Origin of the sequence: Pseudomonas sp. NY15374, from assembly GCF_048068255.1 — a bacterium.
Taxonomy (GTDB): Bacteria; Pseudomonadota; Gammaproteobacteria; order Pseudomonadales; family Pseudomonadaceae; genus Aquipseudomonas; species Aquipseudomonas machongensis.
On sequence record NZ_JBLUPZ010000007.1, the window covers coordinates 217,678 to 273,535 of the forward strand.

Annotated in this window: 50 protein-coding genes (2 of these 50 running past the window's edge); 24 read left to right on the forward strand and 26 right to left on the reverse strand. The window is 64.2% G+C overall.

The window, feature by feature from the left end:
* The 6 genes from ACNFHO_RS16635 to ACNFHO_RS16660 form a co-directional block, all read left to right on the forward strand.
* Positions 1–657, forward strand: the 3' portion of a protein-coding gene (locus tag ACNFHO_RS16635; protein WP_416766888.1) for a phosphate/phosphite/phosphonate ABC transporter substrate-binding protein. The gene continues 135 nt to the left of window position 1, outside the view; the window shows 657 of its 792 coding nt (coding positions 136–792); its start codon lies beyond the left edge, outside the window; it ends in the stop codon at positions 655–657.
* 114 nt (positions 658–771) lie between these two features.
* Positions 772–1,278 (forward strand): sigma-70 family RNA polymerase sigma factor, encoded by a 507-nt coding sequence (locus tag ACNFHO_RS16640; RefSeq protein WP_054893502.1) that lies wholly within the window; start codon positions 772–774, stop codon positions 1,276–1,278.
* Between the two features lies 1 nt (position 1,279).
* A complete protein-coding gene (locus tag ACNFHO_RS16645) occupies positions 1,280–2,230 on the forward strand; it encodes a DUF4880 domain-containing protein (protein WP_112897477.1) in 951 nt (316 codons plus the stop codon).
* Between the two features lie 138 nt (positions 2,231–2,368).
* The gene (locus ACNFHO_RS16650; RefSeq protein WP_416766889.1) at positions 2,369–5,038 is read left to right on the forward strand and encodes a TonB-dependent receptor domain-containing protein; all 2,670 of its coding nucleotides are present in this window, start codon (positions 2,369–2,371) and stop codon (positions 5,036–5,038) included.
* A gap of 18 nt (positions 5,039–5,056) precedes the next feature.
* Complete coding sequence (locus tag ACNFHO_RS16655) at positions 5,057–6,073, forward strand: ABC transporter substrate-binding protein (protein ID WP_416766890.1); 1,017 nt, start codon at positions 5,057–5,059, stop codon at positions 6,071–6,073.
* A complete protein-coding gene (locus tag ACNFHO_RS16660) occupies positions 6,070–6,996 on the forward strand; it encodes an aliphatic sulfonate ABC transporter substrate-binding protein (protein ID WP_416766891.1) in 927 nt (308 codons plus the stop codon). Before ACNFHO_RS16655 ends, ACNFHO_RS16660 begins: the two co-directional genes overlap by 4 nt.
* 59 nt (positions 6,997–7,055) lie before the next feature.
* Here ACNFHO_RS16660 and ACNFHO_RS16665 read toward each other — a convergent pair whose 3' ends face one another.
* The 5 genes from ACNFHO_RS16665 to ACNFHO_RS16685 all read right to left on the reverse strand — a co-directional run bounded on the left by ACNFHO_RS16665 (position 7,056) and on the right by ACNFHO_RS16685 (position 12,051).
* Positions 7,056–7,355, reverse strand: coding sequence for a DUF3509 domain-containing protein (locus tag ACNFHO_RS16665; protein WP_063543109.1), 300 nt, complete (start codon positions 7,353–7,355; stop codon positions 7,056–7,058).
* 158 nt (positions 7,356–7,513) lie between these two features.
* Positions 7,514–7,858, reverse strand: coding sequence for an HPF/RaiA family ribosome-associated protein (locus tag ACNFHO_RS16670; protein ID WP_054893497.1), 345 nt, complete (start codon positions 7,856–7,858; stop codon positions 7,514–7,516).
* 368 nt (positions 7,859–8,226) lie between these two features.
* Positions 8,227–10,542, reverse strand: a complete 2,316-nt coding sequence (gene fecA, locus ACNFHO_RS16675) for a TonB-dependent Fe(3+) dicitrate receptor FecA (protein ID WP_416766892.1) — start codon at positions 10,540–10,542, stop codon at positions 8,227–8,229.
* A 94-nt stretch (positions 10,543–10,636) separates the two neighbouring features.
* A complete protein-coding gene (locus ACNFHO_RS16680; RefSeq protein ID WP_063543113.1) occupies positions 10,637–11,560 on the reverse strand; it encodes a FecR domain-containing protein in 924 nt (307 codons plus the stop codon).
* Positions 11,557–12,051: a sigma-70 family RNA polymerase sigma factor gene (locus tag ACNFHO_RS16685; RefSeq protein ID WP_063543115.1), complete on the reverse strand. Its 495-nt coding sequence runs from the start codon at positions 12,049–12,051 to the stop codon at positions 11,557–11,559. The genes ACNFHO_RS16680 and ACNFHO_RS16685 overlap by 4 nt, the downstream gene beginning before the upstream one ends.
* A 215-nt stretch (positions 12,052–12,266) precedes the next feature.
* On the opposite strand from ACNFHO_RS16685, the gene ACNFHO_RS16690 reads away from it, so the two are divergent.
* Genes ACNFHO_RS16690 through ACNFHO_RS16710 form a run of 5 tightly spaced genes read left to right on the forward strand, consistent with a single transcriptional unit; the run spans position 12,267 to position 15,994 of the window.
* Entirely contained in the window at positions 12,267–12,572 is a 306-nt protein-coding gene (locus tag ACNFHO_RS16690) for a DUF3649 domain-containing protein (RefSeq protein WP_054893493.1), read from the forward strand.
* Positions 12,569–14,140 (forward strand): PepSY-associated TM helix domain-containing protein, encoded by a 1,572-nt coding sequence (locus tag ACNFHO_RS16695; protein ID WP_151925751.1) that lies wholly within the window; start codon positions 12,569–12,571, stop codon positions 14,138–14,140. Before ACNFHO_RS16690 ends, ACNFHO_RS16695 begins: the two co-directional genes overlap by 4 nt.
* On the forward strand, positions 14,140–14,466 hold the full coding sequence (locus tag ACNFHO_RS16700) for a DUF3325 domain-containing protein (protein ID WP_112897501.1): 327 nt from the start codon (positions 14,140–14,142) through the stop codon (positions 14,464–14,466). The genes ACNFHO_RS16695 and ACNFHO_RS16700 overlap by 1 nt, the downstream gene beginning before the upstream one ends.
* Positions 14,463–15,020, forward strand: coding sequence for an RNA polymerase sigma factor (locus ACNFHO_RS16705; protein WP_054893490.1), 558 nt, complete (start codon positions 14,463–14,465; stop codon positions 15,018–15,020). The genes ACNFHO_RS16700 and ACNFHO_RS16705 overlap by 4 nt, the downstream gene beginning before the upstream one ends.
* Positions 15,017–15,994: a FecR family protein gene (locus ACNFHO_RS16710; RefSeq protein ID WP_416766893.1), complete on the forward strand. Its 978-nt coding sequence runs from the start codon at positions 15,017–15,019 to the stop codon at positions 15,992–15,994. The genes ACNFHO_RS16705 and ACNFHO_RS16710 overlap by 4 nt, the downstream gene beginning before the upstream one ends.
* A 54-nt stretch (positions 15,995–16,048) precedes the next feature.
* On the opposite strand, the gene ACNFHO_RS16715 is transcribed toward ACNFHO_RS16710, so the two are convergent.
* The 4 genes from ACNFHO_RS16715 to ACNFHO_RS16730 all read right to left on the reverse strand — a co-directional run bounded on the left by ACNFHO_RS16715 (position 16,049) and on the right by ACNFHO_RS16730 (position 19,858).
* Positions 16,049–17,128, reverse strand: a complete 1,080-nt coding sequence (locus tag ACNFHO_RS16715; protein WP_416766894.1) for a polyamine ABC transporter substrate-binding protein — start codon at positions 17,126–17,128, stop codon at positions 16,049–16,051.
* Positions 17,129–17,184: 56 nt separating this feature from the next.
* On the reverse strand, positions 17,185–17,526 hold the full coding sequence (locus tag ACNFHO_RS16720) for a cupin domain-containing protein (RefSeq protein ID WP_416766895.1): 342 nt from the start codon (positions 17,524–17,526) through the stop codon (positions 17,185–17,187).
* Positions 17,527–17,559: 33 nt separating this feature from the next.
* Positions 17,560–18,966 (reverse strand): NAD(P)/FAD-dependent oxidoreductase, encoded by a 1,407-nt coding sequence (locus ACNFHO_RS16725; RefSeq protein ID WP_112897510.1) that lies wholly within the window; start codon positions 18,964–18,966, stop codon positions 17,560–17,562.
* A gap of 67 nt (positions 18,967–19,033) precedes the next feature.
* Positions 19,034–19,858 carry an AraC family transcriptional regulator gene (locus ACNFHO_RS16730; RefSeq protein WP_172964791.1) on the reverse strand — a complete coding sequence of 275 codons (825 nt, stop codon included), beginning with the start codon at positions 19,856–19,858 and terminating at the stop codon, positions 19,034–19,036.
* Between the two features lie 241 nt (positions 19,859–20,099).
* On the opposite strand from ACNFHO_RS16730, the gene ACNFHO_RS16735 reads away from it, so the two are divergent.
* Positions 20,100–21,038 carry a hypothetical protein gene (locus ACNFHO_RS16735; protein WP_416766896.1) on the forward strand — a complete coding sequence of 313 codons (939 nt, stop codon included), beginning with the start codon at positions 20,100–20,102 and terminating at the stop codon, positions 21,036–21,038.
* 169 nt (positions 21,039–21,207) lie between these two features.
* Here the strand turns inward: ACNFHO_RS16735 and ACNFHO_RS16740 are convergent, their stop codons facing one another.
* From ACNFHO_RS16740 to ACNFHO_RS16780, 9 genes are all read right to left on the reverse strand, one after another.
* Positions 21,208–22,176 carry a peptide ABC transporter ATP-binding protein gene (locus ACNFHO_RS16740; RefSeq protein WP_065863269.1) on the reverse strand — a complete coding sequence of 323 codons (969 nt, stop codon included), beginning with the start codon at positions 22,174–22,176 and terminating at the stop codon, positions 21,208–21,210.
* Positions 22,176–23,144, reverse strand: coding sequence for an ABC transporter ATP-binding protein (locus tag ACNFHO_RS16745; RefSeq protein ID WP_125930687.1), 969 nt, complete (start codon positions 23,142–23,144; stop codon positions 22,176–22,178). Before ACNFHO_RS16745 ends, ACNFHO_RS16740 begins: the two co-directional genes overlap by 1 nt.
* A gap of 10 nt (positions 23,145–23,154) precedes the next feature.
* Positions 23,155–24,081, reverse strand: coding sequence for an ABC transporter permease subunit (locus ACNFHO_RS16750; RefSeq protein ID WP_416766897.1), 927 nt, complete (start codon positions 24,079–24,081; stop codon positions 23,155–23,157).
* A gap of 10 nt (positions 24,082–24,091) precedes the next feature.
* Positions 24,092–25,102 carry an ABC transporter permease subunit gene (locus ACNFHO_RS16755; protein ID WP_054893480.1) on the reverse strand — a complete coding sequence of 337 codons (1,011 nt, stop codon included), beginning with the start codon at positions 25,100–25,102 and terminating at the stop codon, positions 24,092–24,094.
* Positions 25,103–25,174: 72 nt separating this feature from the next.
* Positions 25,175–26,770: an ABC transporter substrate-binding protein gene (locus ACNFHO_RS16760; RefSeq protein WP_054893479.1), complete on the reverse strand. Its 1,596-nt coding sequence runs from the start codon at positions 26,768–26,770 to the stop codon at positions 25,175–25,177.
* 69 nt (positions 26,771–26,839) lie between these two features.
* Positions 26,840–28,219, reverse strand: a complete 1,380-nt coding sequence (locus ACNFHO_RS16765; protein WP_416766898.1) for an OprD family porin — start codon at positions 28,217–28,219, stop codon at positions 26,840–26,842.
* 159 nt (positions 28,220–28,378) lie between these two features.
* A complete protein-coding gene (locus tag ACNFHO_RS16770) occupies positions 28,379–29,971 on the reverse strand; it encodes an ABC transporter substrate-binding protein (RefSeq protein ID WP_416766899.1) in 1,593 nt (530 codons plus the stop codon).
* A 204-nt stretch (positions 29,972–30,175) separates the two neighbouring features.
* Positions 30,176–31,801 (reverse strand): ABC transporter substrate-binding protein, encoded by a 1,626-nt coding sequence (locus tag ACNFHO_RS16775; protein WP_416766900.1) that lies wholly within the window; start codon positions 31,799–31,801, stop codon positions 30,176–30,178.
* A 374-nt stretch (positions 31,802–32,175) separates the two neighbouring features.
* The gene (locus tag ACNFHO_RS16780) at positions 32,176–32,889 is read right to left on the reverse strand and encodes an SIMPL domain-containing protein (RefSeq protein WP_063543138.1); all 714 of its coding nucleotides are present in this window, start codon (positions 32,887–32,889) and stop codon (positions 32,176–32,178) included.
* 199 nt (positions 32,890–33,088) lie between these two features.
* Here ACNFHO_RS16780 and ACNFHO_RS16785 point away from each other — a divergent pair, with 199 nt between their 5' ends.
* Together ACNFHO_RS16785 and ACNFHO_RS16790 are read left to right on the forward strand one after the other, a co-directional pair.
* Positions 33,089–34,348: an ATP-binding protein gene (locus ACNFHO_RS16785; RefSeq protein ID WP_054894409.1), complete on the forward strand. Its 1,260-nt coding sequence runs from the start codon at positions 33,089–33,091 to the stop codon at positions 34,346–34,348.
* On the forward strand, positions 34,345–34,905 hold the full coding sequence (locus tag ACNFHO_RS16790; RefSeq protein ID WP_054894408.1) for a response regulator transcription factor: 561 nt from the start codon (positions 34,345–34,347) through the stop codon (positions 34,903–34,905). Before ACNFHO_RS16785 ends, ACNFHO_RS16790 begins: the two co-directional genes overlap by 4 nt.
* A 58-nt stretch (positions 34,906–34,963) precedes the next feature.
* Here the strand turns inward: ACNFHO_RS16790 and ACNFHO_RS16795 are convergent, their stop codons facing one another.
* Together ACNFHO_RS16795 and ACNFHO_RS16800 are read right to left on the reverse strand one after the other, a co-directional pair.
* Positions 34,964–35,152, reverse strand: a complete 189-nt coding sequence (locus ACNFHO_RS16795) for a hypothetical protein (RefSeq protein WP_112897517.1) — start codon at positions 35,150–35,152, stop codon at positions 34,964–34,966.
* 14 nt (positions 35,153–35,166) lie between these two features.
* Positions 35,167–36,792: a phospholipase gene (locus ACNFHO_RS16800; RefSeq protein WP_416766901.1), complete on the reverse strand. Its 1,626-nt coding sequence runs from the start codon at positions 36,790–36,792 to the stop codon at positions 35,167–35,169.
* Between the two features lie 190 nt (positions 36,793–36,982).
* Between ACNFHO_RS16800 and ACNFHO_RS16805 the strand changes: the two genes are divergently transcribed.
* Together ACNFHO_RS16805 and ACNFHO_RS16810 are read left to right on the forward strand one after the other, a co-directional pair.
* Positions 36,983–37,924, forward strand: coding sequence for an AEC family transporter (locus ACNFHO_RS16805; RefSeq protein WP_054894405.1), 942 nt, complete (start codon positions 36,983–36,985; stop codon positions 37,922–37,924).
* A 52-nt stretch (positions 37,925–37,976) separates the two neighbouring features.
* Positions 37,977–39,338: an amino acid permease gene (locus tag ACNFHO_RS16810; protein ID WP_054894404.1), complete on the forward strand. Its 1,362-nt coding sequence runs from the start codon at positions 37,977–37,979 to the stop codon at positions 39,336–39,338.
* Between the two features lie 107 nt (positions 39,339–39,445).
* On the opposite strand, the gene ACNFHO_RS16815 is transcribed toward ACNFHO_RS16810, so the two are convergent.
* From ACNFHO_RS16815 to gatC, 6 genes are all read right to left on the reverse strand, one after another.
* A complete protein-coding gene (locus ACNFHO_RS16815; RefSeq protein WP_054894403.1) occupies positions 39,446–39,820 on the reverse strand; it encodes a carboxymuconolactone decarboxylase family protein in 375 nt (124 codons plus the stop codon).
* A gap of 10 nt (positions 39,821–39,830) precedes the next feature.
* A complete protein-coding gene (locus tag ACNFHO_RS16820) occupies positions 39,831–40,874 on the reverse strand; it encodes a calcium/sodium antiporter (protein WP_153772676.1) in 1,044 nt (347 codons plus the stop codon).
* 60 nt (positions 40,875–40,934) lie between these two features.
* The gene (locus tag ACNFHO_RS16825) at positions 40,935–41,309 is read right to left on the reverse strand and encodes a septal ring lytic transglycosylase RlpA family protein (protein ID WP_196759881.1); all 375 of its coding nucleotides are present in this window, start codon (positions 41,307–41,309) and stop codon (positions 40,935–40,937) included.
* Positions 41,310–41,396: 87 nt separating this feature from the next.
* On the reverse strand, positions 41,397–42,842 hold the full coding sequence (gene gatB / locus ACNFHO_RS16830) for an Asp-tRNA(Asn)/Glu-tRNA(Gln) amidotransferase subunit GatB (protein ID WP_054894400.1): 1,446 nt from the start codon (positions 42,840–42,842) through the stop codon (positions 41,397–41,399).
* An 11-nt stretch (positions 42,843–42,853) separates the two neighbouring features.
* Entirely contained in the window at positions 42,854–44,305 is a 1,452-nt protein-coding gene (gene gatA / locus ACNFHO_RS16835) for an Asp-tRNA(Asn)/Glu-tRNA(Gln) amidotransferase subunit GatA (protein WP_414154837.1), read from the reverse strand.
* A gap of 15 nt (positions 44,306–44,320) precedes the next feature.
* The gene (gatC, locus tag ACNFHO_RS16840) at positions 44,321–44,608 is read right to left on the reverse strand and encodes an Asp-tRNA(Asn)/Glu-tRNA(Gln) amidotransferase subunit GatC (RefSeq protein ID WP_054894398.1); all 288 of its coding nucleotides are present in this window, start codon (positions 44,606–44,608) and stop codon (positions 44,321–44,323) included.
* A 202-nt stretch (positions 44,609–44,810) separates the two neighbouring features.
* On the opposite strand from gatC, the gene mreB reads away from it, so the two are divergent.
* The 8 genes from mreB to tldD form a co-directional block, all read left to right on the forward strand.
* Positions 44,811–45,848, forward strand: a complete 1,038-nt coding sequence (gene mreB, locus ACNFHO_RS16845) for a rod shape-determining protein MreB (RefSeq protein WP_003255163.1) — start codon at positions 44,811–44,813, stop codon at positions 45,846–45,848.
* 175 nt (positions 45,849–46,023) lie between these two features.
* Positions 46,024–47,079: a rod shape-determining protein MreC gene (gene mreC / locus ACNFHO_RS16850; RefSeq protein WP_081311735.1), complete on the forward strand. Its 1,056-nt coding sequence runs from the start codon at positions 46,024–46,026 to the stop codon at positions 47,077–47,079.
* Positions 47,079–47,567 (forward strand): rod shape-determining protein MreD, encoded by a 489-nt coding sequence (gene mreD, locus ACNFHO_RS16855; RefSeq protein WP_054894397.1) that lies wholly within the window; start codon positions 47,079–47,081, stop codon positions 47,565–47,567. Before mreC ends, mreD begins: the two co-directional genes overlap by 1 nt.
* A 29-nt stretch (positions 47,568–47,596) precedes the next feature.
* A complete protein-coding gene (locus tag ACNFHO_RS16860; protein WP_054894396.1) occupies positions 47,597–48,193 on the forward strand; it encodes a Maf family protein in 597 nt (198 codons plus the stop codon).
* Between the two features lie 54 nt (positions 48,194–48,247).
* Positions 48,248–49,705: a ribonuclease G gene (gene rng / locus ACNFHO_RS16865; protein ID WP_416766902.1), complete on the forward strand. Its 1,458-nt coding sequence runs from the start codon at positions 48,248–48,250 to the stop codon at positions 49,703–49,705.
* A 73-nt stretch (positions 49,706–49,778) separates the two neighbouring features.
* Positions 49,779–53,600 carry a YhdP family protein gene (locus ACNFHO_RS16870; RefSeq protein WP_416766903.1) on the forward strand — a complete coding sequence of 1,274 codons (3,822 nt, stop codon included), beginning with the start codon at positions 49,779–49,781 and terminating at the stop codon, positions 53,598–53,600.
* An 8-nt stretch (positions 53,601–53,608) separates the two neighbouring features.
* Positions 53,609–54,460 carry a carbon-nitrogen hydrolase family protein gene (locus tag ACNFHO_RS16875; RefSeq protein ID WP_063543152.1) on the forward strand — a complete coding sequence of 284 codons (852 nt, stop codon included), beginning with the start codon at positions 53,609–53,611 and terminating at the stop codon, positions 54,458–54,460.
* A 2-nt stretch (positions 54,461–54,462) separates the two neighbouring features.
* Positions 54,463–55,858 carry the 5' portion of a metalloprotease TldD gene (gene tldD / locus ACNFHO_RS16880; protein WP_416766904.1) on the forward strand. The gene runs 44 nt beyond the window's last position, so 1,396 of the gene's 1,440 nt are visible here — the first part of the coding sequence; the start codon lies at positions 54,463–54,465; its stop codon lies beyond the right edge, outside the window.

A 55,858-nucleotide genomic window follows, 5' to 3' on the forward strand; every position in this document is an offset into this window, starting at 1 on the left:
CAGGTCTGGCGCTCGCCGCAATTGCTGCTCAGCCAGACCTGCGGCTACCCGTTGATGACCGCGCTGCGTGGGCAGGTACGAGTGGTCGGGCAGCCACGCTATCGCCTGCCATATGTGCGCGAAGGTCAGCACTGCAGCCTGCTGCTGGTGCGCGAGGATGATCCGCGCCAGGACCTGGCGGCGTTCTTCGACAGCCACGGGCTGGTCAACGGCCCGGACTCCAACTCCGGCATGAATCTGCTGCGCCACGTGCTGGCACCCTTGCAGCGTGAAGGGCGGTTTTTCTCGCAGGTCAGCCATACCGGTGGGCACCGCAACAGCATGCGCGCCCTGCGCGAGGGCCAAGGCGATCTGGCGGCCATCGACAGCGTCACCTACGGCTACCTGGCACGCGATCACAGTGAAGAGGTCGAGGGCCTGCGCATCCTCGGCCAGACCGCCTGGGGGCCGAGCCTGCCGTACATCACTGCCGGTTGGCGCAGTGCCGAAGAGGCCGAGTGGATTCGCCGCGCGATGAACCAGGCCCTGGCCGAGTTGCCGGCGGTGGCCGAGGCCCTGGCCATCGACCAGGTGCTACCGGCCGCGACGAACGATTACCAAATGCTGCTGGATTACGAGCACGAAGCGAAGCGGCTTGGTTTAGTCACGCTCGAATAATGAAAACGGAATATAAAAATCACTTTTAAGTATTTTTAAAGCATAAGCGGCCAGACTAGGATGCGCTCACCGGACGACCGGACCTCATTGTATCCACTCCTGGATGGAAGCCTCATGTCCGGTCGCGAAAACCCTCATGGCGAATATGTCGGCAGTCTGTTCCGCAGCCACTACCCCTGGCTGTGCGGACGCCTGCGCCGACACCTGGGTGACGGTGCCGCCGAGGACATCGCCGCCGACACCTTCGTGCAACTGCTCAGTGCGCCGGTCCCGGAGCCGATCCGCCAGCCGCGCGCGCTGCTGACCACCATCGCCCAGCGCCTGATGTACCAGCTGTGGCGCCGCCGCGACCTGGAGCGCGCCTACCTCGATGCCTTGCTCGAGGATGACGACCATCTGGCGCCATCGCCCGAAGCTCATGCGCAGATGATCGAGGCGTTGCAAGCCATCGACACCTTGCTCGACGGCCTGCCGGCCAAGGTCAAGGCGACCTTCCTGCTGTCGCAACTCAACGGCCTGACCTATCCGCAGATCGCCCTTGAACTGGGGATCTCCCAGCGCTCGGTGAGCGACTACATGGCCAAGGCTTTCAACCGTTGCCTGAAACTTTCCCTGGACTGACATGCGCGACCCCGATGAGCAGCAACACCTGATCGAGCAGGCGACCCAGTGGCTGGTGCTGCTGCGTTCGGGCCAGGCCGAGGCGCGTGATCACCTGGCGTTCCAGGCCTGGCGTCGCGCCGACCCGCGGCATGAGCAACTGTGCCAGCGCCTGGAGAACACTCTCGGGGTGTTCCACGTGCCGCGTAGCCAGGGCGTCGACGGCCGTGTGGTGCAGCGCGCCCTGGCCGCGCCTTCGGGGCGTCGGCGTTTCCTCCAGCGTGCCTTGCTCGGGGCCGGTGTGGTGGTGGGTGCGGGCTTGGTCGGCAACCCGATGTCTGGCCTGCATCTGGGGGCCGATCTGAGCACCAGTACGGGTGAACGTCAGACCTTGAGCCTGCCCGATGGCAGCCAGTTGGTGCTCAACGCCCAGAGCCAGGCCGACGTGCGCTTCGACAGCCAACTGCGTGTGCTCGAATGGCGCGGTGGCGAGGGGTTGCTGACCGTGGTCGATGAGTCGCGGCCGTTTCTGGTGCGTATCGAGGGCAGTACGGTCAGTGCGCGATCGGCGCGCTTGCTGGTGGCAGAGCGTGCCGGGCAGTGCCGGGTCTGCGCACTGGCCGGGGTGCTGGAGATCAGCAGCCAGGGTGGTGATCGGGTGCAGTTGCGCAAGGGGCATGCGGTGAATTTCGACCGGGTGAGCATTGCCTCGGTTGAGCTGTTGCGGCCAGGCGAAGGGGCGTGGGTCGATGGTCTGCTGGAAGTGCGCGACAGCCCGTTGAGCGAGGTGGTCGATGCATTGCGGCCCTATCGACGCGGCGTGCTGCGCCTGGATCCTGCGGTGGCCGGATTGCGCGTGAGTGGATTGTTTCGGCTCGACCAGAGCGAGCTGGTGTTCGAGGCGCTGGCGCGGACCTTGCCGATCCGTGTGAGCCGGCATGGGGAGTATTGGCTGAGTATCGGGGCGGTGTGAGCCAGGATCGCGGGCGGCCTTTTCCAGGTTCTAACGACATAACCAATCGATCTGCAAGATTCTGCGCGCCCGCGCCACACCACTGCTGTAAACGCTGCCGAGGGGGGCAGCGTCATGGATTCCTTGGGGGGAATCGTTGTGCGCCGTATCCAGAAGAAGACCACTGCTACTCACTCGCGCTTCAAGCGCAATGCCCTGGCCCTCGGCCCGTTGCTTGGCCTGCTGATCAGCACCGCCCAGGCCGCCGAGCCGGTACAGGCCTACCACATCAAGTCCGGTCCGCTCGACCAGGTGCTGCTCGACATCAGCCGCCAGAGCGGCCAGGTGATCTCCTTCACCCCGGAGGTCGAGCGCTTCTCGTCCTCGGCGGTGGAGGGCGACCTGACCACCCAGCAAGCCATCGACGCTGCGCTGCGCGGCACCGGCTTGCAGCTTCAGGTCAGCCCGGGCGGCGCCTTCATCATCAAGGACGAGACCGCCGCCGCCAGCGCCCGGCGCGCGCCCAGCGGACCGGTCGGGCAAGCCAGCGCTGCTGCGGCACCCACCCTTGACCGCGTGATTGCCCTTGGCACCCGGCGCAGCGACGCCACCGCGCTGACCAGCGCCGCGCCGGTCGATGTGATCGACAGCCAGGAGCTGGTCAAGACTGGCGCCACCACCTTGAACCAGGCGCTGTTCCAGTTGCTGCCCTCGTTCAACTTCCCGCAGAACCAGAGCGCCACCCGTGGCCAGAACCCCAAGGGCGCCTCGCTGCGCGGCCTGTCGCCGGACCAGACCCTGGTGCTGGTCAATGGCAAGCGCCGGCATGCCTCGGCGGTGGTGAACATCTCCGGTGGCGTGCCGTTCATTGGTGCCCAGCCGGTCGACCTGGACATGATCCCGATCAGCGCCATCGACCATGTCGAGGTGCTGCGCGATGGCGCTTCGGCGCAGTACGGCTCGGACGCAGTGGCCGGGGTGATCAACATCGTGCTCAAGGAGCGCGACAGCGGCGGGCAGATCAACACGCAACTGGGCAAGTACGGGCAGGGCGACGGCTTTCGCAAGAACGTCGATGGCTGGTATGGCCTGGGTCTGCCGGGCGACGGCTTCCTGACCCTGAGCTTCAATGGCGTCAACACCAAGCCCACCGACATCGGCGACAAGTACGTCGCCGACGGCCAGTTGCAGGAGCACCGTTGGGGCGGAGCCAGCCGCGACAAGTTCAACCTGGCAGCCAACGCCGAGGTCGGCCTGAACGACCAGTGGCGGCTGTACAGCTTCGCCACCTATGGCCAGGACAAGTCGATCAACAACACCCCGCCGCTGTTGCGCGACAACCCCAACAACGTGCAGGCGCTGTACCCCGAGGGCACCATCCCCAAGTACCGCTTCCGCTACGAGGACGCCTCGGTCACCGTCGGCTCGCGCTTCGAGGACGAGGCCATCGGACGCCTGGACATCAGCGCCACCTATGGCCGCGACAAGCATGACGAAGTGGCGTTCGACACGCTCAACCCCAGCTATGGCGTGAACAGCCCGACCAAGTTCGACATTGCCACGCTGATCAACAGCCAGACCAACCTGGCCGTCGACTACGCCCGTGACGTGGGCGTGGCCTGGTCGACCCATCCGCTGACCGTGTCGGCGGGCGTGGCCTACCGTCGCGAGCAGTACGAACTGCAACCGGGCGATTTCAGCTCCTACTCGTTCGGCGGCATCGACGGCGTGCAGGTGGGTGGGGTGCAGGCTTCGGGCCTGACGCCGGACGATGCCGGCACCTACAAACGTGAGGTGGGCGGGGTGTATTTCGGCCTGGAAAACCAGGTCACCGACAAATTCCAGGTAGGCCTGGCCGGGCGCAGCGAACATTACTCAGACTTCGGTTCGGCCACCACCGGCAAGCTTTCGGCGCGTTACGAGTTCACCCCGCAGGTCGGCCTGCGCGGCACCCTCAACAGCGCCTACCGTGCGCCGACCCTCGGCCAGATCGGCACCTCATGGACCACCACCACCAACGTCGACGTCAATGGCAATCCGGTGCTGACCCGCATCCTGCCGGTCGACCATCCGGCGGCCCAGGCCCTGGGCGCGCAGTCGCTCAAACCGGAAAAATCCACCAACTACTCGCTGGGCCTGGTGCTGCGCCCGACCGAGCAGGCGTCGCTGACCATCGATGCCTACCAGATCGATATCCGCGACCGCCTGCTCTACAGCGGCGGCATTTCCGGCCCGGACGCCGAACGCATCCTCACCGCTGCAGGCTTCGGCCAGTACAGCTGGGCGCAGTTCATGACCAACGCCGCCAACACCCGCACACGTGGCGTGGACATCGTCGGCAAGTACAACCTGGGCCTGGACCGCTATGGTGACCTTGCGCTGACCGCCGGCTACACCAAGGCGCGCACCACCATCGAGAAGATCCATGGCAACCCCTTCGGTTTCGACGTGCTGACCCGCGAGGCCCAGGGCTTCCTCGAACATGGCTACCCCGAGGACAAGCTGATCCTTGGCGCCACGCACACCTACGGCCCATGGACCGTCAGCCTGACCCAGACCCGCTACGGCGAGTACCGCAAGTACGCAGCCTCGGCGACCAACGCACAGTATGACCAGACCTTCTCGGCCCAGTGGATCACCGACCTGGACGTCAATTATGCGTTCACCAAGCAACTGCGCGTTTCGGTAGGCGCCAACAACCTGTTCGACAGCAAGCCGGATGACTTCAACACCCGCCTGCGCCAGACCCCGGGCCAGCAGTACAGCTACCTGGCGCCGTCGGCACCGGAAGGGGCGTTCTACTACACCCGGCTCAGCTACGACTTCTGATCGACAACGAGACTGCACATGACTGCGATGAAGAAACTCCTGGGCGGCGCGCTGCTCGCCCTGGGCCTGGCCAGCCAGCCGTTGCTGGCGGCCAGCCCACCAGCCCCGATCCATTTCGGCGCGCTCACCTGGGAAAGCGGCAGCCTGATCACCGAGATCCTGCGTACGCTGGTCGAGAAGGGCTACGGTTATCCGACCGACATCCTGCCGGGCAGCACGGTCAGCCTGGAGGCGGCCCTGGCCAAGGATGACATCCAGGTGATCGGCGAAGAGTGGGCCGGGCGCAGTCCGCTGTGGATCAAGTCCGAAGCCGAAGGCAAGGTGATCGCCCTCGGTGACACGGTCAAGGGCGCCAGCGAAGGTTGGTGGGTGCCGGAATACGTGATCAATGGCGATCCTGAGCGCCGTATCGAGGCCGTGGCGCCGGGGCTGAAGTCGGTGACCGACCTTGTTCGCTACAAGGATGTGTTCCGTGACCCCGAGTCGCCGCAACAGGGGCGCTTCCTGAACAGCCCGACCGGCTGGACCTCGGAGATCGTCAACAGCCAGAAGCTCAAGGCCTATGGCCTGGCCGACAGTTTCGTCAACTTCCGCTCCGGCTCCAGTGCTGCACTGGATGCCGAAGTGTCCGCACAGATCCGTCGCGGCAAGCCGGTGCTGTTCTACTACTGGTCGCCGACTCCGCTGCTGGGCCGCTACAAACTGGTCCAACTGGAAGAGCCGGCCTTCGATGCCGAGGCCTGGAAGACCCTGTCCAACCCGAACGAGGCGCACCCCAGAGGTACGCGCTCGCTGCCGGCGCGCCTGTCGACCGGCGTCTCGGCGCCGTTCCATACGCGTTACCCGGAGCTGGTGCAGTTCTTCGACAAGGTCGATCTGCCACTGGCGTTGCTCAACCAGACCCTCGCCCACATGGCCGAGAAGCGCCTGGATCCGCGTGTGGTCGCCGAAGCGTTCCTGCGTGAACAGCCCCAGGTGTGGAGCGCCTGGTTACCGGCCGATGTGGCCGCCAAGGTCAAGGAGAACCTGAAATGATCGTGCGTATGCTTGTCACCCTGTTGCTGGCGCTGGGCACCACCCTGGCCCTCGCGGCGGATCCGCAGGTGCTGCGTATCGGCTACCAGAAGAGTTCGGTGAACATGGTCCTGGCCCGCGAGCATCGCCTGCTCGAACAGGCGTTGCCTGGCACCCAGGTGCAGTGGATCGAGTTCCCAGGGGGGCCGCAACTGATCGAGGCGCTCAACGGTGGCAGCCTGGACGTGGGCAACATTGGTGACATTCCGCCGATTTTCGCCCAGGCGGCGGGTATTCCGTTGCGCTACATCGGTATCGAGCCCAGCGACGGTCGCAGCGAGGCGATCATCGTGCCGAGCAGCAGCCCGGCCAAGACACTGGCGGATCTCAAGGGCAAGCGTATCGCTTTGCAGAAAGGCTCCAGTGCCCACAGTCTGCTGCTCAAGAGCCTGATCAAGGCGGGCTTGCAGCTGAGCGATGTCGAGCTGGTCTACCTGCCGGCCGCCGATGCCCGCCCGGCCTTCGAGCAGGGCAAGCTGGATGCCTGGGTGATCTGGGATCCTTACTACGCAGCCGCCTTGCTCGATGGTAGCGCCCGCACCCTGAGCACCGGTGAGGACGTGCACCCCAGCGGCACCTACTACATTGCCAGTCGGCCGTTCACCGAGCAGTACGGTGCGACCATCGACAAGGTGCTGGAGGTGTTGCGCCAGGCGCAGAAGATTTCGGTCGAGCAGCATGAGCAAAGCATCGACGGCATGACCAAGGTGCTGGGGCTCAAGCGTGAAGTGGTGGAGCTGTATTTCGAGCATCGCTACAACGCGCCGATCCGCCCGCTGGATGCCGCGGCGATCGAAACCCAGCAGCGGATTGCCGATCTGTTCTTTGCGAACCGCTTGATCCCGCGTGCGGTGCAGGTGCGGGAGATTGTCTATCCGCAGTGATGAGGCGTGTGTTGATCTCTTCGCTCATTTCTTGTGGGAGCGAAGAGATCGACACTGGCCTATCGAGCGATCCCGGCCCCCCGCCAGACCCGATCGCGTCCGGCGCTGTCGGTCATCGCCGCCAGCACCTGCAGGGCATCTTCCCCTTGTTCGATGGCCAGCCCCAGGCGAATGCTGTCCACCACTCGGCGCAGGCGTACAGGGTCGTTGCGTTGGGCGGCGCTGATCAGTCGCTTGGCGACCACGCCGGTATCGTTGGAGAGGGTCAGCATGATGCTGCCGTCGAGCCGCTCGATGCTCAGGTTGACCCGGTAGTACGGGGCGAAGGCGTCGCTGATGAGGTCGAAGGGATTGGTCATGGGCTGGCATCTGCAAAGAATGTTCACCGATTGACCGGGAGACTGTGGAGATGGTTCAGCGACGTTGATCAAATGATGAGTTGTGTGGCCTGCCCCGGCCTGAAACCCTGGAAACGAAAACGCCCGGTGCCAGGCACCGGGCGTCTGTGTGTCACCGATCACTCTTCTTCAGTGTGCTGCACCACGCTGCGCTTGCTGCGCAGCTTGCCGTAGAAATGTTCCAGCGCATTGTTCAGCTTGCTGGCCGCACCGTCGATCGCATGGTCCAGCGAGGTGGCGGTATGGCTGACGGAAATCGGTTGATGACCTTTGGGGCGAGCCTCCATTTGGCAGCGTTTGTCATGCGGGCCGGGCTTGTCGCCGTTCTCGTCACGCAAGTGGACCTCGATGCGGGTGAGGTCGTCTTCGTAGCGCTGCAGCGTGCTTTCCAGCGTACTGCGGACCCATTCGTTCAGACGGCTGCTGCTGTCGATATGGTTGCTGCTGTTGACCTGGATTTGCATGATTCAATCCTTATTCAGCTTGCTCGCGTGGAGGCGTGCCTAGGCCCTTGAGGCCCTTGGGGAAAGCTTCGCCTCTTGACTCTAAGGTCAGGGATTGGCGCGCCGAATTCAAGCCCCTTTTTCGATAAATTTTTTGTAGCAATTCGCAGGGTTGACGCTGTTGCTGCAGGAGCGACTGTCTTATTCAAAATCTACAGACCAGCCCAATCCCCCTGTGGGAGCGAGCTTGTCCCGCGAATACGGGCGCAGCCCGTGCCAGACAGCGCGGTGTCTTTTTCGCGGGCAAGCCCGCTCCTACAGGTACCGTACCGATGCCGAGGACCGTGCACGGGCTGGTAGCGCACAAGGCCGCTCCCAAGTGTCCATCCTCAGAATGCTACCGAAGTCTGCACATACAGCGTGCGCGGCTCGCCCACGTACTTGCCCTTGTTGTTGTCGTCGAACGAACGGGTGTAGTACTCGCGGTTGAACAGGTTCTTCACCCCCACCGCCACCTTCAGGTTCGACAGCTGCGGCCCGAAGTCATACCCGGCGCGGGTGCTGACCAGCATGTAGCCCGGAATCCGTCCGGTGCTGCCATCGGCGCTTTCGCTGGCGGTGTTGGCGTTGTCGGCGTACTGGCTGCTCTGGAAGCTGCCATCCAGGTTCAACTGCCATGGTCCTTCGGTGTAACCAAGCCCCAGCGTGCCCTTGTGGCGCGAGGAGAACGGCACCTGGTTGCCCTTGTTCGGGCCGTCTTCGCGGATGGTGGCGTCGACGAAGGCGTAGCTGGCGTGCACATCGAAACCGGCCAGCGTCGGGCTCAGGCCGTCGAGGGCGTAGCGCACGCTGGTCTCGATACCCTGGTGGCGGGTTTCGCCGCGGGCGATCACCGAGTCGTTGGTCTGGTTGCTTTCGTACTGGTTGTCGAAGTTGATCAGGAAGGCGCCGATCTCTGCCTGCAGGTCGCCGCTGTCGTAGCGGGTACCGACTTCCCAGGTGCGCGCCTTTTCCGGCTTCACTTCGCCGCTGCTGACGCGGTTGGGCATCTGGCTGTACTGCACGCTGCCGAACGAGCCCTCGGTGTTGGCGTAGAGGTTCCAGGTGTCGGTCAGGTGGTACATGACATTCAGTGCCGGCAATGCGGTGTTGTAGCTGCCCTGGTAACGCTGGTTGCTGAGCTTGTTGCTTTGCTCGGAGTCGATCATCTCGTAGCGGATGCCGGGGGTGATGGTCCAGCGGCCGATGTCGATGCGGTCGTCCAGGTAGATCGCGTGGGCTTCGGTGGCGCCACGGGTGTCGCGGTCGTTGCGGCTGGCGGTGGTCGGCAGGTTGCCGGTCACCGGTTCACGGAAGCGCAGTTCGTGGCCGGCCTCGTTGATGTAGCGGTAGCCCACGCCCAGTTCGTGCCAGCTGTCGCCCAGTGCCACACCTTGCGAGAAGCGGGTCTCGATGCCACGTACCCAGTATTCGCGTGGCGACAGCGAGACGAAGCTGCCCTGGTCGAGGTAGCCGCTGCGCAGGGTCTTGGTGAAGAAGCTGTTGACGCTGAACTGGCGATCGTCCTGCTTGTAGTCGTAGCCGACGTTGACCAGGGTGCGACGGCCCCAGAACTTGTCCTTCAGGCGGGTCGACTGGTACGGGTCTTCATCGAACGCCGCCTTGCTCAGGCCGCCGGGCATGTCGGCCTCGCCCTCGTAGTACTGGGCCATGGCGTGCAGGCTGTTGGCTTCGTCCAGTTGCAGCTTGCCCTTGAGGATCAGGTCGTCGATCTGCGTGTCGCTGTGTTCGCGCCAGTCGCCGCCGCGGGTGCCGGAGTAGAGCAGGGCGCCGCCGAGGCCGTTGTCGTTGGTGCCGCCGACCAGCAGGTTGGCGCTGTTCTTGAAGCCGTCGTGGCTGGACGAGGGGCTGATCTGGTTCTGCATGGCGGCCTTGAAGGTCGCTTCCTCGGGGATGGCACGGGTGACGAAGTTGACGATGCCGCCGACGTTCTGCGGGCCGTAGCGCACTGCGCCGCCGCCGCGTACCACATCCACCGCATCCATGTTGCCCAGGCTCAGCGGGGCCAGTGACAGCTGTGGCTGGCCGTAGGGGGCGAAGGGCACCGGGATGCCGTCCATCAGCACCGTGGAGCGCGAGGCCAGGCGCGGGTTGAGGCCGCGAATGCCGAAGTTCAGTGCCAGGTCGTGGCTGCCGGTGCCGTTGTTTTCCGGGGCATTGACGCCGGGGATGCGGTTGAGCACCTCACGGGCGCTGTTGGCACCGCTGCGCTCGAACTCCTCGCGGCGGATCACGTCACGTGCGCCGGGATGCTCGAAGACGTTGTCCTGGCGCGCCTCGGCCAGCCAGTCGCCAACCACGCTAGAGGCACCCAGCTCGATCGCCGCATCACTGCTGGAGGCGGCAAGCGGTTGCAGGCTGTAGGCATTGTCAGCCTCCTGACGTGCCTGCAGGCCGCTGCCACGCAGCAAAGCCTGCAGCCCTTGCTGTACGTCGTACTGGCCTTCCAGCCCGGCGCTGCGCAAGCCTTGGGTGACGCTGGAACCGAACGAAATCAGCGCCCCGCTTTCACGGCCAAATTGGTTGAGAGCGTCTTCCAGGGTGCCGGGGGCGATGTGGTAGGCGCGCGGTTCGCCAGCCTGGGCGAAGTTCAGGCTGGTGGCGAACAGCAGGGCGATGGCGAGAGGCGTGGGGCGCAGGGGCATGGGGTCGGGTCCTGTAAGGAGGGTTCTGCCTGCTCTGTCACGCGAGGGAAGCGAAATGGCTCAGGTTGGAAGAAAAATCGTTGTCGGCACAGGCTCAAACCGCCTCGACCTTGACCCAGTACCGGGTGAATCGCCGCACCCGTACCGGCAAGGCGACTTCCAGCATCTCCAGGATCCGCTCACTGTCATCCAGTGGGTACGACCCGGAAATCCGCAGCCCGGCGACCTGCTCGCTGCAGCCCAGTTGTCCGTGGCGATAGCGTGAAAGCTCGGCGAGAAACTCGCCCAGGCGCATCTGCGAGACCACCAGCATTCCATCGACCCAGGCGCCGATGTTGCGATCCAGCGCGCCGATACCTTGCCAATGGCCCGCTGCCAGGCGGGCTTGCTGACCGGCGAGCAACACCTGGCCCTGTAGCCGAGCCATGCCGCTGAACACCGAGACCAGGCTGTAGCCCTCGAACTGACGCACGTTGAAGCGGCCGCTGTCGAGGTGCAGGCTGCCATCGTCGCTGCGCAACACCAGCGGGCGGGTATCGCGGGCGACGTCTAGCGACAACTCACCCTCGAGCAGGCGCACGTAACGTTGCTGCCCATCGAACCGCACATCGGCGGCGCTGCGGGTGTTCAGTCGCAACAGGCTGCCGTCGTCCAGCGGCAGGCGTCGGCGCTGGCCCACGGGGCTGCGGTAGTCGGCCATCAGCCCTGGCAACGGATTGTGTGATTGCAATCCGAGCCCGGTGGCACTGGCCACGCCCGCCAGCAGTAACGCCTTGAGCGCGCGACGCCGGGCCGGGGAGGGCGGTGCCTGCAAGGTGGCGTGCACCACGGGCGAGGTCGCACCACGCAGCCGCTGGTTGACCTGCTGGATGTGCGCCCAGGCGCGCTGGTGTTCGCCGTCAGCCTGCAACCAGTGTTCGAATGCCTGCTGCTGGGCCGGGTCGAAATCGGCCCCCTGTGATTCGATCAGCCAGTGCACCGCCTGCTCGGCAACCTGGGGTGAGATGCCTGTGCTCACAGGGCGAAATAGCAGCGCAGGGCTGCTTTGTGCAGGTAGCGTTTGACTGTCGCCAGGGAGATACCCAGTTCACGGCCGATCTCGGCTTGGCCCAGGCCATCGACCTGGGCCAGCAGAAACGCGCGCTTGACCAGCGGCGGCAGGTCATCGAGCAGGCGGTCGAGTTCGAGCAGGGTTTCGAAGATCAGCGCCTTGTCTTCCTCGCTTGGTGCCAGGCGTTCGGGCACCTGAGCCAGGGCTTCGAGGTAGGCGCGCTCCAGCTCCTGACGGCGAAAATGGTTGCACAGCACGCGCTTGGCGACGGTGGCGAGAAAGGCCCGAGGTTCGATCAACTGTGGCGCTTCGCGGGCCTGGAGCAAGCGTACGTAGGTGTCCTGTGCCAGGTCGGCGGCGCTCTGCGGGCAGCCCAGGCGACGGCGCAGCCAACCGGTCAGCCAGTTGTGGTGAGCGTGGTAGAGGCCTTCGACGGTGGAGGAGAGGGCACTGGACACCGAGGTGACTCCGGCGTCCAAAGACGCGACTGGGAGTAAGAATTGTTCGCATTGTATTCCGGGTGGCAGGGTGTAGCAATCCTGTTCGACCTGCGGGGTATTCGGGGGCAAACCCGGCTACGCAGGGATCGCAGCAGCTCATCTCCAATCTTTGCTTATGAGAATTGAAATCATTACTATTGCACCCTCTTGACCTTGTCCCGGACCGTCGCCCCATGAAAAGCAAAGCCGCCGGCCTGCCCCTGAGCTACCGCCTGGCTGTGACCTCGCGCAGCCTGGCTGCGTTGTTGGGCGGCTACCTGTTGGCCTCGGCGGCCAGCGTCTGTGTCAGCCTGCTGATGCCCGGCGCCCAGGTCGATGCGGCACTGACCGGGATGATGCTGTCGTTCGTGTTCTACCTGCTCGCCTTCATCTGGTGCTTCGCCTGCCGCAGCGCATTGCGCGCCTGGCTGGGCGTATTGCTGCCGAGCCTGGTGCTGGGCGCGATCGGCGGGCTGGCTTACTGGATGAAGAACCCATGAAAGAGGGCTTCCGCCAGGCCATGGCCTGGCTGCATACCTGGACCGGCCTGATCTTCGGCTGGCTGTTGTTCGCCATCTTCCTCACCGGCACGCTTGCCTACTTCAAGGAAGAGATCAACCACTGGACCAAACCGGAAATCCACAGCCATCCGCTGAATCCGGCGGCCAGCCTGGAGATGGCGCAGCGCTACCTGCAAGCCAACGCCGCCGATGCCAGCACCTGGTTCATCCGCCTGCCCAGCGAGCGCGAGGCGGCGCTGAGTGTCGGCTATCGCGATCCCAACGCCGGTGGCCGACGCGGCTTCACCAGCAAGGAGCTGGACGCGGCCAGCGGCGAGGTGGTCGAGGGCCGCGACAGCCGTGGCGGCGACTTCTTCTACCGTTTCCATTTCCAGTTGGAGATGCCCCACCCCTGGGGGCGCTGGCTGTCGACCTTCTGTGCCTTCATCATGCTGCTGGGGCTGGTGACCGGGATCATCACGCACAAGAAGATCTTCAAGGAGTTCTTCACCTTCCGTCCCGGCAAGGGCCAGCGCTCATGGCTCGATGGCCACAACGCCATTGGCGTGCTGGTACTGCCCTTCCACCTGATGATCAGCTACAGCAGCCTGGTGATCTTCATGTACATGGTCATGCCGGCCGGAATCATGGCCAGCTATGGCAGCCCCAACGGTTATTTCAACGACCTGTTCGGCCGTGACGAGGTGCCGAAGGTGGCCGGGGTGGCCACGCCGCTGGTCCCACTGTCGAGCCTGTACGCCAAGGTCCAGGAGCAAGCGCCAGGCGCACGCATGGGCTTCATTCAGGTGCAGAATCCTGGCGACCAGAATGCCCGTGTCACCTTGAACCGTGCCTCGGCCGACAGTGTCGCGTACAAGCGCAGCGCCAACTGGACCTTCGACGGTGCCACCGGTGCACTGCTTACCCAAGGTGCGCCGGAAAGCGCCGCAATGATGACCTCCTTTACCTTTGTCGGCCTGCACATGGGCAATTTCGCCGGGCCATGGCTGCGCTGGTTGTACTTCGTCTTCGGTGTCGCCGGCACGGCGGTGATCGGCACTGGCCTTGTGATGTGGCTGGGCAAGCGTCAGCTCAAGCATGCCAAGAGCGAGCGTATGCCTGCGGAGCTGCGCCTGGTCGAGGTCCTCAACATCGCCAGCATGAGCGGCCTGCTGCTGGGCGTGGCGGCGTTCTTCTGGGCCAATCGCCTGCTGCCGATCGGGCTGCAAGGGCGCGCCGACTGGGAGGTCAATGCGTTCTTCATGGTCTGGGCACTGTCGCTGCTTCACGCCATGCTGCGCCCCGGTCGTCGAGCCTGGGGCGAGCAGTTGGCGCTGGGTGCCGTGGTGTTCGCTGCGTTGCCGCTGCTCAATGCCGTGACCACAGGCCAAGGCCTGGACCATTCGCTGATCGCCGGTGACTGGGCGATGGCCGGCTTCGATCTCACGGCCCTGGCCACCGGGCTGTTCCTCGGCTGGGCGGCCGGCAAGATGCTGCGCGCGCCCAAGCCAGTCGCCAAGCGCTCGGCCAAGGTCAAGGCCCGCACCGAAACCGTGGAGGCGAGTTGATGCTGAGCCTGGCCCTGTCTACCTTTGCCGGCCTGGCTGCCTTGTGCCTGGCCATGGAAAAACACTTCACCGACCTGCTGGGTCGCAAGCCGCGGCAGGCCCAGTTGCGTGTCTTGCGCATCGCCGGCTGGCTGCTGCTGGTGCTGTCGGCGGTACTGGCCGTGCACTTGCGTGGCTGGGCGCTGGGGCTGGTGGAGTGGACGGCCGTGTTGATGGCCGGGCTGACCCTCTGGGTATTCGGCCTGCCGTACCAACCCCGCCTGCTGCTGAGCCTGGCGGCGGCGAGCCTGGTGTTGGCGCCGGTCGTGGCGGTGTTCGGCGCGTGAGCGAGCCCGACCTCGACGAGGCCGGTGGCCGGGCGCGCTTCCTGCAGGTGTTCCTGGCCCAGCGCGGGCGCATGGAGGCGCTGGTCAGCCGGCGCGTTGGCTGTCGTGCCACGGCCTCGGACCTGGTCCAGGAACTGTTCCTGCGCTTCTGGCGTCGGCCTGCGGTCAAGGTCGAGGCGCTCGACACCTACCTCTTGCGCTGCGCCGGCAACCTGGCGATCGACCACCTGCGCAGCGAAGGCAGTCGCGGTCGGGTCACCGAAGGGCTGTCGATCAGCGACGAGGCGCTCTCGGCCCAGGCGCCAGAGCAGGCGCTGGAGGTCGATCACGATCTGCGCCGCATCGAGCAGGCCCTGCGCGCCTTGCCGGAACGTACGCGACAGATCTTCCTGCTCAACCGCATCCACGGCTGCAAGTACGGCGAGATCGCCAAGGCCATGCAGGTGTCCCAGAGTGCGGTGGAAAAGCATATGATGCGCGCCCTCGAAGCGTGCAAGGCGAGTGTCGCCGAGCCCGCTACCCCATTGCGCAGGCCAGGGAGCGACCGTCGATGAGCCAGCCCTATCCGATCACCGCCGAACAGTCGCGCATGGCCCTGGGCTGGCTGAGCCGCATCAACGAGCATCCTCCGGCAGCCGAAGGCGCTGAGTTCAAGCGCTGGTTGTTGGCCGATCCGGCGCACCGCGCCGCCTATGCCGCGGCCCAGGCCCTGTGGCAACAGAGCGAAGCGCCCGCCGCGCGTCTGGCCGCAGAGGAACGCGAGGGCCTCGAGCACTACCTGCAGGCCATGCGCCGACCGAAAGCCCGCTGGGGGCGGCGTGGCGGAGCACTGGCGGCAGCGGCCTGTCTGGTGCTGGCGCTGGGCAGCCTGGCCGGTTGGCAGCCGCAATACTGGTTGCAGGACCTGCGCGCCGACTATCGCAGTGACGAGCATGTGCGCCAGGTCACCCTGGCCGACCAGTCACGCCTGACCTTGGATGCCAACAGCGCCGTGGTCGTGGATTTCGACCATGGCGAGCGGCGCGTACGCCTGCTGCGCGGCGCGGCGTTCTTCGAGGTGACCCACACCGGCGCGCCGTTCCTGGTCGATGCGGCGGGTGGCGAAGTGCGAGTGCTGGGCACTCAGTTCGAGGTACGCGGGCAGGGCGACGGCGCCCAGGTTACCGTGCGCAGTGGACGGGTGGCGGTGACACCGATTACCGGCGCCGTGGCGCGTGAGCTGACCGCCAACCAGCAACTGGACTATGCCCAGGGCGTGGCGGGGGCGATCAGTGCCGTGGACAGTGAAAGTCGCCTGGCCTGGCGCCAGGGCTGGCTGAACTATTACCAGGTGCCGCTGGCGCAGGTGGTCGAGGACCTGGGACGGTATTACCCGGGGCGTATCCTGTTGCTCGACGAGGCCTTGGCGCAACGCAAGGTCAGCGGCAGTTTCCCGGTGGAGGAGCCCATGCTGGCGCTGGCGTCGTTGGGCAAGGTGATGGGCTTCGTGCCGCAGACACTGTTCGGGCGGGTGACGGTGGTGCGCTGAAATCACCTGTACCCCCACAGACACCCTGGTGTCTGCGGGGGGAGAGGCGGAGCTTCAGTTACCCGCTTTGATGCTGGTCCAGAGCCGCGTGCGAATGCGGTCGATCTTCGCCGGCATCGCTTCCAGGGCGAACAGCTTGCCCATCACATCCGCGCTTGGGTAGATCATGGTGTTCTGCTTGAGCGCGGGATCGACCAGAGCATCGGCCTTGGCGTTGCCGTTGGCGTACTGCACCGAGTTACTGATGCCGGCCATTACCTCAGGCTGCAGCAGGTAGTTCATGTAGGCGTAGCCTGCCTTCTCGTCCGGAGCGTCGGCCGGCATGGCGACCATGTCGAACCACAGCGGTGCACCCTCCTTGGGAATCGAGTAACCCACCTTCACCCCGTTCTTCGCATCGTCGGCGCTGTTCTTGGCCTGCAGCACGTCGCCGGAGAAACCGACCACCACGCAGATGTTGCCATTGGCCAGGTCGCCGGTGTACTTCGAGGAGTGGAAGTAGCTGATGTACGGACGTACTTTCATCAGCAGTGCCTGGGCTTTCTTGTAGTCATCGGGATTCTGACTGTGCGGCGGCAGGCCCAGATAGTTCAGGGCGATCGGCAGCAACTCCGGGCCGTTGTCGAGCATGGCCACGCCACACGTCTTGAGCTTTTCCATGTTCTCGGGCTTGAACACCAGGTCCCACGAATCGACCGGTGCCTTGTCGCCTAGCACGGCCTTGACCTTGTCGATGTTGTAGCCGATGCCGGTGCTGCCCCACAGGTACGGGAAGCCGTACTGGTTGCCGGGGTCGTTCACCTCCAGCGCCTTGAGCAGCACCGGGTTGAGGTTCTGCCAGTTCGGCAGCTGGCTCTTGTCGAGCTTCTTCAGGGCCTTGCCCTGGATCTGCCGGGCCATGAAGTGGTTGGAGGGGAAGACCACGTCGTAACCGGAGTTGCCGGTCATCAGCTTGCCGTCGAGGGTTTCGTTGCTGTCGTAGACATCGTAGGTGGGCACGATGCCGGTGGCTTTCTGGAAGTTCTGCAGCGTGTCGGGTGCGATGTAGCTGGACCAGTTGTAGATCTTCACCGAGTCGGCGGCACTGGCGACGCCAGCAGCCAGCATCAGGGGGGCGAGGAGGAGTTTGCGCATGTCCGGTTTACCTTGCTTTGTCTGTTGTTATCGAAGAACGGCAGGCGATCAGCGGATCAGAAAATCAGTACGTAGGTCTTGCGCACGGTTTCCTGGATATCCCAGATCCCGGTGCTGTTGGCCGGTAGCATCAGTGCGTCTCCGGCTTCTATGACCAGGGGCTCGCCACCGTCGGGGGTGAAGGTGCAGCGGCCCTTGATGAAATGGCAGAACTCCTGTTGCACGATCTGCCGGCGCCAGCGCCCGGGCGTACATTCCCAGATACCGGTTTCGACGCCATCGTTGCGTTCGACGCAAGTGACCGAGGTCACTGCGACGGGTTCTCCGAGGGGGACGGCGACCGGGCTGGAGGTTTCCAGCGCGGCGCTGTCGGTGTGCTTGAACTGGGTGATGCTCATGACTGCAGGATCTCTTGTGGTAGTGGGTGCAACTCAGTGCATGAAACCTTCCATGAATCCGGCCAGGCCGCTGGCCAGGCGCCGCCGCCAGGCCGGGCTGGCCGGGTTGGCGAGGGTGCGGTCCTCGTGGACGAAACTCTGGATGATCGCGTTGTAGCCTAGCCAGCGGCAGGGCTCGGGCGGCCAACTGGCCAGGCTCGACAGCGGGCGGTTGTCGTGGACCCAGGGCTGGGCTGTCAGTTCGTTGTGCTGGCCGAGAATCAGTGCTGCGAGCGTGCGCCCGCCCAGGTTGGTGGCGCCGACACCTTCGCCGCCATAGCCACCCGACAGCGCCAGGCCGCGTTGACGATCGCACAGCATGTGCGGACGGAAACGCCGCGCCATCCCCAGGTTGCCGCCCCAGGAGTGGGTGATGCGCACGTTCTTCAGGTGTGGGAACAGCTCGCCGAACAGATAGCGGCGCAGCTCGATCTCGGCGTCGCTGAGGCTGAAGTCCTCGCGCAGGCGGCCACCGAAGCGATACCCGCCGCGGGCGCCGAACACCAGGCGGTTGTCGGTGGTGCGCTGACCGTAGGTGACCTGGCGGCTGCCTTCGCTGAAGGCCTGGCCCTGGCTCAGGCCGATCTGCTCCCAGGCCGATTCCGGAAGCGGCTCGGTGGCCACCAGCAGGCTTTGCACGGGCAGTTGATGGCGACCCAGCGGCGGCAGGCTGGCGGCGTAGCCTTCGACCGCCGGCACGACCCATTGGCAACGGACCTTGGCCTGGGCGGTGTGCACCTCACCGGTCTGCCAGTCGCTGGCCGGGGTGTTTTCGTAGATGGGCACGCCCATGCCCTCGACCACGCGTGCCAGGCCGCGCACCAGCTTGGCGGGCTGGATGGTCGCGACGTGGGGGCTGAAGATCGCGCCGTAGGCATTGCTGACCCGCAGTTGGCCGGCCAGTTGTTCGGGCTTGAGCCAGCGGTAGTCGTCTTCGTTCATGCCCTGGCGGTACAGGTCGTCGAGATAGGCACGCAGGCTGCGCTCCTGCTCCGGGTAGCGGGCGGCGCAGTAGATGACCCCACCCTTGCGGTAGTCGCAGTCGATGCCTTCGCGTTGCAGCACGCCGTGCACTTCGTCGGGGATGGCGTGCAGCAGGTCGACGCTGGCGCGGCGCTGCTGTGGGGAAAGGGTGGCCAGCAGACGGTCTTCGCCCAGCAGGTTGCCCATCAGCCAGCCGCCGTTGCGCCCGGAGGCGCCGAAGCCTGCGGTGTTGGCCTCGAGGATGGCGATGCGCAGGTGCGGGGCCTGGCGCTTGAGGTAGTAGGCTGTCCACAGGCCGGTATAGCCGGCGCCGATGATGCACACGTCGACATCCAGGTCCTGCTGCAGCGACGGGCGAGCGTCGAGCGGCTCGTCGAGCTGGTCCATCCAGAGGCTGATCGTGCGCCAGGCTTGCATCAGGTACTGCTCCCACTTCCGTTCAAGGTTCTGGGAGCGATGCTAGTAGTGCGGGCGCTTCGCTGTCTTACGTGCGTGCACGCAGAGAAATCTGCTTCACGTAGGCCTTGGGCGAGAGCCCGGTGTGTTCGCGGAAGCACTTGTAGAAAGCCGACAGCGAATTGAAGCCGGCGTCGAAAGCCAGTTCGTCGATGGGGGCTCGGCAGCCTGCGCTTTCGAGCCCGGCCAGAAGATGCTGCAGGCGGGCCTGGTTGACGTAGCGGTAGAAACTCTGGCCGAGCACCTGGTTGAGCAGGTAGGAAATCTGGTTGCGGCTATAGCCGCTTTCTTCTGCCACCTGCTGGAGGTCCAGCTCAGGGTCAAGGTAGGGGCGTTGGGCCTGGAAATAGTGTTCGAGGTCCTGGGCCATGGTGCTCAACTGGCGGGGCGAAAGACCCAGGCGGCTGGTGGCGGGACGCGGCCCGGACGCGCTGGCGCCCTTGCCGTCGCGGCGGATCAGCGTGCCGTATTCATTGACCCGCCAGATCAGGTTGTCCTTGACCGTGATCGCCTCGCTGGACTGGAAAGCCACCAGGCCTTCACCGCCCTGGACCGTTACCTGGTACTGGATGAAGGCTGTGCAACCGTCGACCCGGATGCGGTCGCTGTGGACAATGTCTTCCCCCGCTTCGTGCGGCAACGAGACGCGCACGTACTCGCGCAGCTCGTCGAAGCCGAGCACACGGTTCTGGAAAAAGTCATGGTATTGGATTTCCGGGTGATACAGCGCCATGACCCCATCCAGGTCACGATGCTTCCAGCACAAGTGGTAGCGCATGACGACTTCCGCAGTGAGCGGGGTCTGGGCGGGGCCGTCTGGAAGGAGGGTGGCGGTCATGGGCCGATAATGCATCGGGCTGCTTCAGCCGACAAGGGCGTGCAGTCTGACCGTTGAGGCCCGAGGGCTGTGGATACTGCATAACGCCCTGTTCAACTGGGTGGGTTCGGGCGATTCGCACGATCCTAGGAAATGGTTTTTGCCTAACTGATTGATTTAGCTGGGATTCATTTTTTGTCACAACTGGCACGCGCGCTGCACCAATCGAGTGGCAAACAAAACGGAAGTTTTGCTCACCCTCATAAGGCGCCGAATCATGATTACCACTGCCGATCTGCCAACTGCTGTCTCCGAGGCCCCGAACCGCTCGGGCGTTTCCTGGGCTGCCATCTTCGCCGGTGCCGCTGCTGCGGCTGCGTTGTCGTTGATCCTCGTGATATTGGGTGCGGGCCTTGGCTTTGCCGCCTCCTCGCCTTGGGCCAACGAAGGTGCCAGCGCCAAGGCGCTGGGGATATCCACCATCGTCTGGCTGCTGATTACCCAGATCCTCGCCTCCGGGCTGGGCGGGTACATGGCTGGCCGCTTGCGAGTGAAGTGGGCCAACCTGCACGGTGACGAGGTGTATTTCCGCGATACCGCCCATGGTTTCCTGTCCTGGGCCATCGCGACCCTGGTCACGGTGTTGATGGTCGTGTCTTCGGCAGGGGGGCTTGCCAGTGCTGGTGCTTCGGCGGGTGCTGCTGCCGCCTCGGGTGCCGTGGCCAGCGTTTCCATGAACGATGACAACAGCAAGCCTTCAGGCGCCGCCGACCCTATGGGCTACTACGTAGATCGTCTACTCCGTGGCGACGGCCCGGTCGCGGTAAGCGAGGATGCGGCCAATGGCGTGGCCAGCCGGATCCTGATCCGCGGCCTGGCTGCCGATGGCGGGATGGCTGCCGAGGATCGCACCTACCTGGCGCAACTGGTGGCCCAGCGTACTCGCCTGACCCAGGCCGAAGCCCAGGCCCGCGTCGAGCAAGTCTATGAAGAGGCGCGTCAGGATGCCGCGCAGGCCAAGCAGGCTGCGCAGGAAGCTGCCGAGACAGCAGCGAAGGTTGCGGCCTGGACCGCCATCTGGACCTTCATCGCCCTGCTGTGCGGTGCGTTCTTCGCAAGCTTCGCAGCCTTGTTCGGTGGTCGCCTGCGTGACCGTGCTCGTTGGGTCGAAGAAGACCCGCGTGCCCTGCATGCTTCGACCACTGTTGTCCGTTAATTCGAATTCACGACTGGAGGAACCATCATGCGCTCGATTCTGCTCTGGATGCTTGGGGTGCCAATCCCGGTGATCATTCTGATCGCGATCTTCATGCACTAATAGAAAAGGGCCGCTAATGCGGCCCTTTTCGCAACTGTACAACCCGCAGAAGCGGCTTTATGCCGCTTTACAGGAACTGCTCAGCATAGTGACACGCCACCTGCCGCGTCCCGACCTGCCTGAACGCCGGAATCTCCTTGCCACAACGCTCGGTGGCATAGGGGCAGCGCTTGTGGAAGGCGCAGCCATCAGGCGGGTTCAGCGGGTTGGGCAGCTCACCGGCGATGCGGATCTTCGGCTTCAGCGGGTCGGGGTGAATGGCCGGAGTCGCCGAGAGCAGTGCCTGGGTGTAGGGATGCAGCGGCTTCTCGTAGATATCTTCCTTCGGCCCCATTTCCGCCGGGCGCCCCAGGTACATCACCAGCACCTGGTCAGCGACATGCCGCACCACCGCGAGGTTGTGCGAGATGAACACATAGGCGGTGTTGAACTCTTTCTGCAGGTCCATGAACAGGTTCAGGACCTGGGCCTGGATCGACACATCGAGCGCCGAGGTGGGTTCGTCCGCAACCAGCACCTTGGGCTGCAGCATCATGGCCCGGGCCAGGGCGATACGCTGGCGCTGACCGCCGGAGAACATGTGCGGGTAGCGCTGGTAGTGCTCGGGGCGCAGGCCGACCTGCTGCATCATCTTCTGCACTTTGTCGCGGCGCTCGGTCTTGCTCAGCGAGGTATTGATCAGCAGCGGCTCGGCCAGTTGGTCGCCGATCTTCTGCCGCGGATTGAGTGAGGCATAGGGGCTCTGGAAGACCATCTGCACATCACGGCGCAGTTGCTTGCGCTGGGCCTTGTCGGCGCCGTTGACCTCGGTGCCGGCAATTTGCAGCGAGCCTGAGGACGGCTCTTCGATCAGGGTCAGGGCACGGGCGAGGGTGGACTTGCCGCAGCCGGACTCGCCGACCACGGCCAGGGTCTTGCCGGCCTCCAGTTCGAACGACACGCCATTGAGCGCGCGCACCAGTGCATGGCCCTTGAACAGGCCGCGGGAGACTTCGTAGTGACGGGTCAGTTCACGGGCGGACAGAACGACAGTCATCACGCCACCTCCTGGTTCAACGGGTAGAAGCAGCGCACCAAGCTGTGGGCCTGGGGATCGAGGGCCGGACGCTGTGCCCGGCAGTTGTCACGTACATAGGGGCAGCGCGGCGACAGCAGGCAACCCTGGGGGCGGTCATAGCGCCCAGGCACGATGCCGGGCAGTGTGGCCAGCCGTTCGGCGCCGATGCTGTGCTCGGGGATCGCCGCCAGCAGCGCTTCGCTGTAAGGGTGTGCGGGGATGTCGAACAGTTCCGGCACCTGGCCCACTTCCACTGCCTGTCCTGCATACATCACGCACACACGCCTGGCGGTTTCGGCGACCACTGCCAGGTCGTGGGTGATCAGGATGAGCGCCATGTTGCGCTCCTTCTGCAGGTTGACCAGCAGTTCCATGATCTGTGCCTGAATGGTCACATCGAGGGCGGTGGTCGGTTCGTCGGCGATCAGCAGCTTGGGTTCGCCAGCAATCGCCATGGCGATCGCGACGCGCTGGCTCATGCCGCCGGAGAGCTGGTGCGGGTAAGCGTCAAGGCGGCTTTCGGCGGCCGGGATCTCGACTTTCTTGAGCAGCTCCAGCGCGCGCTGGCGCGCCGCCTTGCCCTTCAGACCGAGGTGTTGGCGCAGCACTTCCTCGATCTGGTAGCCCACGGTGTAGCTGGGATTGAGTGCGGTCATCGGGTCCTGGAAGACCATGGCGATGTCCTTGCCCACCACCTTGCGCCGTTGACGACCGCTGAGCTTGAGCATGTCGGTGCCGTCGAAGGTGAGGCTGTCGGCGGTGATGCGGCCGGGGGCGTCGATCAGGCCCATCAGGGCCATCATGGTCACCGACTTGCCGGAGCCGGACTCGCCGACGATGGCGAGGATCTCGCCGGCGTCCACCGACAGGTCGAGGCCGTCTACCACAGGTACGGCATTAGCGTCGCCGAAGCGCACGTTCAGGTTGTTGATCTGCAACAGTGACATGGCGCTCTCCTCAGGCGGCGTTCTTGAGTTTCGGGTCCAGCGCATCGCGCAGGCCGTCGCCCATCAGGTTGATTGCCAGCACGCTGAGCAGGATCGTCAGGCCAGGCAGGCTCACCACCCACCAGGCGCGCTCGATGTAGTCGCGGGCAGAGGCCAGCATGGTGCCCCACTCAGGCGTGGGCGGCTGGACGCCAAGGCCGAGGAAGCCCAGGGCAGCGGCGTCGAGGATCGCCGAGGAGAAGCTCAAGGTAGCCTGCACGATCAGCGGTGCCATGCAGTTGGGCAGTACGGTGACGAACATCAGGCGCGGCAGGCTGGCACCGGCCAGACGTGCGGCGGTGACGTAGTCACGGTTCAGCTCGCCCATCACCGCGGCACGGGTCAGGCGTACGTAGGAGGGCAGCGACACCACGGCAATGGCGATCACGGTGTTGATCAGGCCAGGGCCGAGGATGGCGACGATGGCCACGGCCAGCAGCAGCGAAGGCAGGGCCAGCATCACGTCCATCAGGCGCATGATCGACGGGCCGAGCAGACGCGGGAAGAAACCGGCGAACAAGCCCAGCAGGATGCCGGGGATCAGCGATATCACCACCGATGACAGGCCGATCAGCAGCGACAGGCGTGCGCCCTGAATCAGGCGCGAGAGCAGGTCGCGGCCCAGTTCGTCGGTGCCGAGGATGAACTGCCAGGTGCCGCCCTCGAGCCAGACCGGCGGGGTCAGCAGGAAGTCGCGGTATTGCTCGCTGGGGTTGTGTGGCGCGACCCAGGGGGCGAACAGCGCACAGAACACGATCAGGCACATGAAGACCAGGCCTGCCACTGCGCCCTTGTTGCGCGAGAAGGCCTGCCAGAACTCCTTGTACGGGGAGGGGTAGAGCTGGCTGTGGTCGGCGGTGGGAGCCTGGGTCACAGCGTTGGAAGTCGGGTTAGTCATGGCGGGGCCCTCAGCGCTGATGACGGATGCGTGGGTTGGCCAGGCCGTAGAGGATATCCACGACGAAGTTGACCAGGATCACCAGGCAGGCGATCAACAGGATGCCGTTCTGGACCACGGGGTAGTCACGGGCGCCGATGGCTTCGATCAGCCATTTGCCAATGCCCGGCCAGGAGAAGATGGTTTCGGTGAGCACGGCACCGGCGAGCAAGGTGCCGACCTGCAGGCCGAACACCGTCAACACCGGGATCAGCGCATTGCGCAGGCCGTGCACGAATACCACGCGGGCCGGCGACAGGCCCTTGGCGCGGGCGGTACGGATGTAGTCTTCGCGCAGCACTTCGAGCATCGAGGAGCGGGTCATGCGGGCGATCACCGCCAGCGGGATGGTCCCGAGCACGATGGTCGGCAGGATCAGGTGCATGAACGCATCCTTGAACGAGCCTTCATCGCCCACCAGCAGCGTGTCGATCAACATGAAGCCGGTCACCGGCTCGACGTCGTACAACGGGTCGATGCGCCCGGACACGGGCGTCCAGCCCATGCTCACCGACGAGAACATGATGAGGATCAGGCCCCACCAGAAAATGGGCATGGAATAGCCGGCGAGCGAGACGCCCATCACCCCATGGTCGAACAACGATCCGCGCTTGAGCGCCGCGATCACCCCGGCCAACAGACCGAAGACCCCGGCGAAGATCAATGCGCAGAACGCCAACTCCAGCGTCGCGGGGAACAGCGTGGTGAACTCGTTCCACACGCTCTCGCGCGAGCGCAGCGATTCGCCGAGATCGCCCTGGGCGAGCTTGCCGATGTAATCCATGTACTGGGCTGGCAGGGGTTTGTTCAGGCCAAGGCGTTCCATGGCTTGGGCGTGCATTTCAGGGTCGACCCTGCGCTCGCCCATCATCACTTCCACCGGGTCGCCGGGGATCAGGCGTATGAGCGCGAAGGTCAGCAGGGTGATACCGAAGAAGGTCGGTATCAGCAGGCCCAGGCGCCGGGCAATAAAACTCAACATCGTCGGAGGTACCTCATCGGCCGGTCAAGGCAGCCGCCGGCCCTTGCAGAGGCCGGCGGTCATGTTTTTCTTCTACTTCACCTTGGTGGTGGCGAAGTTGTTATTGGTCAGAGGGTTGATGACATATCCCTCTACGTTGTCGCGCATGGCCGTGAACATCTTCGGGTGGGCCATGCTGATCCACGGTTGATCCTCATCGTACACCGCCAGCGCCTCGCTATAGAGCTTGGCACGCTCATCGTTGTCGATGATCTCGCGGGCACGGGTGATCAGTTCCTGGAACTTAGGGTTGCACCAGCGCGCATAGTTCTCGCCGGTCTTGGCGGCATCACAGCTGAGCATGGGTGTCAGGAAGTTGTCCGGGTCACCGTTGTCGCCGGCCCAGCCGGCGGAGACCAGGTCCGCCTCGCCCTTCTTGGCGCGGCGCAGCATCTCGGCCCACTCCATCACGCGGATGTCGAGCTTGAGCCCGATCCTGGCAAGGTCGGCCTGCAGCATCTCTGCCGACAAACGCGGATTGGGGTTGGTCGGGCCGCCACCGTTGCGGGTGAACAGGGTGATGGCGGTGCCCTCGGGGACGCCGGCTTCCTTGAGCAGGGCGCGGGCCTTGTCGAGGTCGCGCGGCGGGTTCTTGTTGGCGGTGTTGTAGCCGATCATGGTCGGCGGGTAGGGGTTGACCCCGACCAGCGCGTTGCCCTTGCCGAACAACTGGTCGACGTGGGTCTGGCGGTCGAAGGCGATGTTGATCGCCTTGCGCACGCGCACGTCGCTCAGGTACTTGTGCTCGGTGTTCATGGCGATGTAGCCGGTGACCAGGGCCTCGATCTCGGCGACCTTGAGCTTGGGATCGGTCTTGATCGCCGGGACGTCGTCGGGTTTGGGGTACAGGGCGATCTGGCATTCGTTGGCCCGCAGTTTCTGCAGGCGCACGTTGTTGTCGGTGGCGATGGCGAACACCAGCGTTTCGCTGGGCGGCTTGCCGCGGAAATAGTCGGGGTTGGCCTTGAAGCGGACCTGGGCGTCCTTGTTGTAGCGCTGGAACACGAATGGCCCGGTGCCGATCGGCTTGCTGTTCAGGTCGCCGGTCTTGCCGGCCTTGAGCAACTGGTCGCCGTATTCGGCGGAGTAGATCGAGGTGAAGGCCATGGCCAGGTCACGCAGGAACGGCGCTTCGGGGCGGGTCAGGGTGATCACCACGGTGTGGTCGTCGGTCTTGCTCACCGACTTGAGCAGTTGCCCGAAGGCCATGCTCTCGAAATAGGGGTAACCGACGCTGGTCTTGTCGTGCCACGGATGCTTGGCATCGAACTGACGGTTCAGGCTCCACAGCACGTCATCGGCATTGAAGTCGCGGGTGGGGGTGAAGTAGTCGGTGGTGTGGAACTTCACACCCTGGCGCAGGTGGAAGGTGTAAGTCAGGCCGTCGGCGCTGATTTCCCAGCTGTCGGCCAGGGCCGGCTGGATATCGGTGGTGCCGGGCTTGAAGTCGACCAGGCGGTTGAACACGGTCTCGGCCGAGGCGTCGGCGGTGACCGCAGTGGTGTACTGGACGATATCGAAACCTTCGGGGCTGGCTTCGGTGCACACCACCAGGGGCTTGGCCGCGAGGTTGCCGGCAGCGCCCAGGATGATCGCTGCCAGGGCAGCGCGTAGCGGTAGCGATTTCATGGAACCTCCCTGCGAATGACTCCAGCGTAGACGTCACGGCCCGGATAGCCCGGGCCGTGGCGTTGGCGGTCAGAGAATGTTGAACGGAATGGTGGTGACGATGCGCAGCTCGTCCAGGCTGCCATCGGCCTGGGCCTTGCTGGCGCGGTGAGCGGTATAGGTGGCGCGGATGCTGGTGTCCTTCAGCATGCCGCTCTGCACCGCATAGCTGGTGCCGATGCCCCACTCGTAGTGGGTCTCGCCATCCATGCCACGCACGTCGTAGGCGGTACCGCGGTAGTGGGTACCGTCGATGCCCCAGCCGCGGGCGTTGTACAGGTTGAACTTCAGGCCTGGTACGCCGTACTGGGCCATGTTCAGCACGTAGGAAATCTGCAGGGATTTCTCGTTCGGGCCGTTGAAGTCCGACAGCAGGGAGTTGGCCAGGTAGATACCGTTGGTTTCGTGCAGGTAGTCGAAGTACTCGTTGCCGTTGACCTGCTGCCAGGAGGCGGTGAGCGTGTGCGCCTGGTGGGTGAGACCGAACGACAGGCTGTAGGTATCGTTGTCGATATCGCCCATCTTCTTGCTGCCGGCATCGACCGTCTTGTAGTAGTTCAGGCCGGTGGTCAGGCTCAGCACCGCGCTGTCACCCAACACGTGGTTGGCACCGAAGTAGTACTGGTTCCAGAAGTCGTCGACCTTGGTGGCGTACAGGCTGGTGGTCAGGCTCTTGAACGGCTGGTAGTTGATCCCGGCGGTGCTGGCACGGTCGGTTTCCACGCCTGTGGCGCTGTACTCGGTGCGGAACTTGCTCAGGCTCTGTTCGGTACGCGGCGAGACGCGGTCGAAGGTGCCGATGTCGAACGACAGGTTGTCGAACTCGGCGCTGTGCAACGCCACGCCCTGGAAGCTCGAAGGCAGGGCACGGTTGCCGATGTAGGCGATCATCGGCGTGTCCAGGGACTGGCGGCCGACGGTGAGGGTGGTGTTGGAGATGCGCGCCTTGACGTTGGCCAGGCCCGCCTTGCTCCACTGGCCGACAGGGTCGCCATCGCTATGGGTCAGGGTGCGGTTGTTCGGCCCGGCAATCGCTGCGCGACCACGCTCGAGGGCGATGGCGTTGTAGGCGGCGACTTCGGTGGCGAAGCCCACGGTGCCCTGCGTAAAGCCCGAACTGTAGTTGAGGATGGTGCCCTGTACCCAGTTGTCACGGCTGTGGGTGTCGTGGCGGGTGCCGTCGCTCTTGTAGTACTTCCACAGCGGCGCACGGGTGGCGCGTTCGCGGGCGTACCAGTTGCGGGTGCTGCCACTCAGGCTCTGGCCTTCGAAGAAGCCCGAGGCATCGGCCTGCTCGCTGGCCGACTTGAGGCTCAGCGGGTAGAAGTCCTGGCTGACAGGTTCTGCCTGGGCGGCGGCGCAGAAGGCGCCGATGGACAGGGCCAGCGCGGTTTTGGTGGTTCGTTTCAAGGTTAAAGCTCCCTTTCTATTCTTATATCTGTGGCCCGATCTTGTGGGTCGGGCTTGGCTCGGTGACGCGGTACTGCGGGTGTTCACCTGGGATTGCCAGGCAAATCCGGGCTGCACGCGGTCGCGGGAGTGGGGCACTCCCGGTCTGGCGATACAGGGTCAATCGATGCTGACGCCGGAGAAAACGTTGCGTCCGAAGGGGCTGACCTTGAAGTCTTTCACACTGATGCTGAGAGGTTGGTTGACCGTCGAATGGGCCACCGGGGTAATCGGTACCTGCTGCTTGAGGCGTTGCTGGGCCTGCTGGTAGAGGTGGGTGCGCTGTTCGCGGTCGGTGACCTGCTTGGCCTTCTTGACCAGTTCGTCGTACTGGCTGTCGCACCACTGCGAGTAGTTGTTGCTGCCAATGGCATCGCAACTGAACAGGGTTCCAAGCCAGTTGTCCGGATCGCCGTTGTCGCCGGTCCAACCGATCAGGGCGATGTCGTGTTCGCCATTTTTCATGCGCTTGAGGTATTCGCCCCATTCGTAGCTGACGATACGGACCTTGAAACCGAGCTTGCTCCAGTCGGCCTGGAGCATTTCGGCCATGAGCTTGGCATTGGGGTTGTAAGGGCGTTGCACCGGCATGGCCCAGAGGGTGATTTCCGTGCCTGGCTTGACCCCGGCCTGCTCCAGCACCTGCTTGGCCTTTTGCGGATCGAACGGCGCGTCCTTGAGCGTATCGTCGTAGGACCATTGGGTGGGAGGCATGGCGTTGACTGCCGTTTGCCCGGCGTCCTGGTAGACCGCCTGGATGATCGCCTGCTTGTTGACCGCCATGTCCATCGCCTGGCGCACTTCAAGTCGATCGAACGGTGGGTGCTGGGTGTTGTAGGCGATGTAGCCGAGGTTGAAGCCGGGCTGCGTCATGACCTGTAGCTTGCTGTCCTGCTTGAGCGCAGGCAGATCGGCCGGGCGTGGGTGAAGGGTGACCTGGCACTCGTTGCGGCGCAGCTTCTGGATGCGCACCGAAGGGTCGATGTTGATCGAGAACACCAGGTTGTCGATCTTCACCCGGTCAGGCGCCCAGTAGTTCTTGTTGCCCTTGAAGCGGATCTGCGAGTCCTTCTGGTAGCGCTGGAACACGAACGGGCCGGTGCCGATCGGCTTCTGGTTGATGTCGCTGGGCCTGCCGCTGGCCAGCAGGTGCTCGGCGTATTCGGCGGAGAGTATGGAGGCGAAGGCCATGGCGATGTTCTGGATGAACGCGGCATCGACCGTGTTGAGGGTGAAGACCACCGTGAGCGGGTCGGTTTTCTCGACCTTGGCGATGTTCTTGTCCAGGCCCATGCTGATGAAGTAGGGGAACTCGGTCGGGTAGGCCTTGCGGAACGGATGGTCCTTGTCGAGCATGCGGTTGAAGGTGAACAGCACGTCGTCGGCGTTGAAGTCGCGGGTGGGCTTGAAGTCCTTGTTGTGGTGGAACTTCACCCCGGGCCGCAGGTGGAAGGTGTAGCGCAAGCCGTCTTCGGAGACCTGCCAGTCGGTGGCCAGGCCTGGCTGCACAGCGGTGCCCCCACGCTCGAACTCGACCAGGCGGTTGTAGATCGGTTCGGCGGCATCGTTGTCGGTGGCCGAGGTGTATTGAGCGGTGTCGAAGCCCGCTGGGCTGCCTTCGGAGCAGAACACCAGGTTATTGGCCTGGGCAGGGAGGGCCTGGCTGAGCAGTCCCAGACCCAGCACGGTGCCGAGCAGTGTGGTATGGCGCATGGCGATCCTTTCCTCATCCGTTTGCGCTGCCGCACACTGAACGGGCGGCAACAGAAGCCCGTTCCTGACGTTAGCGGCATCAGGAAGGGCGAGACAGGTAATGAATATGTCTAGTGGCGTAAGAAATTTCGGAAGTTTGCCGAGAAATTTCGGCGCCCCGCCGTGCTCACGCCAGCCCCGACAAATGACGAGGCTGGCTGGGCGCTATTTCTCCACGCTTACGCCATAGAAGGAGTTCAGTCCGAACGGGCTGATCTTGAAGTCCTTCACTTTCGCACTCATCGGCTGATAGACAGTAGAGTGAGCGATAGGGGTCATCGGCACCTGCTCCTTGATGATGTGCTGCGCCTGCTTGTACAGCTCCGTGCGCTTGGCCTGGTCGGAGGTGGCCTTGGCCTGCTTGATGATGTCGTCGTACGGCTTGTAGCACCACTTGGAGAAGTTGTTACCCTCCAGCGCGTCGCAACCGAACAGGGTGCCGAGCCAGTTGTCCGGGTCACCGTTGTCGCCGCTCCAGCCGATCAGCATGGCGCCGTTTTCGCCGCCCTTGGAGCGCTTGATGTACTCGCCCCATTCGTAGCTGACGATCTTGGCCTTGATGCCGATCTTGGACCAGTCCGACTGCAGCATCTCGGCCATCAGCTTGGCGTTGGGGTTGTAGGGGCGTTGCACCGGCATGGCCCACAGGGTGATCTCGGTGCCTTCCTTGACGCCGGCCTCCTTGAGCAACTGCCTGGCTTTTTCCGGATCGTACTTGGCGTCCTTGATGGTGGTGTCGTAGGACCACTGGGTCGGTGGCATGGCATTGACTGCCAGCTGGCCGGCACCCTGGTACACCGAATCGATGATCTGCTGCTTGTTCACCGCCATGTCCAGCGCCTCGCGCACCTTGAGCTGGGCCATGGGGTTGGGCTCGTTGCTGCCCTTGATCTTGTCCATCACGTTGTAGGCGATGTAGCCGAGGTTGAAGCCGGCCTGTTCAGGCATCTGCAGCTTCGGATCCTTCTTCAGCGGCTCGATATCGGCTGGGCGTGGGAACAGCGTGACCTGGCACTCGTCGCGCTTGAGCTTCTGCATGCGCACCGAGGCGTCGGTGCTGATGGCGAAGACCAGGTTGTCGATCTTCACGTCGTCCGGTTTCCAGTAGTCCTTGTTGCCCTTGTAGCGGATCAGCGCGTCCTTCTGGTACCTGCTGAACACGAATGGACCGGTGCCGATCGGCTTCTGGTTGATGTCGGCGGCCTTGCCCTGCTTGAGCAGCTGGTCGGCGTACTCGGCGGACTGGATCGAGGCGAAGCTCATCGCCAGGTTCTGGATGAACGCGGCGTCCACTTCGTTGAGGGTGAAGCGTACGGTGTGTTCGTCGACCTTCTCGAGCTTGGCGATGTTCTTGTCCATGCCCATGTCGGTGAAGTACGGGAATTCGGTGGGGTAGGCCTTGCGGAACGGCATGTCCTTGTCGAGCATGCGGTTGAAGGTGAACAGCACGTCGTCGGCGTTGAATTCACGGCTTGGCTTGAAGTAGTCGGTGGTGTGGAACTTGACCCCTTCACGCAGGTGGAAGGTATAGGTCTTGCCGTCGTCGGAAACGTCCCATTTGGTGGCCAGACCGGGGACGACGGCGGTGCCGCCACGTTCGAACTGGGTCAGGCGGTTGAAGATCGTTTCGGCCGAGGCGTCGAAGTCGGTTCCGGTGGTGTATTGGCCCGGGTCGAAACCGGCGGGGCTGCCTTCGGAGCAGAACACCAGGTTGGACGCGGCGAGGGCGGCAGGGGCGCCAGCCAGCAGGCCTGCGCCTACCAGGAACGGAATGACTGCGTGTTTGAGCATGGTGGCCTCATTGTTGTCATTTTTGATTTGAGGTGGCCTCGTGAGCCGACCTGCGGATACTTATGCAGGGGGTGTACCCATTGCAACACTCAACAGGATAGTCGGCGCCAGAAATGTGGCACGGTCGTACATGGATGTCGCATTCATGTAAATTTTGCGTAGGTTGAACGTTTGCGCAAGAAAAAAGCTGGCATTTTGCGACATGTTTCGAAACGTTGAGGGATGTAGGATGCACTTTAAGGGTGCGTAGGAATATTCATCTGAAGAGCTGCGGTATGGGCTTCGCCGCTGTCATTGCGACAGGTGCGGCGAGATGGGGAGGGAAGGGGCCGTCCTGGCGGCGGCCCCGGTCGCTCAATCGAGCGCAGCCGCGATCACGGCATCTGTACTTCGATCAGCCCGTCGGCATTCATGCTGACTTCGCTGGTGCCCGCTTCGATATCCGGCGAGGCCGCTTCATCCGCAGCCATGGCTTTCATCGCCATCGGTGCGCTGCGCATGTAAGGGCGCGGGTAGCCGCTGCTGTTGAGGTTCAGGCTGACCACTTTGTAGCCTTTGCCGCCGAGGGCCTCGGTAGCCAGTTGGGCGCGGGCCTTGAAGGCGTTGACTGCATCCTTGAGCAGCTCGTCTTCACTGGCCTTGCGGGTGGCCGGGGCGATGGAGAAGTCCATGCCGCCCATCTTCAGTTCCTGCAGCAGTTCACCGGTGAGCTTGGACAGGGCAGGGAAGTCGGCGCTTTCCAGGCGCAGTTCGGCGCGCTCGCGCCAGCCGGTGATCTTCTGGCCCTTGGTGTCGTAGACCGGATAGCTGTTACGGCTGCCTTGGCTGATCTTCACGTCCTTGACTTCGCGGGCCTGCTGGACCGCCTTGTTCATGGTCTCGGTGATCTGCTTGGCGAGCTTGCCCGGGTCGGTGTTCTGCGCTTCGCTGTAAAGGGTGACGACCATCAGGTCGCGGGCCACTTCCTTGCTGACCTCGGCGCGCAGCGAAACCTGGTTGTAGCGTGGCTCGTCTGCGGCCAGGGCCGGCAGGCTGGCGAGCATGCCACAAGACAGGACGAACGCGGCGCTGCGACGGGAAATGTGCATGTATGACTCCTTCAAATAGAAAGCGTGGGGATGATGTCCATTCCACGCATGGCCAATCAGACCGGAAACAGTGGAGTGGGTTCAACAATGCCATCATGACTTTGTGACAGAGTGTGGCGCTTTGCCGCATTGCTGCAGCGGGGGCCATGGCTTCGGTATACTCCAGCCGATTGTCCTGGAGCACTCATCAGGAGAGCTCATGCTCGCCCCCGCACACCCAATGTCCGCCACTCGCCAGAACCTCTGGCGCCTGACCATCATTCGCATCCTGGTCCTGGCCGCCCAGGCCGGCTCCGTGGGCGTGGCCTACTGGACCGAGCTGCTGCCGCTGCCATGGCTGTCGCTGGTGGCAACCCTGGCGCTATCGTCGCTGCTGTGTGCCTTCACCGCCTTGCGGCTGCGTCTGACCTTGCCGGTCACGGAGATGGAGTACGCCCTGCAACTGGCCTGTGACCTGCTGATCCACAGTGCCTTGCTGTACTACTCGGGGGGCTCGACCAACCCCTTCGTGTCCTATTACCTGGTGCCGCTGGCGATTGCTGCCGTGACCCTGCCGTGGATCTATTCACTGGTGTTGTCGGGCATTGCGCTGGTCGCCTACAGCCTGCTGCTGGTGCAGTTCTACCCGCTGGAGACGCTGCCGCTGGCGCGCGACACCATGCAGGTTTATGGCATGTGGCTGAGCATCGCCCTGGCCGCTGCTGTCATTACCTTCTTCGCCGCGCGCATGGCCGAAGAGCTGCGCCGCCAGGAGCAGATGCGTGCCGAGCGGCGCGAGGAAAGCCTGCGCGATGAACAGTTGCTGGCCGTGGCCACCCAGGCGGCTGGGGCCGCCCACGAGCTGGGCACGCCGTTGGCGACCATGAGCGTGCTGATCAACGAGATGCGCCAGGACCATACCGATCCGCAGTTGCAGGAAGACCTTGCGGTACTGCAGGACCAGGTCAAGCTGTGCAAGCAGACGCTGCAGCAACTGGTGCGTGCCGCCGAAGCCAACCGGCGCATGAATGTGCAGGAGCAGGAGGTCACCGCCTGGCTCGACGAGGCGCTCAACCGCTGGCACCTGATGCGCCCTGAAGCCAGTTACCGCTTCCAGCGCCTGCGCGATGGCGAGGTGCCGCGGCTGATTCCGCCACCCGACCTCACCCAGGCGCTGCTCAACCTGCTGAACAACGCCGCCGATGCCTGTCCGAATGACCTCGAAGTGCGTCTGGACTGGGATGCCCAGGATATCCTGATCAGCATCCGCGACCATGGCGCCGGCGTACCGGTGGCCATCGCCGAGGCGATCGGCAAACCTTTCTTTACCACCAAGGGCAAAGGCTTCGGCCTGGGCCTGTTCCTGAGCAAGGCCAGCGTGACCCGCGCGGGGGGCTCGGTGAAACTCTATAGTCATGAAGAGGGCGGCACCCTGACCGAGCTGCGCCTGCCCCATGGCAAGCGAGGAGATGAACGATGAGCGACGAGAACCAGATCGAAGGCGAAGAGCTGCCGCACTTGCTGCTGGTGGATGATGACGCCACCTTTACCCGGGTGATGGCCCGTGCCATGAGCCGCCGCGGTTTTCGGGTGAGCACCGCCGCCAGCGCCGAAGAGGGATTGATCCTGGCCCAGCAGGACTTGCCGGACTACGCCACGCTGGACTTGAAGATGGAGGGCGACTCGGGCCTGGTCCTGTTGCCCAAGCTGCTGGAACTGGACCCGGAGATGCGCGTGCTGATCCTGACCGGCTATTCGAGCATCGCCACTGCGGTTGAGGCGATCAAGCGCGGTGCTTGCAACTACCTGTGCAAGCCGGCCGACGCCGACGATGTGCTGGCGGCGCTGCTGTCCGAACATGCCGACCTCGATACCCTGGTGCCGGAAAACCCGATGTCGGTGGACCGCCTGCAGTGGGAACACATCCAGCGCGTGTTGACCGAGCACGAGGGCAATATCTCCGCCACGGCGCGGGCGCTGGGCATGCACCGGCGCACCTTGCAGCGCAAGCTGCAGAAGCGCCCGGTGCGGCGCTGATCCATCGGTAGACCGCGGCGTCTGCTCCGACTTGCCCGTGAAGCAGGCGCCGCGAAGATCAGCCCCCGATCACCGCCCGATCCATTCGCACCGCCAGCGCACCTGTGCCTGGCTCGACCGCGAACGACACCTCCCCATCCCGCGCCACCTGCGCCCGCCCGACCACTTGCCCATCGCGCAGCAACTCCAGCGGCATCCCTTGCAGCGACTGGCCTGAAGCCAGTTCCAGTTTGATCCTGATGTTCATCGGTGACCTCCTTGTCACGCGTTACGGTCGATATAGGTGGTGGCCTGCCCGTCGAGGCGAGCGATCAGCTCTGGTGCGCCATCGCGAAACTGGCGGAACAGGTTGCGCCCACGGCGTTGGGCATCGAGCGGTAGTTGCACGGTCGGGTGGAACTGCTCGCCCAGCTCGCTATAGGGATTCCAAGGGCCGATATAGGATTCGTTGATGCCATCGTCGACACTGAAGGCATAGCGCACGGCGTTACCCCGACGCCAGTTCAGGCCATCCGGCTCGCGGCGTTGCCAACCGTTGGCAACGATGGCTGGCGAGGCTGTCGGGGCATCGATGAAGCCCGTCGGGCGGTTGGGCTTGTAGTCCTTGAGCAGCAGGTAAGTGCTCCAGCCCCACCAATCACCGGTGTACTGGCCGTCGTTGAGGTCGGCCACATTCTTGCGTCGCAGCACCGTCGAGCCTTGCTGGCGGTAGAGCGGAGCGAAATTGCCGGGCACCAGGTCCTGTTCGGCTGCCTGCAGGTCTGGCGTCAGGCGCAGGGCGGCGTACTGCTCCGGCGACGTGGCCTGCCCCTTGTCGAAGGCTTGGAACACTTCGTCGGCCGAACGCTGTACCGCGCGGCCGACCTGGCGTCGGTTGGCCACATCGACGCTGTCGAAATAACGCTTGTCGCCATAGGCCCGCCATTGCTCGCCTTCGGCATTGCGTACGCGCAGGCCATACTTGCTGTCCTCGTCATGCATGAAGCGCGACACCAGCGAGCCGATATCGCTCGGCGTGACCGTGTCGGCCAGGGCCTTGCGCGGTACGCGCAGGTGGCCGGCGGAGAACAGGTCGGTAAGGAAGTGGTCGGCGAAGGCGTTCATGGCATAGGCCAGTTGCAGGTCGCGTTCGTCGCCGCTGTCACGGGCGCGCAGTGCCTGCTGCAGTGCTGCGCCGTGGCCGGCCTGGTAAGCCAGCAGGGCCGACCGGCCGAAATGGTCCCAGTTGCTGGCGGCCAGTTTCAGGTAGCGGCCCAGTGGCAGTAGATCCGAAGCCACGCTGCCGCCTCCGGTGATGCGATTCCAGCGCGCCGACAGGCTGTCGCCCAGTGCGTCATAGGCTTCATGGGGTTGACGGCCGTCCTTGATGGCGCGATTGGCCGCCGAGATCTCTTCCTGCATGACCGCCAGAATGTCCTGGGCTTCGGCACGGGAGGCCGGCAGGCGGGCCAAGGAGTCGAAAGCCTGGAGGAAACGTTCGATGCGCTCGGAGGGTGTTGCTCCATCGGCGATGGGGCGTTCGGGCACACCATAGAAGTCACCGCCCAGAGCCACCACTTGGCCGTAGGTCAGGCTCAGGCCATTGGGCAACGGCAGGGGTGACTGGTGCGCCACGACCGGTGGTTGGTTGGCGGCAAAGCGCAGCAGGACGTTGTCGCCGATGGCGGTGTGTTCGCCGCCTTCGAAACGCAGCTCGGGCCCGCTGGGCTTCGGTGTGTCGAGTGGCGGTAGGCGGTGATATTTGACGGTGTGATGGCCGTCCACCACCAGCACCAGATGCGTGTGCGCTCCCTCCAGGGGGACGCCCTCAGGGTCGAACAAGCGGTCGAGGTCTGCGACCAGCAGATTGGCCTGGCCGGTTGCGGGCAGTGATTGCATTTCTGACATTGTTTGCTCCATGCGATGTCTGAAAAATTCCAATTAACTGTACGTATATACAGTTGTTTTGATAATAGGATGGAAATTTCCTACGTCAAGATCTGTTTGTGGACAGATCCTTCATCCATGGCGGACGCAATCACCTGGCACTGACGTATGATTAGCCCCCTATCGGCAACCTTCTCCAGGATCGCGCGCAATGCTCGCCCTTCTTATCCAGACGTTGAACATCACGGCCCCGGTTTTCGCCATGCTGTTCATGGGCGTGCTCCTCAAGCGCATCCGCTTGATCGACGACAACTTCATCAAGGTCGCGTCCTCGCTGGTGTTCAACACCTGCATGCCGGCGCTGCTGTTCCTGGGTATCTATCACGCCGACCTGTCGACGGCGGTCAAACCCGGGGTCATCCTCTACTTCATCCTCGCGACCCTGGTGTGCTTTGCGCTCTCCTGGGGGCTGGCGATCTGGCGCAGCCCGCCAGAGGACCGCGGCATCTACACGCAAGGTGCGTTCCGCGGCAACAACGGAGTGATCGGCCTGGCACTGGCGGCCAGCCTCTATGGCGACTACGGGATTTCCCTCGGTGCGGTACTCGCCGGGCTGGTAATCCTGCTCTACAACTCGCTGTCGACGGTGGTGTTGGCGGTGTACAGCCCGAGCTTGAAATCCGACCCGTGGAGCCTGTGCAAGAGCATCTTCAGCAACCCGCTGATCATCAGCGTGCTGGCAGCGACGCCCATGGCGTATGGGCAGGTGCCCCTGCCCAACTGGTTGCTGACCTCGGGTGACTACCTGGCGCAGATGACCCTGCCACTGGCGCTGATCTGCATCGGCGGCACCCTGTCGCTGGCAGCCCTGCGCGACAGCGGCAAGCTCGCGGTGGATGCCAGCCTGGTGAAGATGGTCTGGCTGCCGCTGGTGGCCACCCTGGGCGCCTGGCTGTGCGGGTTTCGCGGCGCGGAGCTGGGGATCCTGTTTCTCTACATTGGCAGCCCGACGGCGGCGGCCAGTTATGTCATGGCCCGCGCAGCCAATGGCAATCACGAGCTGGCTGCGTCTATCATCGTGATCACGACGCTAATGGCGGCGATCACCACCAATATCGGCATATTCATCTTGCAATGGGGCGGGTGGATCTAGATGCTGGCCGCCACAACACAACAACACTGCCTCCTGAACTAAAGGACACTTCATGCAAGACCAGAGCACGCCCGCGGGGTTGCAACGCGGGCTGAAGAATCGCCATATCCAGTTGATTGCGCTGGGCGGTGCCATCGGCACCGGTCTGTTCCTGGGGATCGCCCAGACCATCCAGTTGGCCGGCCCTTCGGTACTGCTGGGCTATGCGATCGCTGGCCTGATGGCTTTCCTGATCATGCGCCAGCTGGGTGAAATGGTGGTCGAGGAGCCGGTTGCCGGCAGCTTCAGCCACTTCGCCCATCAATACTGGAGCGAGTTCGCTGGCTTCGTCTCGGGCTGGAACTACTGGGTCGTCTACGTATTGGTTGGCATGGCCGAACTGACGGCCGTGGGTATCTACGTGCAGTACTGGTGGCCGGAGTTTCCGACCTGGGCCACGGCGGCGATCTTCTTCGTGGTGATCAACGCCATCAACCTGACCCAGGTGAAGGTCTACGGTGAGATGGAGTTCTGGTTCGCCCTGGTCAAGGTAGTGGCAATCGTCAGCATGATCGGCTTCGGCGCCTGGCTGCTGGGCAGCGGTCATGGTGGCCCGGATGCCAGCGTGGCCAACCTGTGGCAGTACGGTGGCTTCTTCCCCAATGGCATCACCGGGCTGATCATGGCGCTGGCGGTGATCATGTTCTCCTTTGGCGGCCTGGAGTTGGTGGGTATCACCGCTGCCGAGGCGGACAATCCGCGCCAGAGCATCCCCAAGGCCACCAACCAGGTGGTCTACCGCATCCTGATCTTCTATATCGGCGCGCTTGCCGTGCTGCTGGCGCTGTACCCGTGGCAGAAGGTGGTGCAGGGCGGTAGCCCGTTCGTGATGATCTTCCATGAGCTGGACAGCGACGTGGTCGCTACCGTGCTCAACGTCGTGGTGCTGACCGCCGCGCTGTCGGTCTACAACAGCTGCGTCTACGCCAACAGCCGCATGCTGTTCGGCCTGGCCAGCCAGGGCGATGCACCGCGCCAGTTGCTCAAGGTCAGCCGCAGCGGTGTGCCGTTGGTGGCACTGGGCGTTTCGGCGCTGGCGACGGGTTTGTGCGTGGTGATCAACTACCTGATGCCGGGCGAGGCGTTCGGTTTGCTGATGGCCCTGGCGGTATCGGCGCTGGTGATCAACTGGGCGAGCATCAGCATCACCCACCTCAAGTTCCGCAAGGCCAAGCTGGCCGCGGGCATCACGCCGTTCTACCGCAGTTGGGGGCATCCGCTGACCAACTATCTGTGCCTGGCGTTCATAGCGCTGATCCTGGTGGTGATGTACCTCACCCCGCCAGTGCGCATCTCGGTGATGCTGATTCCGCTGTGGATCGCAGCGCTGTGGGTGGCGTTCCGGGTGAAGAAGGCGCGTCAGGCCAACGGATGAATCTGCGCTGATGCGTTGCTCTTTTCGCGGGTAAACCCGCTCCCCCAGAGTCCGCACAGCGGCGTGCCTGTGGGAGCGGGTTTACCCACGAAGAGGCCGGTGCGACCTCAGGCCTGGTAACTGTCGATCACTTCCTGTGCCGCGCGGAACGCATCGATCGCCGCCGGCACCCCTGCGTACACTGCGCAATGCAGCAGCGCTTCGCGAATCTCCTCCACCGTGCAGCCGTTGTTCAATGCCCCGCGAACATGACCCTTGAGCTCCTGTGGGCACTTCAGTGCGGTCAGCGCCGCCAGGGTGATCAGGCTGCGAGTCTTCAATGGCAGCCCCTCGCGGGACCAGACGCTGCCCCAGGCATGCTCGTTGACGAAGTCCTGCAGGGGCTGGGTGAATTCGGTGGCATTGCCCAGGGCGCGATCCACGAAAGCGTCCCCCATCACCTGGCGCCGAACCTGCTCACCGGCGTTCTTGTTGTCGGTCATTGCGTTTTCCTCAGTGTTGGCGGCGCCAGGCGCGAAGCGTGGTGTATAGCAGTACCACCGCCAGCACCGGCATGACGTAGAACAGCATCAGGCGCTCCAGGCGCCCGGCCAGTGGCATGCCGGTGGTGAAGGCCACCACGTGCAGGCCGTAAGCCAGGTAGAGCGCGAGGAACACCAGCCCTTCGGCGCGGGTGATCCGGTAGCCGGAATAAAACACGGGCAGGCTAAGGACGGCGACCCCGAGCATCACCGGCAGGTCGAACGCCAGGGCGTTGGGTGAGATGGTCAGCGGTTCGGGCGTGGTCAAGGCAGTAAGCCCCAGCACTGCCAGGAGGTTGAACAGGTTGCTGCCGATCACCGTACCCACGGCGATCTCGCGCTCGCCCCGCAGGGCGGCGATCAGCGCGGCGGCCAGTTCCGGTAGCGAAGTGCAGACGGCGACCACGGTCAGGCCGATGATCCGCTCGGACAGGCCCAGGTCGGTGGCGACCTCGACCGCCGCCTCCAGCAGCAAGTGCCCGCCGAGGCTGAGCAGCACCAGCCCGAACAGGGTCTGCAGCACCACGGTACTCCAGAAGCGGCCCGGGCTGCGGCGAGCGGCGTCGGGCGCAGGATAGGTGCGGGAATAGTGGCGGGACTGATGCCAGAGCATGCCCAGGTAGCCCAGCAGGCCCAGCAGCAACAGCGCGCCCTCGAGCCTGCCCAGTTCGCCGTTGGCCGCCAGCAGGTAGACCACTGCACTGGCCGCGATCATCAACGGGATGTCCAGGCGTACCAGTTGCCGCGAAACGCGCAGCGGGATGATCAGTGCAGCAAGCCCGAGGATCACCAGCACATTGAAGATATTGCTGCCGATCACACTGCCCACCGCCACGTCCGGCGCGCCCTGGTAGGCCGCCTGCAGGCTGACTGTCAGTTGTGGCGCGGTACTGCCGAAGGCCACCAGGCTCAGGCCGATGATCAGCGGCCGCACGTGCAGGCGCGTGGCCAGGCGCAGGGCGGCGCGTACCAGCAGTTCGGCGCCGATGACCAACAGCACCAGGCCCAGGCCCAGTTGCAGGAGGCTGAAGGTGGGGAGGGTGGCGAGGTCGAAAATGGCAGGGCTCCAGTCAGGTCAGTCGCTCAGACCTTGTACCCGGACTCGCGCCGTTCCGCTACGGAGCATGCCGATTTTTTCTGCGGCAGCGCGTGACAGGTCGATCAGTCGGCCACGGGTGTGGGGGCCGCGGTCGTTGATACGCACCACCACGCTGCGCTGGTTGGACAGGTTGGTCACCAGTACCTGGCTGCCGAACGGCAACGTGCGATGGGCGGCGGTGAGGCCGTGCTGGTTGAAGGCTTCGCCGCTGGCAGTGCGTTTGCCGTGGTGGCGGGAACCGTAATAGGAGGCGGTGCCGGTTTCGTCGTAGCCGCGTGGGTCGATGTCATGGCTGGCACAGCCGGCCAAGGCAGAGAAAAGAGCCAGGGCGGCGAGGTTTTTTTTCAGCAAGGCAGGTGCTCTCCGGTGCTTCCATTCGCGGGCAAGTCGGAGCGCCGAACCGCCGCTCCGACTTGCCCGCGAACGAGGGCGTTCAGGTCACCCTTCGAGCTTGGCCTTGAGCAATTGGTTCACCTGCCCCGGGTTGGCCTTGCCTTTGGAAGCCTTCATCGCCTGGCCGACGAAGAAACCGAACATCTTGCCGCGCTTGGCTTCATCGGCGGCGCGGTACTGTTCGACCTGCTCGGCGTTGGCGGCCAGCACTTCATCGAGCATCTTGTCGATCGCGCCGGTGTCGGTCACCTGCTTGAGGCCCTTGCTCTCGATGATGCTGTCGGCATCGCCTTCACCGGCAGCCATGGCCTCGAACACGGTCTTGGCAATCTTGCCGCTGATGGTGTTGTCGCGAATACGCTGCAGCATGCCGCCGAGCAGCTCGGCACTGACCGGCGACTGGTCGATTTCGACACCCAGCTTGTTCAGCAGGCTGCCCAGCTCGACCATGACCCAGTTGGCCGCCAGCTTGGCGTCGCCGCCGATGCTGGCCACCTGCTCGAAGTAGTCGGCCTGTTCGCGGCTGCTAGCGAGCACGTTGGCGTCGTAGGCCGACAGGCCGTACTGGCTCTGGAAGCGCTCGACCTTCTGCGTTGGCAGTTCGGGCAGCGAGGCGCGGACGGTTTCGAGGAAGCTTGGCTCGATGACCACCGGCAGCAGGTCCGGATCGGGGAAGTAGCGGTAGTCGTTGGCTTCCTCCTTGCTGCGCATGGAACGGGTCTCGTCCTTGTTCGGGTCGTACAGGCGGGTTTCCTGGACCACCTTGCCGCCGTCCTCGATCAGGTCGATCTGGCGCTGGATCTCGCTGTTGATCGCCCGTTCGATGAAGCGGAACGAGTTGACGTTCTTGATCTCGCAGCGGGTACCGAACTCGACCTGGCCTTTCGGGCGAACCGAGACGTTGCAGTCGCAACGCAGCGAGCCTTCGGCCATGTTGCCGTCGCAGATGCCCAGGTAGCGCACCAGGGCGTGGATGGCCTTGACGTAGGCCACCGCCTCTTTTGCGCTGCGCATGTCCGGCTCGGAAACGATTTCCAGCAGCGGTGTGCCTGCGCGGTTCAAATCGATCCCGGTGGCGCCGTTGAAATCTTCGTGCAGGCTCTTGCCGGCATCTTCCTCAAGGTGTGCGCGGGTGACGCCGATGCGCTTGAGGGTGCCGTCTTCCAGGGCGATGTCCAGGTGGCCCTTGCCAACGATCGGCAGGTCCATCTGGCTGATCTGGTAGCCCTTGGGCAGGTCGGGGTAGAAGTAGTTCTTGCGCGCGAACACGTTGCGCGGCCCGATCTCGGCATCGATGGCCAGGCCGAACATGCAGGCCATGCGTACGGCCTCCTGGTTCAGCACCGGCAGTACGCCGGGCATGCCCAGGTCGACCAGGCTGGCCTGGGTGTTCGGCTCGGAGCCGAAGGTGGTGGCGCTGCCGGAGAAGATCTTCGACTGGGTGGCGAGCTGGGTATGAATCTCCAGCCCGATCACAACTTCCCATTGCATGTGTGAATTCCTCAGAAGCCGTTGGGGGCGCGGGTGTGCCAGTCGGTGACTTGCTGGTAGCGGTGCGCGACGTTGAGCAGGCGGCCTTCCTGGAAGTACGGGGCCAGCAGTTGCACGCCCACCGGCAGGCCATCGACGAAGCCGGCCGGCATCGACAGGCCGGGCAGGCCCGCGAGGTTGGCGGTGATGGTGTAGACGTCCTCGAGGTAGGCGGCGACCGGGTCGGCGTTCTTCGAGCCGAGTTTCCAGGCCGGGTTCGGCGTGGTCGGGCCGAGGATGACGTCGACCTGTTCGAAGGCGGCCATGAAGTCGTTCTTGATCAGGCGGCGGATCTGCTGGGCCTTGACGTAGTAGGCGTCGTAGTAGCCGGCCGACAGGGCGTAGGTGCCGACCATGATCCGGCGCTGTACTTCAACGCCGAAGCCTTCGCCACGCGAGCGCTTGTACAGGTCGGTGAGGTCTTTCGGGTCTTCGCAGCGGTAGCCGAAGCGCACGCCGTCGAAGCGCGAGAGGTTGGAGGAGGCTTCGGCCGGGGCGATCACATAGTACGCCGGGATGGCGTGCTGCATGTTCGGCAGGCTGATTTCCTTGACCACCGCGCCGAGCTTCTCCAGTTCCTTGACGCTGGCCTGGACCAGTTCGGCGATGCGCGGATCGAGCCCGGCGCCGAAGTACTCCTTCGGCAGGCCGATGCGCAGGCCCTGCAGCGAGGCGTTGAGGTTGGCGCTGTAGTCGGGCACCGATTCGTCGACGCTGGTCGAATCCTTGGCGTCGAAACCGGCCATGCCTTGCAGCAGCAGGGCGCAGTCTTCGGCGGTGCGGGCCATCGGGCCGCCCTGGTCGAGGCTCGAGGCGTAGGCGATCATGCCCCAGCGCGAGACGCGGCCGTAGGTGGGCTTGAGGCCGGTGAGGTTGGTCAGTGCGGCTGGCTGGCGGATCGAGCCGCCGGTGTCGGTGCCGGTGGCGACCGGCAGCAGGCGCGCTGCCACGGCTGCGGCGGAGCCACCCGACGAGCCGCCTGGCACGTGCTCGAGGTTCCAGGGGTTCTTCACCGCGCCGTAGTGGCTGGATTCGTTGGCCGAACCCATGGCGAATTCGTCCATGTTGGTCTTGCCGAGAGTGACCATGCCGGCTTCGGCGAGCTTGGCGACAACGGTGGCGTCGTAGGGGGCGGTGAAGCTGTCGAGCATCTTCGAGCCGCAGCTGGTGCGTACGCCCTGGGTGCAGAACAGGTCCTTGTGGGCAATCGGTGCGCCCAGCAGTGCGCCGGTTTCGCCATTGGCGCGACGGGCGTCGGCAGCGCGGGCCTGTTCCAGCGCCTGCGCTTCGGTGACGCTGATGAAGCTGTTGATCTGTGGGTCGAGCTGCTTGATGCGCGACAGCAACGCGCCGGTCAGCTCTTCGGAGGAAAACGACTTGTCGGCGAGTCCGCGGGCGATCTCGGCCAGAGTGAGTTGATGCATGGCAGGCTCTATCCCTTACTCGATGACTTTCGGAACCAGGTACAGACCGTTCTCGGTCGAGGGTGCCACCGCCTGGTAGCGATCGCGCTGGTTGCTTTCGGTCACCTGGTCGGGACGCAGGCGCTGGGTGGCTTCGAGCGGGTGGGCGAGGGGCTCGATGCCGGTGGTGTCGACGGCTTGCATCTGGTCGACCAGCCCGAGAATACTGTTCAAGGCATCGGTAATGCGTGGCAGTTCGCCTTCATTGAGGCCCAGACGGGCCAGATGGGCGATCTTTTCCACGTCACAGCGTTGAAGCGCCATGGGGATCTCCAGGAAAAACAGAAACAGAATGCTTCCGTAATGAGGAACATGCCGGGATTCTGGCGGTCATACGGCCGCGATCATCGGCTGGCGTGCTCGGAAAAACTGCCAATTTAACATATTGGCTCCTTGCCCAAAATCCCTGCCATTGTTAGAGTTTGCCGCACTTTTTTACCCACGCTTTCCCCAGGGTCACTTTCCCATGTTCAAGAAACTGCGTGGCATGTTTTCCAGCGATCTGTCCATCGACCTGGGTACTGCCAACACCCTTATTTACGTGCGTGAGCGCGGTATCGTCCTGAATGAGCCCTCGGTTGTTGCCATCCGTACCCACGGCAACCAGAAAAGCGTCGTGGCCGTCGGTACCGAAGCCAAGCGCATGCTCGGCCGCACTCCCGGCAACATCGCTGCCATTCGTCCGATGAAGGATGGCGTGATCGCCGACTTCAGCGTCTGCGAGAAGATGCTGCAGTACTTCATCAACAAAGTGCACGAAAACAGCTTCCTGCAGCCCAGCCCGCGCGTGCTGATCTGCGTACCGTGCAAGTCGACCCAGGTCGAGCGCCGTGCCATCCGTGAATCGGCGCTGGGCGCCGGTGCCCGCGAAGTGTTCCTGATCGAAGAGCCCATGGCCGCCGCCATCGGTGCCGGCCTGCCGGTCGAGGAAGCCCGCGGTTCGATGGTCGTCGACATCGGTGGTGGTACCACCGAAATCGCCCTGATCTCGCTCAACGGCGTGGTCTACGCCGAATCCGTACGTGTGGGTGGCGACCGTTTCGACGAAGCCATCGTCACCTACGTGCGCCGTAACTACGGCAGCCTGATCGGTGAATCCACCGCCGAGCGCATCAAGCAGGAAATCGGTACCGCCTACCCGGGTGGCGAAGTCCGCGAAGTCGACGTGCGCGGTCGCAACCTGGCCGAGGGCGTACCGCGTGCCTTCACCCTGAATTCCAACGAAGTGCTCGAGGCGCTGCAGGAATCGCTGGCGACCATCGTCCAGGCGGTCAAGAGTGCCCTGGAACAGTCGCCGCCGGAGCTGGCGTCCGACATCGCCGAGCGTGGCCTGGTGCTGACCGGCGGTGGCGCGCTGCTGCGTGACCTCGACAAGCTGCTGGCCCAGGAAACCGGCCTGCCGGTGATCGTTGCCGAAGACCCGCTGACCTGCGTCGCCCGTGGCGGTGGTCGTGCGCTGGAGATGATGGACAAGCACGCCATGGACCTGCTCTCCAGCGAGTGAGTCCTGGCGCTGTCCAGCCGTCGCTGAAGATCGCCTGGTTTACAGGTGGCACGCACAGTGCTACCTGTATGCGCTGTTGACGTCCGTCGGGCGTCGTTTCCGTCAATCCGCAGGCTGGTGGTTGCATTGACCTCGTGCAATGACCGCTTGAATCGTCGTCCACGAGGAACGGCCCATTAAACCGCTTTTCTCCAAGGGCCCTTCGCTGGGCGTTCGTCTGCTCGTGCTGGTGGTGATGTCGGTCGCGCTGATGGTGGTCGACTCGCGCTTTGACGTGCTCAAGCCGGTACGCAGCCAGATGGGGCTGGTGCTGATGGAATCCTATTGGGTCACCGACTTGCCGCAGCGTCTGTGGCAGGGCGTGGCCGGGCAGTTCGGCAGCCGCACCGAGCTGATCGCCGAAAACGAGAAGCTCAAGACCGAAGCCCTGCTGTTGCAGGGGCGCCTGCAGAAGCTGGCCGCGCTCACCGAGCAGAACGTGCGCCTGCGCGAATTGCTCAATTCTTCGGCACTGGTCAACGAAAAGGTCGAAGTCGCCGAGTTGATCGGCGTAGATCCCAATCCCTTCACTCATCGCATCCTGATCAACAAGGGCGAGCGCGACGGTGTGTTCCTCGGCCAGCCGGTGCTCGATGCCCGTGGCCTGATGGGCCAGGTGGTCGAGCTGATGCCCTACACCTCGCGTGTGCTGCTGCTGACCGACACTACCCACAGCATTCCCGTGCAGGTCAACCGCAACGGCCTGCGCGCCATTGCCAGCGGCACCGGCAACCCGGAGCGCCTGGAACTGCGTCATGTGGCCGATACCGCTGACATCAAGGAAGGCGATCTGCTGGTGAGCTCCGGCATGGGGCAGCGTTTCCCGGCCGGTTATCCGGTGGCCACGGTCAACGAGGTGATCCACGACTCCGGTCAGCCGTTCGCCATCGTTCGCGCCATTCCTACCGCCGCCCTCAATCGCAGCCGCTACATGCTGCTGGTGTTCAGCGATCGACGTACGCCTGAGCAGCGTGCCACTGATGCAGCGATCGCCCAGGAAGAGGCCGACCGTCAGGACGGTGCGAGTGCCAAGCCGGCAGCCGTGCCAGCACCGGCAACTGCGCCAGCGAGCGGCGCACCGGCCCATGCGCCAGCACCTGCCGCACCGGCTGCCACCGCGCCAGCCCACGGCTCGTCCACCTCACACCCACCAGCCGCACCCGCGTCGCCTGCACAGCCCCGGAGAGAATGATGGCCAGTACCCGTAGCAGAAACGGCTGGGCCATCTGGCTGACCTTCGTCATCGGCCTGCTGCTCAGCGTCACGCCGATGCCGCAGTTCATGGAGGTGTTCCGCCCCATGTGGCTGGCCTTGTTGCTGGCGTTCTGGACCCTGGCCGTACCCAGCAAGGTCGGCATGACCACCGCCTTCGTGCTCGGCCTGGCCGAGGACGTGCTCTACGGCACCCTGCTGGGGCAGAACGCGTTGATCCTCACCTTGATCACCTTCCTGGTGCTGTCCCTGCAACAACGCCTGCGCATGTTCCCCATGTGGCAGCAGAGCCTGGTGATCCTGGTGGTGTTCGGCATCGCCCAGTTGATCCAGCTGTGGCTCAGCGCCCTGACCGGCAATCGCCTGCCGACGCTTGCACTGGTGTGGTCGGCGGTGATCAGCGCCTTGCTCTGGCCCTGGATCAGCTTCGCCCTGCGCGGCATGCGCCGACGCCTGCATATCCACTGACGCGTCGCCACTGACACGGAGATGTCCCCATGACTCGACTGCACCTGGCCTCCGGCTCCCCACGTCGACGTGAGCTGCTGGCGCAGATTGGCGTGCCATTCACCGTGGTCAGCGCCCCCATCGACGAAACCCCGCAGGTCGGCGAAGCCGCCCAGGCCTACGTCGAGCGCCTGGCGCAAGCCAAGGCGGTGGCCGGTTTCAACCTGCTCGATGCTCCGGGCGTGGTGCTCGGCGCCGATACCGCCGTGGTGCTCGACGGCCAGATCCTCGGCAAGCCGGAAAACCGCGAGCACGCCCTGGCGATGCTGGGCGACCTGTCCAAGCGCGAGCACCAGGTGCTCACTGCCGTGGCCGTGACCGACGGCACGCGCTCCCTGAGCCTGTGCGTGGCGACCAAGGTTCGTTTCCGTACCATCTCTTTCGATGAAGCATGTCGCTACTGGGACAGTGGTGAACCCTTGGACAAGGCCGGTGGCTATGCGATCCAGGGCCTGGGTGCGGTGTTCGTCAGCGCCATCGAAGGCAGTTATTCGGCCGTGGTCGGCCTGCCCCTGAGCGAAACCGCCGAGTTGCTGGAGCAGTTCGGCATTCCCTGCTGGCAGCATGAGGATACCGTCCAGCGCTAGCCAGCCGCCCGACAGCGATCCATCATTACCGAAGACCTTTGACGAGAGCCTGCCATGAGTGAAGAGATCCTGATCAACATCACGCCGATGGAGTCACGCGTGGCAGTGGTGGAGAACGGAGTGCTGCAGGAGGTGCATGTCGAGCGCACCCAGCGCCGTGGCATCGTCGGCAATATCTACAAGGGCAAGGTGGTGCGTGTGCTGCCCGGCATGCAGGCCGCCTTCATCGATATCGGTCTGGAGCGTGCGGCGTTCATCCACGCCTCGGAGATCTCCCAGCGTGAAGGCTCGGCGGTCGAGACCATCACCGCACTGGTCCACGAAGGCCAGGCCCTGGTGGTGCAGGTGACGAAGGACCCCATCGGCACCAAGGGCGCGCGCCTGACCACCCAGTTGTCGATCCCGTCGCGCTACCTGGTGTACATGCCGCGCAGCAGCCATGTCGGCATTTCGCTGAAAATCGAGGACGAAGCCGAGCGTGACCGTCTTAAACAGGTGGTCAGCGACTCGATGGCGCAAGAGAACATCAAGGACGCCGGTGGCTTCATCCTGCGCACCGCCGCCGAGGGCGCGCGTGCTGAAGACATTCTCCAGGACATCCGCTACCTGCGTCGCCTGTGGGAGCAGATCGGCAGCCAGATCCAGGCCTGCGGTGCGCCGACAGTGATCTACGAAGACCTCGGCCTGGCGTTGCGCACCTTGCGCGACCTGGTCAATCCGAAGATCGAGAAGATCCGCATCGACTCGCGGGAAACCTTCCAGAAGACCACGCAATTCGTCGGTGAGCTGATGCCCGAAATCGCCAACCGCCTCGAGCATTATCCCGGCGAGCGGCCGATCTTCGACCTCTATGGGGTCGAGGACGAGATCCAGCGCGCCCTGGAGCGCAAGGTGCCGCTCAAGTCCGGGGGCTACCTGGTGGTCGATCCTGCCGAGGCGATGACGACCATCGACGTCAATACCGGCGCCTTCGTCGGCCATCGCAACCTCGAAGAGACCATTTTCAAGACCAATCTCGAAGCGGCCACCGCCATTGCGCGACAGCTGCGCCTGCGCAACATCGGCGGCATCATCATCATCGACTTCATCGACATGGAGGACGAAGAGCACCGCCGCCAGGTCCTGCGCACGCTGGAAAAGCAGCTCGAGCGCGACCATGCCAAGACCAATATCATCGGCATTACCGAGTTGGGCCTGGTACAGATGACCCGCAAGCGTACCCGTGAAAGCCTAGAGCAGGTGCTGTGCGAGCCCTGCCTGGCCTGCCAGGGGCGCGGCAAGCTGAAGACGCCAGAGACTATTTGTTACGAAATCTTCCGCGAAATTCTTCGTGAGGCGCGGGCTTACCAGGCAGAAGGCTACCGCGTGCTGGCCAACCAGAAGGTAGTCGATCGGCTGCTGGATGAAGAGTCAGGCAACGTCGCCGAACTGGAGGCCTTCATCGGGCGAACCATTCGCTTCCAGGTCGAGTCCATGTATTCCCAGGAACAATATGATGTGGTGCTGCTCTGACGCGTTCTGAAACCGTTCGCCCAGTGGCGAAAACACCGCTTGCGGCCATAGTTAATGGACGACTCGGAGGGCAATGGCCATGGAACGTCTGACCCGCGTTCTAGGCGCGTTGACCCGTTGGGGGCTGGGGCTGTGCGCCTTGCTCGCGGTGCTGGTGGCACTGTATGTCAGCCTCGGTCGGCAACTGGTGCCGTTGGTGGCCGAATACCGGGCCGACCTCGAAGACAAGGCCCAGCAAGCCTTGGGCTTGCCTGTGCATGTGGGGGCGCTCGAAGGGCGATGGAGTGGCCTGGCCCCGGTGCTCAGGCTGCGCGACCTGCAATTGGGCGAAGGCTCTGCAGCCTTGCGCCTGGATGACGTCAAGCTGGTGCCCGACCTGTGGGCCAGCTTGAAGGCTCGCGAAGTGCGGTTGGCGCATGTCCAGCTCGGCGGCCTTCAACTGATCCTGCATGAAGACCAGCAAGGTGCCTGGACCCTTGAAGGCCTGCCGAAGAAAGACGATGCGCCCCTCGACCCTGCCCAATTGCTGCAACGCCTCCAGCAACTGGGCCGGGTCGATGTGTTCGACAGCCAGGTTACCTTCCAGCCGTGGCGCCGTGATTCGGTCACGCTCACCTATGTCAGCCTTGGCTTGCAAGCCGGTCCGTCGCGCCAGCGCCTGGAGATGCGCGCGACCCTGCCCGACGGTCAGCCCCTGGCGGTGAACCTGCGTAGCCGCGCCACCCCCGACGCCTGGCGCGACGGACACCTGGAGGCCTATGTCAGCCTGCCGCAGAGCGATTGGGCGCGCTGGGTGCCGCCAAGCATGCTCGGGCAGTGGCGAGCCAAGACCCTGCGTGCGGGGGGCGAATTCTGGATCGACTGGAACAAAGGCCAGTTGCAGCGCGCCGTCGCCCGCCTGAACGCGCCGCAGCTGCGCGGCGCCTATGCCGGGCGCAAGACCGTGACTCTCGACAATCTGGCGCTGTCCAGTTGGGTGCGCCGGGGCAAGGAGGGCTACGAGATCGTGGTCGATTCGTTGGCTGCGAGTATCGGTGAAACCCGCTGGGAAACACATTTGCAAGCGCGCCAGCGTCCTGGGCAGGAGGCTGCCGAGGATGTGTGGCATGTCCAGGCCGATCGTCTCGACCTGACGCCGCTGACCCCGCTGATCGATGGCCTGGCACCGCTGCCGGACAACCTGATGACCGTCGTCGATGCCCTTAACGTGACCGGCACGCTGCGTAACGTCCAGCTCGACATCCGTCCCCATGCCGAAGGTGACCAGCGCCTGCAGTTCGCCGCCAATCTCGACAAGATCGGCTTCGATGCATATCACGGAGCGCCCGCAGCGGGCAATGTCAGCGGCAGCATCAGCGGCGATCTCGGGCACGGCGAACTACGCCTGGATACCGATGCCTTCATGCTGCATCTGTACCCCATCTTCGGCAAACCCTGGCACTACCAGAAAGCCAATGCCCGCCTGACCTGGGCGCTCGACAAGGACGGCTTCACCCTCATCGCGCCCTACATCAAGGTGCTGGGCGATGAGGGCAAGATCGCCGCCGATTTTCTCATTCGTTTCAGGTTCCACGAAGAGCAGGCCGATTATATGGACCTGCGTGTCGGCCTCACCGAGGGCGATGGCCGCTACACGGCCAAGTACCTGCCGGAAGTGCTCAGCCCGGCGCTGGATGAGTGGCTCCGCAGTGCCATCGTCAAGGGTGCGGTCGACGAGGGCTATTTCCAGTACCAGGGATCGCTGAACCACAACGCCCCGGCGCATTCGCGCAGTATCAGCCTGTTCTTCAAGGTGCATGACGCAGCGCTCGATTTCCAGCCGGGCTGGCCGCAGGTGCAGCAGGTGGACGGCAATGTGTACATCGAGGATACCGGTGTGCGCATCCAGGCCAGCAAGGGTCTGCTGCTCGACACCCGGGTCAGTGATGTCAGCGTCAACATTCCCCATGTCGAGGGCGACCAGCATAGCCGCCTGTACCTGGACGGCGAGTTCGACGGCAGCCTGGGCGACGGCCTGAAGATTCTGAAAGAGGCGCCGATCGGCACTGGCGAGATCTTCGCCGGCTGGGAAGGCGAGGGCCCGCTGCAGGGCAAGGTCAAGCTGGACATCCCGCTGGAGCACGGTCTGCGTCCCAAGGTGCTGGTGGACTTCTCGACTTCGGATGCCCGTCTCAAGGTGGAGCCGCCGGCACTCGATCTGAGCCGCTTGAAGGGTGACTTCACCTTCGACCTTGAAAAGGGCTTGAGCGGCAAGGGCATCAGCCTCCAGGCCTTCGACAGGCCGGTGACTGCGCAGATTCTCGCCGAAGGGCAGGGTGGCCAGATTCAGACCCGGATCAACGCCACCGGCCAGGTGCCGCTCAAGTCGTTGACCGACTGGCTGCAGTTCAAGCAGGCACTCCCGGCCTCGGGCGATATTCCCTACCAACTTCAGGTCAGCCTGGGGAGCCGCGACAATCGCCTGAGCGTCAACTCGTCGCTCAAGGGGCTGACCATTGACCTGCCAGCGCCCTTCGGCAAGACGGCGGGCGAGTCACGCGACAGTAGCTTCAGCATGAACCTGCAAGGTGCCGAGCGGCGCTTTGACGCAAGCTACGCCGATGTGGCGCGGTTGGCCTACGCAGCTTCGCTCGACAAGCTGGCCCAGGGACGCGGCGAGTTGGTGCTCGGCGGTGGCGATGCGACCGTGCAGGGCGGCCAGGGCCTGCGGGTGCGCGGGCGCCTCGAATCGCTGGACCTCGAGCCCTGGCAGCAGCAGTTGGACAAGTACGCAGGTCAAGACCCAGGTGGCAGTGCACGACAGGGCCTGCAGAGCGTGGATGTGAGCATTGGCCAGTTGAAGGCATTCGGCACCGACCTCAACCAGGCAGTGGTGCGTCTGGCTCGTGTTGCCAGCGCCTGGGACCTGCGCCTGGACAGCAAGGAAGTGATCGGCAATGCGCGGATCCCGGATGCCAAGGCCGCGCCCATGGTGGTGAAACTGCAGACCTTGCGCCTGCCGCCGGCCGATCCGCAGGAAGCCCAGGCCGAAGATGCGCCTGATCCGCTGGCCACCTTCGACCCGCGCAAGGCGCCGGTCCTGGACCTGAGCATCGACAAGTTGTATCGCGGTGACGACCTGTTCGGCAGCGCCTCGGTCAAGCTGCGGCCGAATGCCCGTGGTGTGTCGCTGGACGACATCGACCTCAATCTCAAGGGCCTGCACATCGACGGCAGCGGCGGCTGGGAAGGTGTTCCCGGCAGCACCAACAGTTGGTACAAGGGGCGCCTGGACGGTAAGGACCTGGGTGACGTGCTCAAGGCCTGGGGCTTCGCGCCCACGGTCACCAGCCGCGACTTCCGCATGGATGTCGATGGTCGTTGGCCGGGTTCGCCGGCCTGGGTCAGCCTCAAGCGATTCTCCGGCAGCCTCGATGCCTCGCTGCGCACCGGCCAGTTCGTCGAGGTCGAGGGGAGCGCCCAGGCGTTGCGGGTGTTCGGCCTGCTCAACTTCAACTCCATTGGTCGTCGTCTGCGCCTGGACTTCTCCGACCTGTTCGGCGAGGGGCTGGCCTATGATCGGGTCAAGGGCCTGCTGGTGGCCAGCGAGGGCGTTTATGTCACCCGTGAACCGATCGCTGTCACCGGCCCCTCCAGCAATTTCGAGCTCGATGGCACCCTCGACTTTGTGCGCGACCGTATCGATGCCAACCTGCAGGTGACCCTGCCGGTCACCAACAACCTGCCGTTGGCGGCGCTGATCGTCGGGGCACCTGCGGTCGGCGGCGCATTGTTCCTGGTCGATCGGCTGATCGGCGATCGGGTCGCGCGCTTCGCCAGCGTGCACTATCGGGTCGAAGGTCCGGTCAAAGAGCCTAAAATCACCTTTGTGAAACCTTTCGATAAATCGCGCTAGGAGTGGTCATGAAGTCAGCAGTGATCCAGATGGTCAGCCAGGACGGCGTACTGGCCAACCTGCAGCGGGCTCACGTGCTGCTGGAGCAGGCCGCTGACAGCGGTGCACGGCTGGCGGTGCTGCCGGAGAATTTCGCGGCCATGGGGCGGCGCGATGCGGCGGCGATCGGTCGCGCCGAGGCGCTTGGCGAAGGCCCGATCCTGCCATGGTTGAAACGTGCCGCACGCGACCTCAGGTTATGGATCGTTGCCGGTACCTTGCCGTTGCCGCCGGTCGATGAACCCGAGGCCAAGGCCCATGCCTGCTCGCTGCTGGTCGATGAGGACGGCGAGATCGCCGCGCGTTACGACAAGCTGCACCTGTTCGATGTGGACGTGGCCGACAACCGCGGGCGCTACCGTGAATCGGACGATTACGCCCATGGCGCGCAGGTGGTGGTGGCCGATACGCCGGTTGGACGCCTGGGCTTGTCGGTGTGCTACGACTTGCGCTTTCCCGAGCTCTACAGCGCCCTGCGCGCTGCCGGGGCCGAGCTGATCAGCGCGCCGTCGGCGTTCACTGCGGTGACCGGCGCGGCACATTGGGAAGTGTTGATCCGTGCCCGCGCCATCGAAACCCAGTGCTACATGCTGGCCGCCGCGCAGGGCGGTATCCATCCAGGCCCGCGGGAAACCCATGGCCATGCCGCGATCGTCGACCCTTGGGGGCGGATCGTCGCCGAACATGCGCATGGCGAAGCGATATTGCTCGCCGAGCGCGACGCTGAAGAACAAGCGTCCATACGGGCGCGCATGCCGGTCGTTTCGCACCGGCGCTTTTTCTCGCAGGACGCCTTGCGGCCTGCGCACACCTCGGAGTAACTATGAGCCAGATGTTATCCACCGTCAGCGAGCAGCTCCTGGCCCCGGGCGGACTGACCCTGGACAGCCTGCAGGCTGTGCTGGGTGAGTTGGCAGGGCCCGGCATCGACGCTGCCGACCTGTATTTCCAGGGGCAGATCTCGGAAACCTGGGCACTGGAAGACGGTATCGTCAAGGAAGGCAGTTTCAACCTCGACCAAGGTGTCGGCGTGCGTGCATTGTCTGGCGAGAAAACCGGCTTCGCCTACAGCAACGCAATCAACCTGGAAGCCCTGACATCAGCGGCGCGCGCCGCCCGCTCGATCTCCCGCGCCGGCCAGAACGGCAAGGTGCAGGCCTTCCGCAGCCAGGACGTGACCGCCCTGTACGCACCGGGCAACCCGCTCGATGTCCTGAGCCGCGCCGAGAAAGTCGAACTGCTCAAGCGCGTCGATGCTGCCACCCGTGCCCTCGACCCGCGTATCCAGCAGGTCAGCGTGAGCATGGCGGGCGTGTGGGAGCGGATCCTGGTGGCGGCGGCCGATGGCAGCCTGGCCGCGGATGTGCGGCCGCTGGTGCGTTTCAACGTCAGCGTCATCGTCGAACACAACGGTCGCCGCGAGCGGGGCGGCCAGGGCGGGGGCGGGCGTACCGACTACCGCTTCTTCACCGAAGAGCGGGTGATGGGCTATGCCCGCGAGGCGCTGCGCCAAGCGCTGGTCAACCTCGAGGCGCAACCTGCACCGGCCGGCACGCTGCCGGTGGTGCTCGGTCCCGGTTGGTCGGGCGTACTGCTGCATGAAGCGGTCGGCCACGGTCTGGAAGGTGATTTCAACCGCAAAGGCAGCTCGGCCTACAGCGGGCGGATCGGTGAGGCGGTGGCGTCGAAGCTGTGCACCATCGTCGATGACGGCACGCTGGAAGGCCGTCGCGGTTCGCTGAGCGTCGATGACGAAGGCACGCCGACCGAATGCACCACGCTGATCGAGAACGGCATCCTCAAGGGCTACATGCAGGACAAGCTCAATGCCCGCCTGATGGGTATGGCGGTGACCGGCAATGGTCGACGCGAATCCTATGCGCACCTGCCGATGCCGCGCATGACCAACACCTACATGCGTGCCGGCGAGAGTGACCCGCAGGAGATCATCGCCTCGGTGAAGAAGGGCATCTACTGTGCCAATCTCGGCGGCGGCCAGGTGGACATTACCAGTGGCAAGTTCGTGTTCTCCACCAGCGAGGCGTACCTGATCGAAGACGGCAAGATCACCGCGCCGGTCAAGGGCGCGACCCTGATAGGCAATGGGCCGGAGGCGATGAGCCGAGTGTCGATGGTCGGTAACGACCTGGCCCTGGACAGCGGAGTCGGTACCTGTGGCAAGGATGGGCAGTCGGTGCCGGTTGGCGTTGGTCAGCCGA

What these genes read in the sequence shown, in the direction of transcription:
- ACNFHO_RS16640 (WP_054893502.1), top strand. Translation starts at nt 772, where the DNA reads ATGTCCGGTCGCGAAAACCCTCATGGCGAATATGTCGGCAGTCTGTTC.
- ACNFHO_RS16645 (WP_112897477.1), top strand. Translation starts at nt 1,280, where the DNA reads ATGCGCGACCCCGATGAGCAGCAACACCTGATCGAGCAGGCGACCCAG.
- ACNFHO_RS16655 (WP_416766890.1), top strand. Translation starts at nt 5,057, where the DNA reads ATGACTGCGATGAAGAAACTCCTGGGCGGCGCGCTGCTCGCCCTGGGC.
- ACNFHO_RS16660 (WP_416766891.1), top strand. Translation starts at nt 6,070, where the DNA reads ATGATCGTGCGTATGCTTGTCACCCTGTTGCTGGCGCTGGGCACCACC.
- ACNFHO_RS16665 (WP_063543109.1), bottom strand. Translation starts at nt 7,355, where the DNA reads ATGACCAATCCCTTCGACCTCATCAGCGACGCCTTCGCCCCGTACTAC.
- ACNFHO_RS16670 (WP_054893497.1), bottom strand. Translation starts at nt 7,858, where the DNA reads ATGCAAATCCAGGTCAACAGCAGCAACCATATCGACAGCAGCAGCCGT.
- fecA (WP_416766892.1), bottom strand. Translation starts at nt 10,542, where the DNA reads ATGCCCCTGCGCCCCACGCCTCTCGCCATCGCCCTGCTGTTCGCCACC.
- ACNFHO_RS16690 (WP_054893493.1), top strand. Translation starts at nt 12,267, where the DNA reads ATGAAAAGCAAAGCCGCCGGCCTGCCCCTGAGCTACCGCCTGGCTGTG.
- ACNFHO_RS16695 (WP_151925751.1), top strand. Translation starts at nt 12,569, where the DNA reads ATGAAAGAGGGCTTCCGCCAGGCCATGGCCTGGCTGCATACCTGGACC.
- ACNFHO_RS16700 (WP_112897501.1), top strand. Translation starts at nt 14,140, where the DNA reads ATGCTGAGCCTGGCCCTGTCTACCTTTGCCGGCCTGGCTGCCTTGTGC.
- ACNFHO_RS16710 (WP_416766893.1), top strand. Translation starts at nt 15,017, where the DNA reads ATGAGCCAGCCCTATCCGATCACCGCCGAACAGTCGCGCATGGCCCTG.
- ACNFHO_RS16715 (WP_416766894.1), bottom strand. Translation starts at nt 17,128, where the DNA reads ATGCGCAAACTCCTCCTCGCCCCCCTGATGCTGGCTGCTGGCGTCGCC.
- ACNFHO_RS16720 (WP_416766895.1), bottom strand. Translation starts at nt 17,526, where the DNA reads ATGAGCATCACCCAGTTCAAGCACACCGACAGCGCCGCGCTGGAAACC.
- ACNFHO_RS16725 (WP_112897510.1), bottom strand. Translation starts at nt 18,966, where the DNA reads ATGCAAGCCTGGCGCACGATCAGCCTCTGGATGGACCAGCTCGACGAG.
- ACNFHO_RS16730 (WP_172964791.1), bottom strand. Translation starts at nt 19,858, where the DNA reads ATGCATTATCGGCCCATGACCGCCACCCTCCTTCCAGACGGCCCCGCC.
- ACNFHO_RS16735 (WP_416766896.1), top strand. Translation starts at nt 20,100, where the DNA reads ATGATTACCACTGCCGATCTGCCAACTGCTGTCTCCGAGGCCCCGAAC.
- ACNFHO_RS16740 (WP_065863269.1), bottom strand. Translation starts at nt 22,176, where the DNA reads ATGACTGTCGTTCTGTCCGCCCGTGAACTGACCCGTCACTACGAAGTC.
- ACNFHO_RS16745 (WP_125930687.1), bottom strand. Translation starts at nt 23,144, where the DNA reads ATGTCACTGTTGCAGATCAACAACCTGAACGTGCGCTTCGGCGACGCT.
- ACNFHO_RS16750 (WP_416766897.1), bottom strand. Translation starts at nt 24,081, where the DNA reads ATGACTAACCCGACTTCCAACGCTGTGACCCAGGCTCCCACCGCCGAC.
- ACNFHO_RS16755 (WP_054893480.1), bottom strand. Translation starts at nt 25,102, where the DNA reads ATGTTGAGTTTTATTGCCCGGCGCCTGGGCCTGCTGATACCGACCTTC.
- ACNFHO_RS16760 (WP_054893479.1), bottom strand. Translation starts at nt 26,770, where the DNA reads ATGAAATCGCTACCGCTACGCGCTGCCCTGGCAGCGATCATCCTGGGC.
- ACNFHO_RS16770 (WP_416766899.1), bottom strand. Translation starts at nt 29,971, where the DNA reads ATGCGCCATACCACACTGCTCGGCACCGTGCTGGGTCTGGGACTGCTC.
- ACNFHO_RS16775 (WP_416766900.1), bottom strand. Translation starts at nt 31,801, where the DNA reads ATGCTCAAACACGCAGTCATTCCGTTCCTGGTAGGCGCAGGCCTGCTG.
- ACNFHO_RS16780 (WP_063543138.1), bottom strand. Translation starts at nt 32,889, where the DNA reads ATGCACATTTCCCGTCGCAGCGCCGCGTTCGTCCTGTCTTGTGGCATG.
- ACNFHO_RS16785 (WP_054894409.1), top strand. Translation starts at nt 33,089, where the DNA reads ATGCTCGCCCCCGCACACCCAATGTCCGCCACTCGCCAGAACCTCTGG.
- ACNFHO_RS16790 (WP_054894408.1), top strand. Translation starts at nt 34,345, where the DNA reads ATGAGCGACGAGAACCAGATCGAAGGCGAAGAGCTGCCGCACTTGCTG.
- ACNFHO_RS16795 (WP_112897517.1), bottom strand. Translation starts at nt 35,152, where the DNA reads ATGAACATCAGGATCAAACTGGAACTGGCTTCAGGCCAGTCGCTGCAA.
- ACNFHO_RS16800 (WP_416766901.1), bottom strand. Translation starts at nt 36,792, where the DNA reads ATGTCAGAAATGCAATCACTGCCCGCAACCGGCCAGGCCAATCTGCTG.
- ACNFHO_RS16805 (WP_054894405.1), top strand. Translation starts at nt 36,983, where the DNA reads ATGCTCGCCCTTCTTATCCAGACGTTGAACATCACGGCCCCGGTTTTC.
- ACNFHO_RS16810 (WP_054894404.1), top strand. Translation starts at nt 37,977, where the DNA reads ATGCAAGACCAGAGCACGCCCGCGGGGTTGCAACGCGGGCTGAAGAAT.
- ACNFHO_RS16815 (WP_054894403.1), bottom strand. Translation starts at nt 39,820, where the DNA reads ATGACCGACAACAAGAACGCCGGTGAGCAGGTTCGGCGCCAGGTGATG.
- gatB (WP_054894400.1), bottom strand. Translation starts at nt 42,842, where the DNA reads ATGCAATGGGAAGTTGTGATCGGGCTGGAGATTCATACCCAGCTCGCC.
- gatA (WP_414154837.1), bottom strand. Translation starts at nt 44,305, where the DNA reads ATGCATCAACTCACTCTGGCCGAGATCGCCCGCGGACTCGCCGACAAG.
- gatC (WP_054894398.1), bottom strand. Translation starts at nt 44,608, where the DNA reads ATGGCGCTTCAACGCTGTGACGTGGAAAAGATCGCCCATCTGGCCCGT.
- mreB (WP_003255163.1), top strand. Translation starts at nt 44,811, where the DNA reads ATGTTCAAGAAACTGCGTGGCATGTTTTCCAGCGATCTGTCCATCGAC.
- mreD (WP_054894397.1), top strand. Translation starts at nt 47,079, where the DNA reads ATGGCCAGTACCCGTAGCAGAAACGGCTGGGCCATCTGGCTGACCTTC.
- ACNFHO_RS16860 (WP_054894396.1), top strand. Translation starts at nt 47,597, where the DNA reads ATGACTCGACTGCACCTGGCCTCCGGCTCCCCACGTCGACGTGAGCTG.
- rng (WP_416766902.1), top strand. Translation starts at nt 48,248, where the DNA reads ATGAGTGAAGAGATCCTGATCAACATCACGCCGATGGAGTCACGCGTG.
- ACNFHO_RS16870 (WP_416766903.1), top strand. Translation starts at nt 49,779, where the DNA reads ATGGCCATGGAACGTCTGACCCGCGTTCTAGGCGCGTTGACCCGTTGG.
- ACNFHO_RS16875 (WP_063543152.1), top strand. Translation starts at nt 53,609, where the DNA reads ATGAAGTCAGCAGTGATCCAGATGGTCAGCCAGGACGGCGTACTGGCC.